This is a genomic window from Streptomyces sp. NPDC014623, assembly GCF_043088245.1.
GTDB lineage: Bacteria > Actinomycetota > Actinomycetes > Streptomycetales > Streptomycetaceae > Streptomyces.
Genome location: NZ_JBIBZU010000021.1, coordinates 88242 through 135285, shown reverse-complemented (window position 1 = coordinate 135285; position 47044 = coordinate 88242). Strand labels below are relative to the sequence as shown.

The following is a 47044-nucleotide window of genomic DNA, read 5'->3' as shown; positions in this document are numbered from 1 at the left end:
CCCCGCACCCCCACCGTCACCCTCGCCGCATGAACACGACTAACAACCCCAAAACCGACGGCACCGTCTTGACGAACGACATAGAGGCACCCCCCCCCGGCACCCGGGACGCGGCCCGGCGCAGCCACGCGGAGGCGCCCGCCCGCCGCATGGCCGTCCGGAGGGAGCGTCCGGCCACGGTGAAGGCGCTCCTGGAGGGGAGCACCGCTGACCGTCAGGGCACGGCGATCGGGGCCCCTCCTCGGATCAGCGCGGCGCCCAGCGGGGTGAGGGTGTGCAGGACCGAGCTGCCGTGGCGCAGGGTGCGGACCAGGCCGGCCTCACGCAGCACACAGGCGTGCTGGCTCGCCGAGGCCAGGGAGACCCCGGTCCTGCGGGCCAGCTCGCTCGTCGTGCAGCCGTTGTCTATGGAGCGCAGCACCGCGGAGCGGGTGTGGCCCACGAGCCGGCCGAGCCAGGGCCCGGGGTCGGCGGCTGCCGGGGCGCCGGGGTGGGTCACCGGGTAGACGAGGACCGGCGGGAGGGCCGGATCGCGGTAGACGACGGGGGTCCCCCGGCAGAAGAACGAGGGCTGCAGGAGCAGGCCCCGTCCGTCGAGGTGCAGGTCCCGGTCGACGGGGTAGTCCGCCTCCAGCACGGGGGCGCGCCAGCGGATCATCGACGGCAGGGTGGCCAGGAGTTCGTCCGCGCCACCGTCCAGCAGGGCGCGGCCCCGGACGGCCCGGTCGGCCTCGACGCTCGCCCGGATGTGCGGCCAGTACGGCTCGACCGCGGCACGGTGGTAGGCGCGCAGGGTGGAGATGAGGCGCCCCAGCGGCTCCGTACGCCCCTCGGCCAGCGCCTCCGGCAGGACGGCGGGCGCGTGTCCGCCGGACGGCCGCCGCGCCGGGGCGCCGTTCCGGGTCAGCAGCCCGAACTCCTCGCGGATGCGCTGTGCGGGTGTATCGCGCAGCGCCTCCATTCCGGCATCGAGTCCGAACGGCTCGGACCCTCCTCCGGAAGGCGTCAGGAAGTCGGGGAAATAGCCCCGGAGCGGGACGACCGCGGACAGCAGACGCGCTTCACCATTCAACCGGTTGCGGGATTCCTTCCGCCATTTCCCGAACACCGTGGAACCCCGCCGGTCCCTCAACCGGTGAAAACTGAGAATGGTCTCCCACATCGCGTCCGGCCTCGTGGCCATCCGCACGCGCGAAAGGTCCACTCCGGACACATGGATACGCAGCACCGAACCCCCACCTGTTGCACCCGCAATTCCCCCCGTCGAAGCGTATGCACAGCGTCACAGGAGGTCACCACGAGGTTTCGGCCAGAGTTGAAATGCCTCGCCCGCGCCCCCGCGAGCCGAAAAGCTGTACGACGTCGGGTACGCATCCGGCGTCACCGAAAGAACGGGTGAGGGCCGTGGGGGGCTTTGCCCGTTCGGCGGCGGTGAGCGACGGTGCGGCTCCGTACCCGGCAGGGGTAAGCGGGTGCGGTCCGGGGGTGGGGATCCCCGGGCCGCACCCAGCCCGTGCCTCCCGCATTTGCGCGCCGAATAGTGAAAAGCCGGCCCCCGTAAATGGTTTGCTGTTCAATTGACGAAGCGGCGGCACCCCCGCACAGGGTGCCGCCGCTTCCGGGTGATCCGGATCCGCCGCAGGACCGGTGAGGGTCCCTGTGGTCCCAGGCGGTATCCGGAATCGTGCCGGGCGCCGTCCGCCAGGGCTCAGCGGCTGTCGCTGCCCCGCGAACCGGCGGCGGCACGGCCCGCTTCCAGCCGGGCGACCGGAATACGGAACGGCGAGCAGGAGACGTAGTCCAGACCCGCCTCGTGGAAGAAGTGCACCGACTCGGGGTCCCCGCCGTGCTCGCCGCAGATGCCGAGCTTGAGGTCGGGGCGGGTGGCCCGGCCGGCCTCCACGGCGCTGCGCACGAGGGAGCCGACGCCGTCCTTGTCGATCGTCTCGAACGGCGACACCCCGAAGATGCCCTTCTCCAGGTACGCGGTGAAGAACGAGGCCTCCACGTCGTCACGGGAGAAGCCCCACACCGTCTGGGTGAGGTCGTTGGTTCCGAAGGAGAAGAACTCCGCGGCCTCGGCGATCTGACCGGCGGTCAGCGCGGCACGGGGCAGCTCGATCATCGTCCCGATGCTCAGCTTCAGCTCGGTGCCGGTGGCCGCCTCGACCTCCGCGATGACGTGATCGGCCTCCTCGCGGACGATCTCCAGCTCCTGGACCGTGCCGACGAGCGGAATCATGATCTCGGCACGCGGGTCGCCCTTCGCGTTCTTGCGCTGAGCGGCGGCCTCCGCGATCGCACGCACCTGCATCGCGAACAGACCGGGGATCACCAGGCCCAGACGGACCCCGCGCAGCCCCAGCATCGGGTTCTGCTCGTGGAGCTTGTGCACGGCCTGCAGCAGACGCAGATCGTTCTCGTTGGCGTCCTTGCGGGACTCGGCGAGCGCGACCCGCACGGAGAGCTCCGTGATGTCGGGCAGGAACTCGTGCAGCGGCGGGTCGAGCAGCCGGACGGTCACGGGCAGCCCGTCCATCGACTCGAACAGCTCGGTGAAATCGGCCTTCTGGAGCGGCAGCAGCGCGGCCAGCGCCGCCTCACGCTCGTCGTCGGTGTCCGCGAGGATCAGCTTCTCGACCATCTCGCGGCGCTCACCGAGGAACATGTGCTCGGTGCGGCACAGACCGATGCCCTGGGCACCGAAGCGACGGGCCCGCGCGGCGTCCTCGGCGTTGTCCGCGTTCGCCCGCACCCGCAGCCGGCGCACCCGGTCGGCGTACGCCATGATCCGGTGCACAGCGGAGACGAGCTCGTCGGCGTCGTCGGCGCCCGCGTGCATGCGGCCCTCGAAGTACTCGACGACCGGGGACGGCACGACGGGCACCTCGCCGAGGTACACCTTGCCGGTGGAGCCGTCGACGGAGACGAGGTCGCCCTCCTCCACCACGGTGTCCCCGACCGTGAGCCGACGGCGCTTGGTGTCGACCTCGATCTCCTCGGCACCGCAGACACAGGTCTTGCCCATGCCCCGGGCGACGACGGCGGCGTGCGAGGTCTTGCCGCCGCGCGAGGTCAGGATGCCCTCCGCGGCGATCATGCCGTCGAGGTCGTCGGGGTTGGTCTCGCGGCGGATGAGGATGACCTTCTCGCCCGACCGCGACCACTTGACGGCGGTGTACGAGTCGAAGACGGCCTTGCCCACGGCCGCACCGGGGGACGCGGCGATGCCACGGCCCAGGAGCACGGTGACGGCCGCGTCGTCGAAGCGCGGGAACATGAGCTGGGCGAGCTGGGCGCCGTTGACGCGCTGGAGCGCCTCGGCCTCGTCGATGAGTCCCTGGTCGACGAGCTGGGTGGCGATCCGGAAGGCGGCGCCGGCGGTGCGCTTGCCGACCCGGGTCTGGAGCATCCAGAGCTGGCCGCGCTCGATGGTGAACTCGATGTCGCAGAGATCCTTGTAGTGGGTCTCCAGCGTCTCCATGATCTTCATCAACTGGTCGTACGACGTCTTGTCGATCGTCTCCAGCTCGGCGAGGGGAACCGTGTTGCGGATGCCCGCGACGACGTCCTCGCCCTGCGCGTTCTGGAGGTAGTCGCCGTAGACGCCCTGGTGGCCGCTGGCCGGATCACGGGTGAAGGCGACGCCCGTACCGGAGTCGGGGCCGAGGTTCCCGAAGACCATCGAACAGATGTTGACGGCCGTGCCGAGGTCGCCGGGAATGCGCTCCTGGCGGCGGTAGAGCTTGGCCCGGTCGGTGTTCCACGAGTCGAAGACCGCCTTTATGGCCAGGTCCATCTGCTCGCGCGGCTCCTGCGGGAAGTCCCGCCCGGCGTCCCGGGAGACGATCTCCTTGAACTGTCCGACCAGCTTCTTCAGGTCGGCCGCGTCGAGGTCCACGTCGACCGTGACGCCCTTGGCCTCCTTCGCGGCCTCCAGCGCCTCCTCGAAGAGATCACCGTCGACCCCGAGGACGGTCTTGCCGAACATCTGGATGAGCCGGCGGTAGGAGTCCCAGGCGAAGCGCTCGTCACCGGCCTGGGCGGCGAGGCCTACGACCGAGGCGTCGGAGAGACCGATGTTGAGGACCGTGTCCATCATGCCGGGCATCGAGAACTTCGCACCGGACCGTACGGAGACCAGCAGCGGGTCGTCGGCCTGGCCGAGGTTCTTGCCCATCCGCTTCTCCAGCGCGGCGAGGTGCGCGCTGACCTCGTCGCGCAGCTCGGCCGGCTCGTCACCGCTGTCGAGGTAGACCTTGCAGGCCTCGGTGGTGATCGTGAAACCCGGAGGGACGGGCAGCCCGAGATTGGTCATCTCGGCCAGGTTGGCACCCTTGCCGCCCAGAAGGTCTTTCAGATCCTTGTTGCCCTCGGTGAAGTCGTAGACGAACTTCTGAGGATCTTTGTTTTCCGACACGGGTCTCGACTCCTCGAGGACGCGGTGGCTGCCCTGACGGCGAGGAACATACCCAGATCGAAGGTGTCTGGGTACGGCCACAGGCGCGTCATGAGGTCGCAACCACCCGTCCGCCAGCAGATCGAAAGTAACGCGCCCGCAGCCCCCGATAAGCAGATCATTCACCTCTTGAAGTCAACGTTACGGAGAGTGGAAAGATTCAGGCAATCTTCGTACGTAAAGTGACTGATGATTTGATCGATCAAAGTAAACTCACCTGGCACCCAGTGCCGCCATTTGAGAAATACAGACTCCCTCCAGGCGCTCATCTGAGCCAGAAGCCCCTCAAGGGTGGCGAGAATCACGCCCCCACTCGCGCTCAGATGTCACCATGCGGACGCCGACCGGACGACTCGAGGTCACCCTGGAGCAACCTTCCCCTCACGGAGTGTGAGAGGAGGGCGGCGGAATGAGACCGCTCCCACACGCATGCCGGCCGACGGTGAGGGAACACGGCGGGGCCCTCAAGAAAAATCCGCTCATCTGAGCGGGCTCTCCATCGGGCACTCGGTGCCCCGTCCAGGGGTGCTTCAGCCGCCGGAGGTGTCCAGTTCCGCGTCGGCGCCCACACCCGCGCAGTCGTACGGGTCCTTGAGCCATCCGTCCGGCAACGCCACCCGGTTGTTCCCGGACGTACGCCCACGGGGGCCGTCGGCGCCTTCCGGCCAGGGCTGGTCCAGATCGAGTTCCTGGAGCTGGCCGCCCAGCTCCTCCAGCGAGGAGGTGACCGCGAGCTTCCTGCGCATGTCCGAACCGACCGCGAAGCCCTTGAGGTACCAGGCCACGTGCTTGCGGAAGTCGATCACGCCACGGCTCTCGTCGCCGATCCACTCCCCCAGCAGCGTCGCGTGGCGCAGCATGACGTCCGCGACCTGGCGCAGGGCGGGCGCCTGCCTCACTCCCGTGCCTTCGAAGGCGGCGACCAGGTCGCCGAACAGCCAGGGGCGGCCCAGGCAGCCGCGGCCGACGACGACGCCGTCGCAGCCCGTCTCGCGCATCATCCGCAGGGCGTCGTCGGCGCTCCAGATGTCGCCGTTGCCGAGGACGGGGATCTCGGGGACGTGCTCCTTGAGCCGGGCGATGGCGTCCCAGTCGGCCGTCCCGCCGTAGTGCTGGGCGGTGGTCCTGCCGTGCAGGGCGACGGCCGTGACGCCCTCCTCGACGGCGATGCGGCCGGCGTCGAGGTAAGTGGTGTGGTCGTCGTCGATGCCCTTGCGCATCTTGATGGTGACCGGGAGGTCGCCGGCCTCCGTCACGGCCTGACGGAGGATCGCGCGGAGGAGGGGCCGCTTGTACGGGAGGGCGGAGCCACCGCCCTTGCGGGTGACCTTGGGGACGGGGCAGCCGAAGTTCAGGTCGATGTGGTCCGCCAGGCCCTCGTCGACGATCATGCGGACCGCCTTGCCGACGGTGACCGGGTCCACCCCGTACAGCTGGATGGAGCGCGGCGTCTCGCTCGCGTCGAAGTGGATGAGCTGCATGGTCTTCTCGTTGCGCTCGACCAGCGCCCGCGTGGTGATCATCTCGCTGACGAACAGTCCCTTGCCGCCCGAGAACTCGCGGCACAGGGTGCGGAAGGGCGCGTTGGTGATACCTGCCATGGGGGCGAGCACGACCGGCGGCTGCACGGTGTGCGGGCCGATGCGGAGCAGCGGGAGGGCGGGGGCGAGCGTGGTCATGGGCCCATTGTCCCGTACGCGGGCGGTGGCGCGGAGACCGGTGAGAGGTCCGGGCCCGGACCACCCACGACCACGGGCCCCGTACGACCACGGGCCCGGACCACCGCGGTGGTCCGGGCCCGTGGTCGTACGGGTGGTGCGAGGAGATCAGCTCTCGGCCGGCGTTTCCTGCGCCGGCGCGGCCTCGACGGCGGCGCGTTCACGCATCTTGCGCACCAGCTCCTGCTTCTTGGCGTCGGCGGCCTTGCGGTCGTCGTTACGCGCGGGGTTCGCGCCCTGCTGTTCGGCGCGGGACAGCTTCTTGCGCTGCCCGCCCACGCCGAGGAGGTTGTTGCGGCTCTTGGCCACGGGGTTCTCCCGTTCTCGAGTTGCGGAAGTGAGGATGACGTGTCGTGTATCGATCCGATGGGCGACGGGCGGTCGGCCCGTCGCGCGCTCACTCGTAGATCTGGAAGAACGAAGACATGCCGAAAAGGTACCCCGGCCTGCGGGGCGCCTCATCCGCTTTTTTTCGGCCACACCGCGAGGACGGTTCAGCCGGCCGGGCCGGCCGTGGACCGGTGAGCCCCGGTCAGGTGCCCCTCGGCCTCCGGCCGGGCAGGAACCGCACCGCCCTGCACCGGTCGCAGGCGCCGCGGGTCAGCTGACGCCGCGCCCCGGCTCCGTCCGGTGGACGACGTGTTCACGGCCGTGCCGGTCCCGTCTGCTGACCTTGCTCGTGGTCGTGGGCGGCGTCCTGGCCTCCCTGTGGACGAGTGCGCCGGTGCGCACGAAGCCCCCGGCTCCGTAACGGGACCGGGGGCTTCGTCGTGAAGTGCTGGGGCGGTCAGCAGCCCAGCAGGCGGGAGCCGAGGTAGCTCTGGATCTGGTCCAGGGAGACACGCTCCTGCTTCATCGTGTCGCGCTCGCGCACGGTCACCGCGTTGTCGTCGAGGGTGTCGAAGTCGACGGTGACGCAGAACGGCGTACCGATCTCGTCCTGGCGGCGGTAGCGGCGGCCGATGGCACCCGCGTCGTCGAACTCGATGTTCCAGTTCTGCCGCAGGTCGGCGGCGAGGCCCTTGGCCTTCGGCGACAACTGCGGGTTGCGGGACAGCGGCAGGACCGCGACCTTGACCGGCGCGAGGCGCGGGTCGAGGCGCATCACGGCGCGCTTCTCCATGACGCCCTTGGCGTTGGGTGCCTCGTCCTCGTTGTAGGCGTCGAGGAGGAAGGCCAGCAGCGAACGCCCGACGCCGGCCGCGGGCTCGATGACGTACGGCGTGTAGCGCTCGCTCTTCTCCTGGTCGTAGTAGGAGAGGTCCGCACCGGAGGCCTTGGAGTGCGCGTTGAGGTCGTAGTCGGTGCGGTTGGCGACGCCCTCGAGCTCACCCCACTCGCTGCCGCCGAAGCGGAAGCGGTACTCGATGTCAGCGGTGCGCTTGGAGTAGTGGGAGAGCTTCTCCTTCGGGTGCTCGAACCACCGCATGTTCTCCTCGCGCAGGCCCAGGCCGGTGTACCAGTTCCAGCGCTGCTCCATCCAGTACTCCTGCCACTGCTCGTCCTCGCCCGGCTTGACGAAGAACTCCATCTCCATCTGCTCGAACTCGCGCGTGCGGAAGATGAAGTTGCCCGGAGTGATCTCGTTCCGGAAGGACTTGCCCATCTGCGCGATGCCGAACGGCGGCTTCTTGCGCGACGTCTGCTGGACCTGGGCGAAGTTGGTGAAGATGCCCTGAGCGGTCTCGGGCCGCAGGTAGGCGACCGAGCCGGAGTCCTGCGTCGGGCCGAGGTGGGTGGAGAGCAGGCCCGAGAACTGCTTGGGCTCGGTGAAGGTGCCCTTGTTGCCGCAGTTGGGGCAGTTGAGGTCGGCCAGGCCGTTCACGGGCGTCTTGCCGTGCTTCTCCTCATACGCCTCCTCCAGGTGGTCGGCGCGGTAGCGCTTGTGGCAGGAGGTGCATTCGGTGAGCGGGTCGGAGAACGTGGCGACGTGGCCGGAGGCGACCCAGACCTCGGGGGCCAGGATGACCGACGAGTCGAGACCGACCACGTCCTCGCGCGAGGTGACCATGTAGCGCCACCACTGACGCTTGAGGTTCTCCTTCAGCTCGACGCCCAGGGGCCCGTAGTCCCAGGCGGCCTTCTGGCCGCCGTAGATCTCACTGCAGGGATAGACGAAGCCACGGCGCTTGCTCAGGCTGACGATGGTGTCGATCTTGTCGGCGGCCACGGTGCTCTCTTCATTACGACGGCGAAATTGGACAGGGGCGGCGCGAAGCGCCGGGCGGGCGAATGCCCCAGATTACCGGCGGGCGCACCCCCTGGATCAAATCGGTGGGCCGCACCGCGGTCACTGTGCTCGAATCCGGGCATCTCATCAGTCTTGTTGACAATCGTTTCCACTTTTGTTGAAAATGACTGTCATGAACATACGTCGCCTCATACCCACAGCCGCCGTGTCCGGAGCAGTCGCCCTCGGTCTCACCGCGCTCTCCGCCTGCTCCTCCTCCGACGCGGCGGAGGGCGGGAACGACGGCAAGCTGGACGTGGTGGCGTCCTTCTACCCGATGCAGTTCCTGGCCGAGGAGATAGGCGGTCCGCACGTCTCCGTCACCTCGCTGACGAAACCGGGCGTGGAGCCGCACGACCTGGAGCTCAGCCCCCGGCAGATCGGTGAACTGGGCGAAGCCGACTACCTCCTCTTCCTCAAGGGCATACAGCCGGCCGTCGACGACGCCGTGGCGCAGGCCGGGGTGAAGAACACGGTGGACGCGGCGGAGCTCACCACACTCGAGAACCACGGCGCGGAGGTGGACGGCCACGCGCACGAGGGAGGCGAGGAGCACGCCGACGAGCACGCCCACGAGGGCGAGGAGCACGCCGACGAGCACGCCCACGAGGGCGAGGAGCACACCCACGAGGGTGCCGACCCGCACATCTGGCTGGACCCGGTGAAGTACGCCGAGGTCGCCGAGGGCGTCGGCAAGTCCCTGGAGAAGGCCGACCCCGACCACGCCGCGGACTACCGCAAGAACACCGATACTCTGGTCACGAAGCTGAACGGCCTGGACAAGGCCTACGAGACCGGGCTGAGGGACACCGCGACGAAGACGTTCATCACCACACACTCCGCCTTCGGGTACCTCGCCGAGCGCTACGGCCTCACCCAGCAGGGCATCGCCGGCATCGACCCCGAGGCCGAGCCCAGTCCGGCCCGGATCGACGAGATCCACTCCGTCGCCGAGAAGAGCAAGGCCACCACGGTGTTCTTCGAGACGCTCGCCAGCGACAAGACCGCAAAGACCCTGGCGAAGGACCTCGACCTGAAGACCGGCGTCCTGGACCCGCTGGAGGGAATCACGGACAAGTCCGCGGGCGCTGACTACATCGAGGTCATGGAATCCAACCTCACCGCGCTGCAGAAGGCTCTCGGCGCGAAGTGACACCCGAACCCGCAGCAGCACCGGAGGCGATCGTGCCCGAGCCCAGTACGCCAGAACCCGTGATCAGCCTGCGCGGAGCCACGGCGACCCTCGGCGCACGCCCCGTGCTGCGCGGTGTCGACCTCACCGTCCACCGCGGTGAGGTCGTGGCGCTGCTCGGCGCCAACGGGTCCGGCAAGTCCACCGCCGTACGCTCCGTCATCGGCCAGGTGCCTCTCACCGGCGGGACCGTCGAGCTGTTCGGTACGCCGCTGCGGCGCTTCCGCCGGTGGGCCCGCGTGGGATACGTACCGCAGCGCACCACGGCCGCCGGCGGCGTACCCGCCACGATCCGCGAGGTCGTCGCCTCCGGGCGCCTGTCGCGTACGAAGCTCAGGCTGCCGGGCCGGGCGGACCGGGCGGCCGTGGACCGGGCCATCGAGCTCGTCGGCCTCACCGACCGCGCCAAGGACTCCGTGAACGCCCTCTCCGGCGGCCAGCACCAGCGGGTCCTGATCGCCCGTGCGCTCGCCTCCGAGCCCGAGGTTCTGATCATGGACGAGCCGATGGCAGGTGTCGACCTGGCCAGCCAGGAGATCCTCGCCACGACGCTGCGTGAACAGGTCGCCGCCGGGGCGACGGTGCTGCTCGTCCTGCACGAGCTCGGCGCCCTGGAACCGCTGATCGACCGGGCGATCGTCCTGCGCGACGGCTGTGTCATGCACGACGGACCGCCCCCCGAGGCCGTGGGCCAGCACGCCCTGCCCGGCCACGACCACGTACACCCCCACGCGGCCTCCGAGCCCGTCCGGACGGGACTGCTGAGCTGATCATGCTGGAATTCCTGAACCCCCCCTTCATGCAGCGGGCGCTGACCGCGGCCGTCCTGGTCGGGATCACCGCCCCCGCCATCGGCATCTATCTGGTCCAGCGGCGCCAGGCCCTGATGGGCGACGGCATCGGGCACGTGGCGATGACCGGCGTCGGCCTCGGTTTCCTGCTCTCCACCAACCCCGTCTGGATGGCGACGCTCGTCGCCGTGGCCGGTTCGGTCGTCATGGAACTCATCCGCTGGTACGGGCGCACCCGGGGCGACATCGCCCTGGCCATGCTGTTCTACGGCGGTATGGCGGGCGGGGTGATGCTGATCAACCTCTCGGACACCGGATCCAACGCCAACCTGACCTCCTTCCTCTTCGGCTCCCTGTCGACGGTCTCCGAGGAGGACATCACCGCGATCGTCGTGCTGGCCGCCTTCGTGGTGCTGGTCACCGTGGGGCTGCGGCGGCAGTTGTTCGCGGTCAGCCAGGACGAGGAGTTCGCCCGGGTCACCGGGCTGCCGGTCCGGGTGCTCAACCTGCTGGTCGCCGTGACGGCGGCGGTCACCGTCACGGTGGCGATGCGGGTCGTCGGCCTGCTGCTGGTCAGCGCGCTGATGGTGGTGCCGGTCGCCGCCGCGCAGCAGATCTCGAAGTCCTTCAAGGTGACGTTCGTCCTGGCCGTCGTCATCGGTACGGCCGTCACCCTGGCCGGCACCGTGACCTCGTACTACCAGGACGTGCCGCCCGGCGCGACGATCGTGCTGCTGGCCATCGCCGCCTTCGTCCTGCTGACGGCGCTCGCCACGCCGTTGGCCCGCAGGCGCGCCCGGGCCCACGGGAGCGAAACGGACCGGTGCACCCTTGAGGTACCGGCGGCCCGCACGGCATCGGACGACGTACGGGTGTGACCGTGCCGCCGGGCCGGGCTGGCACAATGGCCCGACACACGTACGGGCGACACGAGGAGGCAGCGGTGGCGACGGCGCCGATCAGTGGCACGAACGCGGCTCCGGTGCGCGGCCGGTCAACCCGGCAGCGGGCGGCGGTCGCGGCGGCGCTCGACGAGGTCGACGAGTTCCGCAGCGCTCAGGACCTGCACGATGTGCTCAAGCACCGCGGTGACTCGGTCGGGCTGACCACGGTCTACCGCACGCTCCAGTCGCTCGCCGACGCCGGCGAGGTCGACGTCCTGCGCACGACCGACGGCGAGGCCGTCTACCGGCGCTGCTCGACCGGTGACCACCATCACCACCTGGTCTGCCGTGTCTGTGGCAAGGCCGTCGAGGTCGAGGGGCCCGCCGTGGAGCAGTGGGCCGAGACCGTCGCCGCACAGCACGGCTATGTGAACGTGGCCCACACGGTGGAGATCTTCGGCACCTGCGCGGACTGCGCCGGCGCGAAGGACTGACCCCGCCGGACACACGACCGCCCCGGAGGGGCCCCGGACGGGGCCCCTCCGCTCGGTGTCAGCCCTTGGTGATCTCCTCGGCGCCGCCGAAGCGCCGGTCACGCCGGGCGAATTCCAGGCAGGCGTTCCACAGGTCGCGGCGGTCGAAATCCGGCCACAGGACGTCCTGGAAGACCATCTCGGCGTACGCGCTCTGCCAGATCAGGTAGTTGGACGTCCGCTGCTCCCCGCTGGGGCGCACGAAGAGGTCCACGTCCGGCATGTCCGGGTAGTAGATGTACTTCGCGAACGTCTTCTCGTTGACCTTCGAGGGGTCGAGCTTCCCGGCGGCGACGTCCTGGGCGATGCGCTGCGCCGCGTCGGCGATCTCGGCCCTGCCGCCGTAGTTGACGCAGAAGTACAGCGTCATCCTGTCGTTGTCCTCGGTCTGCTCCTGGGCGACCTGGAGCTCCTGGACGACGGACTTCCACAGCTTCGGCATGCGGCCGACCCAGCGGATACGGATGCCGAGCTCGTCCATCTCGTCACGGCGGCGGCGGATGACGTCCCTGTTGAAGTTCATGAGGAACTTCACCTCGTCCGGGGAGCGCTTCCAGTTCTCCGTGGAGAACGCGTACAGCGAGAGGTTCTTGACGCCCATCTCGATGCATCCCTTGAGGACGTCCATGACGACGCCCTCACCGACCTTGTGGCCCTCGGTGCGCGGAAGTCCCCGCTCCTTGGCCCAACGGCCGTTACCGTCCATCACGACGGCGACGTGCTTGGGCACCAGCTCGCCGGGGATCTTCGGCGGGGTGGCGCCGGAGGGGTGCGGCTCGGGGGTCTTGTACTCACGCCGGTTACGGCCGCCGAGCATCCCGCGTACTGCCATGGGCTTCTCTCGTCTCCCTGTGTCACTTCTCTACGTACCGCAGCGAGCGCAGGCCGCGCTCCAGGTGCCAGTGCAGATAGGCGGACACGAGCCCGCTCCCCTCCCTGACATGACGCGCCTCGCACGCGTCCGCCGTCTCCCAGTCACCGGTGAGCAACGCGCTCAGCAGGTCGACGGCCTCCGCCGAGGGTACGACGCTGCCGGGTACCCGGCAGTCGCCGCATATGACGCCGCCCGCCGCGACGGAGAAGAACCGGTTCGGCCCGGGCATTCCGCACTTGGCGCAGTCGTCGAAACTGGGGGCGTAGCCGTTGACGGCCAGGGAGCGCAGCAGGAAGGCGTCCAGGATGAGATTCGGCGCGTGTTCGGCGCGCGCGAGGGTGCGGAGCCCCCCGACGAGCAGCAGGTACTGCTGGACCGCGGGCTCACCCTCGTGGTCGGTGAACCGCTCGGCGGTCTCCAGCATCGCTGTGCCCGCTGTGTAGCGGGCGTAGTCGGAGACGATCCCGCCACCGTACGGGGCGATCGTCTCGCTCTGGGTGCACAGGGGGAGTCCGCGGCCGATCAGCTCGCTGCCACGGGCGAAGAACTGCACGTCCACATGGGAGAAGGGCTCCAGCCGCGCCCCGAACTTCGACTTGGTGCGGCGCACCCCGCGCGCCACGGCGCGCACCCGCCCGTGGCCGCGGGTCAGGATCGTGATGATCCGGTCGGCCTCGCCCAGCTTCTGCGTGCGCAGCACGACGCCGTCGTCCCGGAACAAGCTCATGCGCCCATTGTCGCCCACCGGGGCGGGCACCTGTCGGCGGTCCTCGGCCCTGGAGTCCGGCGGGCACCACCGGTCCCGGCCCCGTAGGGGATGATCACCAGTTGCGCGCGGTCCCGGGTGTCCCGCCTGCCCGTGATCCTGCTCACACGGGTCTTCGCGGTGAGCGGGCCGAACCGGGCGTCTCGGCGATCTCCGTGTTGTCCAGGCCCCGCGCGACAGGGGTGAGCACCTGACGCTCGCGGCCCGGGAGGCGCTCAGGGCGCCCCGCGGCCCGGGCTCGGGCGCTCCCGGCCCGCCGCCGCTCTACGAAGGCGTACGCGCCGCCTCGAGCAGCTTCGCCGTGTCGGCGGGGCAGAGCTGGAGCGCACTGCCCACGGTGGTCAGCACCTCGCGCTCCGCCTGGGTGTACGGGCCGTCTGCGAGCGCGATCCTGGCGCCCCGCAGCAGGAGCGCTTCACGCCCGGGCACGGCCAGGTGCGGCGCGAGCGGCTTCAGGACCTCGTGGAGTTCGATGGCGAGGGCGGCGCCACAGGCCTCGGCCGCGAGGTCGGTCCCGTCGCCGGGCCCGGTATCGGCGGCGAGTACCTCGACGATGGTGAAGAGCTGTTCCTGGGAGCAGTCGTCGAGCCCCGCGTCGCGGACGGTGGCCGCGGCGGTCTCCAGGACCGTACGGGAGGCGGTGCCGCCCGCGGCGAGCACGGCCAGCGTGACCGTGTGCACGGCCTCCCGCAGCATCGCCGAGAAGCGGGTGGTGGTGGGGTGGTCGAGGGCCTCGGGCGCGAAGTGCGTGCCGCAGGCGGCACACGCGACGACCGGACCCGCGCTGCCGCGGGCCAGCAGCGGCACTCCGAGGACGGTGAGACGGTGGCGGCCCGTGAGGCGTCGGTAGTTGCGGTCGCCCCCGCAGCACGGGCAGAAGAACTCGCCGTCGCCGACGGCGTCCCAGACGGTACGGATGCCGTAGATGCGCATTCCCATGGCGCGTTGTCCTTTGGCTGGCCGCACGTCGCACACCTCCGTAACACCACGGCGACATTGCCGCTTCGGACGTGATGTTAGCCACATCCATGATGTGACGTCAGCCTCCTGGACGTCCGATCCCGGGATATGGCCGAACCCCGCCCACCCTCGGCGGGTGAACGGGGCCGTCGGGCCACGGGATTCGGCGGCGTATCGGATGTTCGTCCGGAATGCCGGGCTACGGCATCAGCGGGCCGCGCGGTTGACCGCGGAGACGACCGCCTTCAGCGAGGCGCGCGTGGTGTTGGCGTCGATGCCGATGCCCCACAGCACCTTGCCGTCGATCGCGCACTCGATGTAGGAGGCGGCCTGGGCGCTCGCACCCTCGCTCATGGTGTGCTCGGTGTAGTCCAGCAGGCGGGCGTCGATACCGATGGCCTGCAGCGCTTCGAAGAACGCCGAGATCGGGCCGTTGCCCGTGCCGGTCAGCACCGTGTCCGCGCCGTCGACGGTGGCCTCGACGGTGATGGTGTCCTGACCGTCGCTGCCGGTGGTCGTCTGGCCGGAGCGGATCTGTACGCGTCCCCAGGCGTTCTCGGGACTCGGCAGGTACTCGTCCCGGAAGGTCGACCAGATCTGGGCCGGCGTGACCTCGCCGCCCTCGGCGTCGGTCTTGGCCTGAATGATCCGGGAGAACTCGATCTGCATCCGGCGCGGCAGGTCCAGCTTGTGGTCGTTCTTCAGGACGTAGGCGATTCCGCCCTTGCCGGACTGCGAGTTGACCCGGATGACCGCCTCGTAGGAGCGGCCGACGTCCTTCGGGTCGATCGGCAGGTACGGCACCGCCCACTCGATGTCGTCGACGGTCTTCCCCTGGGAGGCGGCGTCGGCCTCCATGGCGTCGAAGCCCTTCTTGATGGCGTCCTGGTGGGAGCCGGAGAAGGCGGTGTAGACCAGGTCGCCCGCGTAGGGGTGGCGCGGGTGGACCTCCATCTGGTTGCAGTACTCGCTGGTGCGGCGGATCTCGTCGATCTGCGAGAAGTCGATCTGCGGGTCGACGCCCTGCGAGAAGAGGTTCATGCCCAGGGTGACCAGGTCGACGTTGCCGGTGCGCTCGCCCTGCCCGAACAGGCAGCCCTCGATACGGTCGGCACCCGCCATGATCGCCAGCTCGGCGGCGGCGACGGCGGTGCCCCGGTCGTTGTGCGGGTGGACCGACAGGCAGACGTACTCGCGGCGGGAGAGGTTGCGCGACATCCACTCGAAGCGGTCCGCGTGGGTGGACGGCGTCGAACGCTCCACGGTGGCGGGCAGGTTGAGGATGATCTCGCGGCCTTCCTCCGGCTGCCAGACGTCGCAGACGGCCTCACAGACCTCCAGGGCGAAATCCAGCTCGGTGTCGGTGAAGATCTCCGGGCTGTACTGGTAGCCGAAGATCGTCTCGTCGCCCAGGATCTTGTCCGCGTACTCCATGACCAGGCGGGTGCCGTCCACCGCGATCTGCTTGACCTCTTCCTTCGAGCCGCGGAAGACCACACGGCGGAAGGTGGGTGCGGTGGCGTTGTACAGATGGACGGTGGCGCGCCGCGCACCGACCAGTGACTCGACGGTTCGCTCGATCAGTTCCTCACGGGCCTGCGTCAGGACGGAGATCGTCACGTCCTCGGGGATCGCGCCCTCTTCGATGATGGAGCGCACGAAGGCGAAGTCCGTCTCGCCGGAGGACGGGAAGCCGACCTCGATCTCCTTGTAGCCCATGCGTACGAGCAGGTCGAACATCTCGCGCTTACGGGCCGGCGACATGGGGTCGATCAGGGCCTGGTTGCCGTCGCGCAGATCGGTGGACAGCCAGCGGGGCGCCCGGGTGATGCGATTGTCCGGCCAGGTGCGGTCGGAGATGTCCACGGCCTCGTAGCCGCGGTACTTGTGCACGGGCATCCCGGAAGGCTTCTGCAGCTGCTTCGCGTTGGTCACCGGGGTGGCACCACCGACGGGAGCGGTGACGGCATCGGTGTGCGCGGGGGGATTCACTGCGGTCATGGCGTAGGGCTCCTCTGAGGTCCAGCAGGGGCGGCCGACTGTGTCGCTGCAACAGCGAACTCCGCGGGGAGGGAGCCGGCCTACGACTACAGGCCCTCGCCGCGGCAGCTAAGAAGGAGCAGCCCGAAACGCATGATGCGGCAACACTAACCGAGAGGCGTCTGGTGCGTCGGTCCGTATCAGTATGCGGGATCGAGCCGCCGTGAAGACGGAACGGTGATACATCACTCCATTTCGTCAATCGCGATCGCAAGCAGTGACATAACCGCTACCGAGTGCCACAGTCGTTTGTATGCAGCCTCGACCGAACAACGGGCTCCAGCCCGTCTTCTGCACGATCGTGCCGCCCCACGTCCTCGACAAGCTGTCCCAGGCCGACGACCCGCTCCTGGCCGAACCCGCCCGGCGCACCCTGGACGCCGACTCTGCCCGGCGCCACCACCGGCGGGTGACCGCGCTGGCCTGGACCCCCCAGACCGCCCGCACCTCCGACCCGGTCCCGGCCAAACCCCACCGCACGCTGTACGACTGCCGTCACGGCACGGACCTGCCGGGCGTCAAGGTGCGTGACGAGGGCGACGAGGCCACCCAGGACGCCAGCGTCAACCGCGCGTACGCGGGGCTCGGCGCCACCTTCGACCTGCTGGTCACCGAGTACGGCCGCAGCTCGATCGACGGCAAGGGGCTGCCGCTCATCGGCTCCGTGCACTACGGCGAGAAATACAACAACGCGTTCTTCGACGGCGAGCAGATGGTGTTCGGGGACGGTGACGGGGAGATCTTCCTCGACTTCACCGTCGCCGTCGACGTGATCGCCCACGAACTGGCACACGGACTCACCCAGTACACGGCCAACCTCGCGTACCAGGGCCAGTCGGGTGCGCTCAACGAGTCCGTCTCGGACGTCTTCGGCTCCCTGGTCAAGCAGTACTCACTGGGCCAGAGCGCCGACCAGGGTGACTGGCTGATCGGCGCGGGGCTGCTGGCCCCCCGGGTCAGCGGCGTCGCACTGCGCTCGATGAAGGCTCCCGGCACGGCGTACGACGACGATGTGCTCGGCAAGGACCCGCAGCCGGGGTCGATGGACGACTACGTCGAGACGGACCAGGACAACGGCGGGGTCCACATCAACTCCGGCATCCCCAACCGTGCCTTCCACCTGATGGCCACGGCACTCGGTGGCAACGCCTGGGAGCGGGCCGGCCGGATCTGGTTCGACGTGCTGACCGGCGGCGAGCTGACCCAGGAGGCGTCCTTCAAGGACTTCGCCAGGCTGACCGTCGTCGCGGCGCAGCACAGGTTCGGGGAGGGCGACGAGGTCGAGGCGGTGCTGAAGGCGTGGTCCGAGGTGGGAGTACCGACCCGCTGACCGGGTAAGTAGACGCGGGGCGTCCGGACCGGGTCAGGCAGGAGCCAGTACGCATGCGCATTCAGGTGAGCCGGACCGGCGGGTTCGCCGGCATCGCACGCCACGGCGAGGTCGAGACCTCGGGACGGCCCGACGGCGCCGAGTGGGAGGCACTGGCCGAGGCGGCGCTCGCCGACGGCCGGGGAGGTCCGCCCACAGGAGTGCCGGACGGTTTCCGCTACCGGATCACGGTGGGCGGACGGACGGTCGAATGTGCGGATCCACGGCTGACCGAGGCGCAGCGGACGCTTGTCTCCCGAGTCCTGAAGGAGGGCGCGTAGGCTTCCGGGCCCTCTCCGCCGGGCGGCCGGGCCCGGGACACGCGCCTCGGGCCCGAGGCTGTGCAGCTGCTCCGTGACCCACCACCCCACGCCCGCACTCACACCCCTCGGCCCCAGGAGGCCTCAGCGGCTTCGCACGGCTGCTCCGGCCTCCGGCCGTCGGCCCGGGGCCACGCTCAGAACCCCAGCTTGCGCAGCTGCTTCGGGTCGCGCTGCCAGTCCTTGGCGACCTTCACGTGCAGGTCCAGGTAGACCGGTGTACCCAGCAGTGCCTCGATGTGCTTGCGCGACTTCGTGCCCACGTCCTTGAGCCGCTTTCCCTTCGGGCCGATGATGATGCCCTTCTGGCTGGGCCGCTCGATGTAGACGTTCGCGTGGATGTCCAGCAGCGGCTTGTCCGCCGGCCGGTCCTCGCGCGGCAGCATCTCTTCGACGACGACCGCGATGGAGTGCGGCAGCTCGTCCCGCACACCTTCCAGGGCAGCCTCCCGGATGAGCTCCGCGACCATGACCATCTCGGGCTCGTCGGTGAGGTCCCCCTCCGGGTAGAGCGGGGGGCTCTCGGGCAGGAGCGGGGCGATCAGGTCGGCGAGCAGATCGACCTGCTGGTCCTTCACGGCCGAGACCGGGATGATCTGCGCCCACTCGAAGCCGAGCTCCTCGCCGAGCCGGGACACGGCCAGCAGCTGCTCGGCGAGCGCCTTGGAGTCGACCAGGTCGGTCTTGGTGATGATCGCGATCTTCGGGGTCTTCTTGATCCCGGCGAGTTCCTTGATGATGAACTTGTCACCGGGGCCGAGCTTCTGGTCGGCGGGCAGGCAGAAGCCGATGACGTCGACCTCGGCCCAGGTGGTCCGTACGACGTCGTTCAGCCGCTCCCCGAGCAGCGTGCGCGGCTTGTGCAGGCCGGGCGTGTCCACCAGGATCAGCTGGGCGTCGTCGCGGTGCACGATGCCCCGCACCGTGTGCCGGGTGGTCTGGGGGCGGTTGGACGTGATCGCCACCTTCTGACCGACCAGAGCGTTCGTGAGGGTGGACTTGCCCGCGTTGGGGCGGCCCACGAAGCAGGCGAAGCCGGCCCGGTGGGGGGCGGTGTTCTCAGCCTGCTGCGCAGCAGCTTCTGTGTTCGGTCGGGCGCTCATGGCGCCCATTCTCCCCGATCCGGGCGGCGCCGTTGCACAGCAGGGCGCCGCCGTCCCTGATCAGCCCGCGGCCAGCGTGGACCGGAGCGTCCCGTCGGGCCCCGCGAGCAGTACGGGCGTGCCGGGTCCGCCCAGGTCACGCACGGCGGCCAGGTCGGCGTCCGATGCGGTCTCCGCCTCGGAGACGACGGCTGCCGCCTCCAGGGACGTGGCCCCGCTGGCCACCGCCATCGCGACGGCGGTCTGCAGCGCGCTGAGCTTCAGCGACTCCAGGGCCACGGTGCCGGCGGCGTACGTGCGTCCCGTCTCGTCCCGTACCGCCGCGCCCTCGGGCACTGCGTTGCGGGCCCGGACGCTGCGGGCCAGGGTGACGATCTTGCGGTCCTCGGCGCCGAGGCCGGTGCTGTCGGTCATGTGCCGAGCATACGAAGGTGGCGCGGGCCCGCCGGACGACGGGGTCCCCTCACCCCGGGGCGGGCGCCTGCGGGCGGCGCTCGCCCCGCGCGGCCCTACGGCCTGTCCAGGCGCAGCCGTTCCGCCTTGGGGAGCTTGGCCACCACCAGGTCGTAGCTGTCCTCCACGAGCTCCCGGACCGTCCTGTCCGGGAGCCCGGAGACCGTCACGGTGTTCCAGTGCCGCTTGTTCAGGTGCCAGCCGGGGACGATCGCGGCGTGTTCCTTGCGGAGCCGCAGCGCCTCGTCCGGATCGCACTTGAGGCTGACCGTCAGAGGCCGCGCGTCGAGCGCGCTGAGGGCGAACATCTTCCCCAGGACCTTGAAGACCGAGGCCTCGGGCCCGAAAGGGAACTCCTCCGTGGTCGCGTCGAACTCCAGGCAGAACGTGCGCAGTTCCTGGGGAGTCATGCCGGATCCGTTCCCTCCGGTTCTACCAGCACCGTGACGATCTTGTTCCTGCGGCCTGCCGGGGACTCCGCGGTGAGACGGAGCTTGCGCCCGTCGGGGAGGTCGACGAGCGAGGAGGCTCCGGAGATCGGGACCCGCCCGAGCGCCTTCGCCAGCAGACCGCCGACCGTTTCCACGTCCTCGTCGTCGTAGGCGTCGAGGCCGAACAGCTCCCCGAGATCACCGATGTCGAGCCGGGCCGTCACCCGGAAGCAGCCGTTCTCCAGCTCTTGGACCGGCGGGAGTTCGCGGTCGTACTCGTCGGTGATCTCGCCGACGATCTCCTCGAGGATGTCCTCGATGGTGACGATGCCGGCCGTGCCGCCGTACTCGTCGATGACGACGGCGACGTGGTTGCGGTCCTGCTGCATCTCGCGCAGCAGGTCACCGGCGTTCTTCGTGTCGGGGACGAACGCGGCGGGGCGCATCGCCGTGGAGACCAGGTCGGCCTCCGCGTCACGGTTGATGTGTGTCTTGCGGACGAGGTCCTTGAGGTAGACGATCCCGACGATGTCGTCCTCGTTCTCCCCGGTGACCGGGATCCGGGAGAAGCCGGAGCGCAGTGCGAGGGTCAGTGCCTGACGGACCGTCTTGTACCGCTCGATGCAGACCAGGTCGGTACGGGGCACCATGACCTCGCGCATGAGGGTGTCGCCGAGCTCGAAGACCGAGTGCACCATACGGCGCTCCTCGTCCTCGATGAGCGATTCCTGCTCGGCGAGGTCGACCATGGCACGCAGTTCGGCCTCGCTCGCGAAGGGCCCCTTGCGGAAGCCCTTGCCCGGGGTCAGCGCGTTGCCCAGGAGGATCAGCATCTGCGGGACCGGTCCCATGATCCTGGCCAGCGGCAGCAGGACGTACGCGGCGGCCGTGGCGGTGTTCAGCGGGTGCTGACGGCCGATGGTGCGCGGCGAGACCCCGATGGCCACGTAGCTGACCAGGACCATGACCCCCATGGCGAGGGCCAGGGCCTGCCAGGTCTCCTGGAACTCCTTGAGGCAGGCGTACGTGACGAGCACGCCGGCCGACATCTCGCACGCCACCCGGACGAGCAGCGCCACGTTGAGATAACGGGTGGGGTCGGCGGCGACCTGTTCCAGCTTGGCGCTGCCGCGGCGCCCCGCCCGCACGGCCTCGGCCGCGCGGAAGCTCGACGTACGCGCGATCCCGGCTTCGGCGCAGGCCGCGAGCCAGCCGACGACGATCAGCAGGACGGCGCCGGAGACGAGGGGGGCGCTCACGAGACGGTGGGGGCGGGGGACGGACCGGTCAGTCCGCGCTCACCGCGCCAGCCGTCGACGATGGCCGCCTGAAGGCCGAACATCTCGGCCTTCTCGTCCGGCTCCTCGTGGTCGTAACCGAGGAGGTGCAGCACCCCGTGGACGGTGAGGAGCTGGAGTTCCTCGTCCATGGAGTGCTGGGTCTCCGCGTCCTCGCCCTGCTTCCTGGCGACCTCCGGGCAGAGCACGATGTCGCCGAGGAGCCCCTGCGGGGGCTCCTCGTCGTCCTTGGCCGGGGGACGGAGTTCGTCCATCGGGAAGGACATGACGTCCGTAGGGCCCGGAAGGTCCATCCACTGGATGTGGAGCTGCTCCATGGCGGCGGTGTCCACCACGATCACCGAGAGCTCGGACAACGGGTGGATCCGCATCCGGGCGAGCGCGTAGCGGGCGATGTCGAGGATCGCCTGCTCGTCGACCTCGGTTCCGGACTCGTTGTTGACGTCGATCGACATGGTGTGCTGCGGCTACTTCCCGTTGCGGCCCTTGGGGCCCTCTGCGTTGTCGTACTTCTCGTACGCGTCGACGATACGGCCGACGAGCTTGTGCCGGACGACATCCTGGGAGGTGAGCCTGGAGAAGTGCACGTCCTGGACATCCTCCAGGATCTCCTGGACCTGGCGGAGACCGCTCTTGGTGCCGTTCGGCAGGTCGACCTGGGTGACGTCGCCGGTGACGACGATCTTGGAGTCGAAGCCGAGGCGGGTGAGGAACATCTTCATCTGCTCGGCGCTGGTGTTCTGCGCCTCGTCCAGGATGATGAAAGCGTCGTTGAGGGTCCGGCCACGCATGTACGCCAACGGCGCGACCTCGATCGTGCCCGCGGCCATCAGCCGGGGGATCGTGTCGGGGTCGAGCATGTCGTGCAGGGCGTCGTAGAGCGGCCGCAGATACGGATCGATCTTGTCGAAGAGCGTGCCGGGCAGGAACCCGAGCCGCTCCCCCGCCTCGACGGCGGGCCTCGTGAGGATGATCCGGCTGACCTGCTTGGACTGCAGGGCCTGGACCGCCTTGGCCATGGCGAGATAGGTCTTGCCGGTGCCCGCGGGGCCGATGCCGAAGACGATGGTGTGCTTGTCGATCGCGTCGACGTACCGCTTCTGGTTGAGCGTCTTGGGGCGGATCGTGCGGCCACGGCTGGAGAGGATGTTCTGGGTGAGCACCTCCGCGGGGGTCTCGGCGCTCTCCCCGTCGCCGTTGCCGCTCGCTCTGAGCATGGCGATCGAGCGTTCCACAGCGTCCTCCGTCATCGGCAGCCCGGTGCGGAGCACCAGCATCATCTCGTCGAACAGGCGCTGGATCAGGGCGACGTCCGCCGCACTTCCAGTCGCGCTTATCTCATTGCCCCGGACATGGATGTCGACGGCCGGGAACGCCGTTTCGATCACGCGCAGCAGCGAATCGCCCGACCCGAGGAGCATCACCATGGGGTGTGCGGCCGGGATGTTGATCTGGGCGCGCGCCTGCGGCTGTGTAGGTGACTGAGTCATGGGCCGGCCCTCGGGCCTGCGCATACCTCCCGTTGCAGGGCCGTCGCTGCTCGACCGCCTCTGGACTACCAGCGTACGACTCCTGACCGCCGACACCGAGAGGTTTTACCCGGTGATCATCAGCCTTTCACTGCCGGAAGCCGATGGTCGGAACGGCACGGCGCAGGGGCCACGCCCTGCTCGTGGCGGGCAGGAGCTCCTCCAGGAAGGCGTAGCGCCGCAGGGCCGCGGGATCCTGGCCGGCGCAGGTGCGTACCTGCTGCCACCAGCCGCCGATCTCCGCCCACCCGGGCGCGGACAGTGATCCGCCGAACTCCTGCACCGACAGGGCCGCCGTCAGCCCGGCGAAGGCGAGCCGGTCGGCGAGCGGCCAGCCGGCCAGCGTCCCCGCGACGAACCCTGCGACGAAGACGTCCCCCGCTCCGGTCGGATCCAGGGCCTCGACCTCGATGGCGGGCACCTCGGCGGCCGTGCCGGCCACCCGGTCCACCGCGTAGGCGCCCTCCGCCCCCAGGGTGACCACGGCGAGGGGAACCCGCTCGGCCAGGGCGTGGGCGGCGGCGCGCGGGCAGTCGGTGCGGGTGTAGCGCATGGCCTCCTCGGCGTTGGGCAGGAAGGCCAGGCAGTGGCCCAGATCAGGCAGGGCGTCCAGGTCCCAGCGGCCGGTCTCGTCCCAGCCGACGTCGGCGAAGACCATCGCGCCGTTCCTGGCGGCCCCGGCCACCCAGGGCTCGCTGCGACCGGGGGTCAGCGAGGCCACGGCGGCGCGGGCGCGCGGGGGGCAGTGCGGGAACATGCGACCGGGCACCACGGACGCCTCGGGGGCCGGCGCCTCGTGACCGTGCGAGACCATCGTGCGCTCGCCCTCGTACGCCATGGAGACGGTGACAGGTGAGTGCCAGCCGGGGACGGTGTGCGACATGGTCAGGTCGATGCCCTCACCCTGTTCGAGGGCGTCCCAGCAGTACTCGCCGTAGTGGTCGTCGCCGAAGGCGGCGGCCAGCGAGGTGTGCAGGCCGAGGCGGGCGAGTGCGGTGGCCATGTTGGCGACACCTCCGGGGCTGGAGCCCATCCCCCGGGCCCAGGACTCGGTGCCGCGTACCGGTGCGCTGTCCAGACCGGTGAAGATGATGTCCAGGAAGACCGTGCCGGTCAGGAAGACGTCACAGGCGGGGTCCTGCGGGGCGCGCAGCCCGAGCAGCGGGTCGATGTGTGGATCAGCTGTGTTCACCGTGCGCCCCCTGCCGTGGCAGATCTGAACAGTGCGTGATGGGCCCAGTGTGCCGGATCGGCCCCCGGCCCGATGACCCGCGCCGCACCGCACACACATACTCCGACCTGCGCAAATACGCGCTGCTACCCGGCTTTGCCACACATAAACCAATCTGTGACTCAGATCACATCAAGCCGACTTTCCGTCGTCGGGGCGCGCTTGATACAAATTGGCCCGCGAGCACCGTTCGGGACAGTTGACGACGAGTGCCGCTTTTCCCGCATTTTCTCGCTCCCCTCTGCCTCACCTCTGCCTTGCCCTCCCCTGCCTCACCCCGCTCCGCCCTCCCCTTCCTCCTGCCTCCTCAGGCATGTCTTCAGGAACGCCCATGTCCTCGCGCCCCCGCGCCGCGTGGCCCCTGGTCGCCGTCTTCACCGCCGGTTACCTCGCCGCCTATCTGCTCCCCACCATCGTCGGCCGCCTCGGCACCTATCTGGGGCTGAGTCCGGCCCAGGCCGGTCTGGTCGGCAGCGCCCTGCTGCTCAGCTCGGCCTCGGCCGGCTTCGCGCTGGCGGGACGCGTCGAGAGACACGGGTCGCGGAGAGCCGCGCGTGCGGGGCTGCTGCTCGCCGCGCTCGGCTACGGCTGCGCGGCACTGACCGCGTCGGTGCCGCTGGTGATCGCGGGGGTCGTGATCGGTGGTTTCGGCTCCGGTACGGCGACCGCCGTCGCGGCGTCCGGCATCGCCGCGCAGCACGATCCGCACCGGACCTCTTCGCTCGGGCTGCTCAGCGTCTCGGCGACAGCGGGCGCCCTCTACCTGACGGTCCCCCACCTGGGCGGCGGCCACCGGCTGCCGTTCGCCTCCATCGCGCTGGTCGCCCTGCTCGTCTGGCCCGCCACCTCCCGGCTGGGGGAGTCGACGGCCGCCGGCGGGGCCTCACCCGTGCAGGGACGGCTGCCGCACCGGCGGTCGGGGCTGGTGCTGGCGGGCGGGATGCTCATCTGGTCCATGGCACAGAACGCCCTGTGGGGCGTGAGCAGCCGCATCGGTGCCGACCAGGTGGGCCTCTCCGAAGTGACCGTGGGAGCCGTGTTCGCCGCCGCGCTGGGCGCGGGGTTGCTGGGCGTCATGGGTGCCGGCGTGCTGGGGGCCAGGCTCGGGCGGGCTGTGCCGATCGGCCTCGGCACGGTGATCATCGCGGGGAGCATCGTGCTCAGCTCCTCGGCCGAGGACCTGGGGTCGTTCGCGACCGGGGAGATCGCGTGGAACACCTTCTACCCGGTGGTCCTGTCGTATCTGATCGGGCTGGCGGCCTCGCTGGACGTGCGCGGTCGCTGGGCGGTTCTCGCGGGCTCGGCCTCGTCCGTCGGTACGGCCTGCGGCCCCCTGCTCGGCAGCGTGCTGTCCGAGCAGGCGGGCTACGCGGTGATGGGCCTGGTCCTGGGCGCAGCGACCCTCCTGGTCGCGGCCCCCGTCACCGCGGTGGCGCTGCACACCGGGGGACGCCCGCTGGTGCCCGGTTCCGTCCGGCGCAGGGGTGGTGCCCCCGCCGCGCTCCTCGCCGCCACGACCAACAGCCTGTCCGGCGCCGTGCCCAAGCTGGGCGCGCCGGAACAGGCGGTCGCGGAGATCAGCGTGCCCGCGCCATGGCGCAGGCGGCTGGGGCGGAGCGCGTTCCGCACGGCGGGACCGGCCGGCGGGGCCGGTCAGTCGAACGCGTACGCCTCCACCTCGGAGAGGTAGCGCGCCCTGCGCTCCTCGTCGTGGTCGAGGAAGGCCGCCTCGAAGGAGTTGCGGGCCAGGGTGCGCAGCTGTTCGCGGTCCAGGCCGAGCGCCTCGTGCACGGCCTGGAAGGTGTCTCCGGCGTATCCCCCGAAGTAGGCGGGGTCGTCGGAGTTCACCGTGCAGAGCAGGCCGGCGTCCATCATGGCCCGCAGCGGGTGCCGCTCGAGCACGTCGATGGCGCGCAGCCTCACGTTGGAGAGCGGGCAGAGCGTCAGCGGGACCCGCTCGGAGACCAGCCGGTCCACCAGCTCCGGGTCCTCCATACAGCGCAGCCCGTGGTCGATCCGTTCGACACCGAGGACGTCCAGGGCCTCCCGGATGTACTCCGGCGGGCCCTCCTCACCGGCGTGGGCGACCTTGCGCAGGCCGAGGGCCGTGGCCGCCGCGTACACCTCGCGGAACTTCGCGGGCGGGTGGCCGACCTCCGCGGAGTCGAGACCCACGGCGCTGATGCGGTGCAGGTACGGCTTCGCGGCTTCCAGGGTCTCCAGGGCCGACTCTGCGGACTTGTCGCGCAGGAAGCACATGATCAGCTGGGTGGAGATGCCGTGCTTCTCCTCGCTGCGGTCCAGTGCCCTGCCGAGCCCTTCGATCACGGTGCCGATCGGGACGCCGCGGTCGGTGTGGGCCTGCGGGTCGAAGAAGATCTCGGCGTGCCGGACACCCTGCGCGGCGGCGCGGGCGAGGTAGGCGTCGGCCAGTTCGGCGAAGTCCTCCTCCGTGCGCAGTACCGCCATGAGGGCGTAGTAGAGGTCCAGGAAGCTCTGCAGGTCGTCGAAGAGATAGGCGGTGCGCAGGGCTTCGGTGTCCGCGTAGGGCAGGTCCACACCGTTGCGCGCGGCGAGTGCGAAGGCGAGCTCGGGTTCGAGGGTGCCTTCGATGTGGAGGTGGAGTTCGGCTTTGGGGAGGTGCACGGGGTTCTCGTTACGTGTGGCGGGTGGGTACCGGGACCCTGATCAGGTCCTGGGCGATGGTCAGTTCGCCTTCGAAGCCGGCTGCCCTGGCCTGGCGCTCGAAGGCGTCGGGGCCGGAGTAGCGCTGGGAGAAGTGCGTCAGCACGAGGTGCCGTACACCCGACTCCTTCGCCACCCGGGCCGCCTGGCCGGCGGTGAGGTGGCCGTGGTCGGCGGCGAGCCGGCTGTCCTCGTCGAGGAACGTCGACTCGATGACCAGCATGTCGCATCCGTCGGCGAGGGCGAACGCACCGTCGCAGAGCCGGGTGTCCATGACGAACGCGAAGCGCTGTCCGCGCCGGGTCTCGGAGACCTCTTCCAGCGGAACGCCGCGCAGGGACCCCTCCCGCTGGATCCGCCCGACGTCGGGCCCGGCGATGCCGTGTTCGGCGAGCTTCGCGGGCAGCATGCGCAGCCGGTCGGGTTCGGTGAGGCGGTAACCGTAGGCCTCCACGGGGTGCGAGAGCCGGTGGCTGTCGAGGGTGTACGCATCCGTGGTGGCCAGGACGCCGTCGGCGGCGACCGGGGCCTCGGTGAGCTCGACCGATTCGCGGTACGCGGTGGAGTACCGCAGCCGGTCGAAGAAGCGCTGTCCGCTCGCCGGGAAGTGCGCGGTGACGGGGTGCGGGACCTGGTCGAGGTTGATCCGCTGGATCACGCCCGCCAGACCCAGCGCGTGGTCGCCGTGGAAGTGCGTGACACAGATCCGGTCGATGTCGTGCGCGGCGACGCCCGCCCGCAGCATCTGGCGCTGGGTCCCCTCGCCGGGGTCGAAGAGGATGCCCTCACCGTCCCAGCGCAGCAGGTAGCCGTTGTGGTTGCGGTGACGGGTCGGCACCTGGCTGGCGGTGCCGAGGATCACGAGTTCTCGTACGGACACGGGTGGGGAGCGTCTATCCGGGGGGCCACTGCATCCCGCGGCCCCCCAGGACGTGGGCGTGGGCGTGGAAGACGGTCTGCCCGGCGCCCGCGCCGGTGTTGAGGACGATGCGGTAGCCACTCCCGGCGATCTTCTCGTCGGCGGCGACGAGCCCGGCCTCGCGCAGCACGTCGGCGGCGACCTGGGGTTCGGCGGCGGCGAGCGCGGCGGCGTCCGGGTAGTGCGCCTTGGGGATGACCAGGACGTGCGTCGGGGCCTGGGGGTTTATGTCGCGGAAGGCGACGGTCGTATCGCTCTCACGGACGACGGTCGCCGGGATCTCCCCTGTAACGATCTTGCAGAACAGGCAGTCGGTCTGCGGCTCTCCCGCCATGGCCCGGCCTCCTCGGTCGTTCGGTCCTCGTGATCAGTACACCGGCATGCTATCCGGCCCGGCGGGGCGGGATCAGCTCCAGCGCCCGGTGCGCCCCATCAGCAGGGCCGCCGCGGCCGTCCCCGCGGTCGAGGTGCGCAGCACGCTGGGGCCGAGCCGGTACGGGGGCGCTCCCGCCTCGGCGAAGGCGGTCAGCTCCTGGGGTGAGACCCCGCCTTCCGGGCCCACGACCAGCACGATCGTGCCGTGGGCGGGGAGTTCGGCGGTGGCGAGCGGCTCGCTGCCGCTGTCACGGTCCTCGTGCAGGACACCCGCGAAGTCCGCCCCGGCCAGCAGGGCGGCGACCTGCTTGGTCGTCATGGCCTCGGCCACCTCGGGGAAGCGCACCCGGCGCGACTGCTTGCCCGCCTCGCGCGCGGTACCGCGCCACTTGGCGAGGGATTTCAGTCCGCGGTCTCCCTTCCACTGCGTGATGCAGCGCGCGGCCTGCCAGGGCACGATCGCGTCGACGCCCGTCTCGGTCATCGTCTCCACGGCGAGCTCACCGCGGTCACCCTTGGGCAGTGCCTGGACGACGGTGATCGACGGGGTGGGAACGGGCTCCTCGTGCACCTGTCCCAGGCCGCCGACGACGAGCCTGTCCTTGCCTTCGGCCGCCCGTACGACGCCTTCCGCCCAGCGGCCCCGCCCGTCGGTCAGGACCACGTCCTCCCCCGGGTTCAGCCGCTTCACCGACACGGCGTGCCGCCCCTCGGGGCCGTCCAGGACGAATTCCGGCCCCTCTGCAAGCCGTTCGACGACGAAGACCGGTGCCGTCACTGGGCACTCCTCACACTCACGGCCGCACGCGCGGCTTCCGTCTCGGCGGCGAGCAGGCCCACCAGTTCCCCGGCGGGCAGCTCGCGTGCCAGCCGGTGCCCCTGTCCCGCCCACAGAGCCATGCCCTGGGCGTCCTCGCTCCGGGCGGCGGCCTTACGCAGCCCGCTGGTCAGCTGGTGCACCTGCGGGTAGGCGGCGGGGGCGTACGGGCCGTGCTCCCGGACGAACCGGTTGACGAGCCCGCGCGCGGGACGGCCGGAGAAGGCCCGGGTCAGGGCCGTCGTCACGAACAGCGGATTCGTCAGGGCCTGCTTGTGCAGCGGGTGCGCTCCCGACTCGGGGCAGGGCAGGAACGCCGTACCGAGCTGCGCCGCGTCGGCACCGGCCGCCAGGACCGCGGCGATCTGGGAGCCGCGCATCAGCCCGCCCGCCGCGATGAGCGGCAGCCGCACGGACTCGCGGACCTCGGTGATCAGGCAGAGCAGTCCGGTGCCGGTGAGACCGGCCTGCGGGTCGTCGCGGTGCGTGGACTGGTGACCGCCGGCCTCGGTCCCCTGGACGCACACGGCGTCGGCGCCCGCCCACTGCGCGTTGCGCGCCTCCTGGGCCGAGGTGACCGTGACGACGGTGAACGTCCCGGCGGCGGTGAACGCTTCGAGGACTTCGCGGGCGGGGCACCCGAAGGTGAAGGAGACCATGGGGACGGGATCCTCCAGGAGGATCGCGACCTTGGCCTCGTAACCGTCGTCACCGCAGGAGTCCGGGTCGCCGAGAGGGGTCTCGTACCAGGAGACCTCACCGGCGAGCTGCTGGCGGTAGACCTCGACGGCGCCGGCGTCGGCGACCAGGGGCTGCGGCATGAAGAGGTTGACGCCGAAGGGACGGCCGGTCAGCCTCCGGAGCTGCTTGACCTCGTTGTACATCCCGTCCGCCGTCTTGTAGCCGGCGGCGAGGAAACCGGTCCCCCCGGCCTCGGCGACGGCGGCGACCAGCTCCGGGCGCGACACACCGCCCGCCATGGGGGCCTGCACGATCAGGTGCCGGCAGAGGTCGGTCAGCGCCAAGGACATGACCGCATCGTGCCACGTCCGGCGGATCGTGCCGAATCAGCCCTTTCACCCGGCGGGCGGCCGCCGCGCACACCGCACCGCACCGCCCGCCGGTACCGGCGGGCGGTGGGACGGAGGATCTCAGCGGCCGTTGAAGGCGTCCTTCAGGCGGGAGAAGAGGCCCTGCTGTCCCGGCTGGAACTGCCCCGTGGGCCGCTCCTCGCCACGCAGCTTCGCCAGCTCCCGCAGGAGGCGCTCCTGCTCGGGGTCCATCTTCGTCGGGGTCATGACCTCGACGTGCACGATGAGGTCACCGCGCCCGCCGCCGCGCAGGTGCGTGATGCCGCGCCCGTGCAGCGGGACCGACTGGCCGGACTGGGTGCCCGGCCTGATGTCGATCTCCTCCAGACCGTCGAGCGTCTCCAGCGGCACCTGGGTGCCGAGCGCCGCGGCCGTCATCGGGATGGTGACCGTGCAGTGCAGATCGTCCCCCCGACGCTGGAACACGGCGTGGGAGAGCTCGTGGATCTCCACGTACAGGTCGCCGGCGGGACCGCCGCCGGGGCCGACCTCGCCCTCGCCCGCGAGCTGGATCCGGGTGCCGTTGTCGACACCGGCGGGGATCTTCACGGTCAGGGTGCGCCGCGAGCGGATGCGGCCGTCACCGGCGCACTCGGGACACGGCGTCGGGACGACCGTGCCGAAACCCTGGCACTGCGGGCAGGGCCGGGAAGTCATGACCTGGCCGAGGAAGGACCGGGTGACCTGGGAGACCTCACCGCGGCCGCGGCACATGTCACAGGTCTGCGCGGAGGTGCCGGGAGCGGCGCCCTCGCCACTGCAGGTCGTACAGACGACCGCCGTGTCGACCTGGATGTCCTTGGTGGTGCCGAAGGCCGCCTCGTTGAGGTCGATCTCCAGCCGGATCATCGCGTCCTGGCCGCGCCGGGTCCGCGAACGGGGCCCGCGCTGCGCGGCGTTGCCGAAGAACGCGTCCATGATGTCGCTGAAGTTGCCGAAGCCGCCGGCTCCGAACCCTCCCGCGCCACCGCCACCGCCCGACTGGGACAGCGGGTCGCCGCCGAGGTCGTAGACCTGCTTCTTCTGCGGGTCCGACAGCACCTCGTAAGCGGCGTTGATCTCCTTGAACCGCTCCTGGGTCTTCGGATCCGGGTTGACATCCGGGTGCAGCTCGCGTGCGAGCCGGCGGAATGCCTTCTTGATCTCGTCCTGAGATGCGTCGCGGCGCACGCCGAGTACGGCGTAGTAGTCCGTGGCCACTTACGACTCCGCCAGGATCTGTCCGACGTAACGTGCCACTGCGCGTACCGCTCCCATCGTTCCGGGGTAGTCCATGCGGGTCGGTCCGACCACGCCGAGTTTGGCGACTGCCTCGTCGCCCGAACCGTAGCCGACCGCGACGACGGACGTGGAGTTGAGGCCCTCGTGGGCGTTCTCGTGCCCGATCCGTACGGTCATGCCTGAGTCCGTTGCCTCACCGAGCAGCTTCAGCAGCACGACCTGCTCCTCCAATGCTTCCAGCACCGGCCGGATCATCACAGGGAAGTCGTGCCCGAAGCGGGTGAGATTGGAGGTGCCGCCGATGATCAGCCGCTCCTCCGTCTCTTCGACCAGAGTCTCGAGGAGGACGGAGAGCACCGTCGACACGGTTCCCCGGTCCTCGGTCTCGAAGGACTCCGGCAGGTCCTGCACCAGCCGCGGGACGTCCGCGAAGCGTCGTCCGACGACCCGGCTGTTGAGCCGGGCCCGCAGATCGGCCAGTGACGTGTCACCGAAAGGCGCAGGACAGTCGATCATACGCTGCTCGACCCGGCCCGTGTCCGTGATCAGAACGAGCATCAACCGGGCCGGAGCCAGGGACAGCAGCTCCACGTGCCGGACCGTCGACCGGGTCAGCGAGGGGTACTGCACGACGGCGACCTGCCTGGTCAGCTGCGCGAGCAGCCGGACCGTACGGCCCACGACGTCGTCGAGGTCGACCGCGCCGTCGAGGAAATTCTGAATGGCCCGCCGCTCCGGCGACGACAGGGGCTTGACGCCCGCGAGCTTGTCGACGAAGAGACGGTAGCCCTTGTCCGTCGGGATGCGCCCCGCACTCGTGTGCGGCTGCGCGATGAAGCCCTCGTCCTCCAGCACCGCCATGTCGTTGCGGACAGTCGCCGGGGAGACCCCGAGGCTGTGCCGCTCCGTGAGCGCCTTGGAGCCGACGGGCTCCTCGGTGCCGACGTAGTCCTGGACGATGGCGCGCAGCACTTCGAGTCTGCGTTCACTGAGCACCGCGCACACCTCCAGCTGTGGTTCTCCGGCGTCTGCCTGGCACTCTGCGCGTTCGAGTGCCAGCGTTCCCCCCGGCCAGTGTACGGGGGCGGGGTGGGGCGGGGGCAAGGGCGACCGGCCACGCCCTCACAGGACTGCGCAGGTCGTTGCCGATAGCGTCGCCGCATGGACGTCTCTTGGGAAGAGTTCGGCTGGGAGCGGTTGGGCAACGGTGCGGGACGGCGGCGCCTTCCCGTCTGGGACGCGACCGCCGCGCTGGTGGCGGGAGCGGACTCCGTGCTGCTCTACGACACCGGTTCGACGCTCCGGGAGGGTGTCGGGCTGCGGACCCAGGCGGAGGCCCTGCTGGGCCGGAAGGTGACGCATATCGCACTGAGCCATCCGCACTTCGACCATGTGCTGGGCACCGCCGCGTTCTCCGGGGCGGAGGTCTACGGGGCGGTCGGCACGGCTGAGCTGCTGGGGCGGGGCGCCGGGGAGCTGCGTGCGGACGCGCTGCGGCACGGGATGAGCGAGGCGGACGCCACAGCGGCCACGGACGCCCTGGTGGCTCCGCGGCATCAGGTGAGCGGCGAGTGGACGCTCGACCTCGGCGGCGGACTCCAGGTGCTGCTGGCCGATGTGGGCCCCGGCCACAGCGGCCACGACCTCGCGGTGCTGGTGCCCGGCTCCCCCGCCGTGGTGCTCTGCGGCGATCTGGTCGAGGAGTCCGGCGAACCGCAGGCGGGCCGGGACGCGGTGCCCTCGCACTGGCCGGCCGCACTGGACCGGCTGCTGGAGCTGGGCGGCGAGGACGCGGTGTACGTGCCGGGGCACGGGGCGGTGGTGGGCGCGGCGTTCGTGCGGGCGCAGCGCGATCAACTGGCCAGGCGCTTCGGCGTGTCGTGAAAGGGCCCCGTTTATCGTCGTGCCATGCGCAGCTACCAGCCGGACCTGACCCCGCCGTGGAAGAAGTCCGCCCCCGTCCCCGAGGTCCCCGCCGAGCCCGACCTGGTCGTCGAGGAGGCCGTCACCGGATTCTGCGGGGCGGTGGTCCGGTGCGAGAAGACGGCCCAGGGGCCGACGGTCACGCTGGAGGACCGCTTCGGCAAGCACCGGGTCTTCCCTATGGAGCCGCGCGGTTTCCTGCTGGAGGGCAGGACGGTCACCCTCGTGCGCCCGTCGGCCGGCGGCCCCGCCCGCCCCTCACGCACGGCCTCCGGCTCGGTGGCGGTTCCCGGGGCGCGGGCGCGGGTGGCGCGGGCGGGCCGGATCTACGTCGAGGGGCGGCACGACGCCGAGCTCGTCGAGCGGGTCTGGGGTGACGACCTGCGCATCGAGGGCGTGGTGGTGGAATACCTGGAGGGCGTCGACGATCTCCCGTCGATCGTGCGGGAGTTCGCCCCCGGGCCGGACGCCCGGCTCGGTGTCCTGGTCGACCATCTGGTGCCCGGTTCCAAGGAGTCCCGTATCGCCGCTCAGGTGACCGACGCCCACGTGCTGGTGGTGGGGCACCCGTACATCGATGTCTGGGAGGCCGTGAAACCGTCATCCGTGGGCATTCCCGGGTGGCCGGTGGTGCCGCGCGGGCAGGACTGGAAGACGGGCGTGTGCCGTGCGCTGGGCTGGCCGGAGAACACCGGCGCGGCCTGGCAGCACATTCTTTCCAAGGTCGGCTCGTACAAGGACCTTGAACCACAACTGCTGGGCCGCGTGGAGGAGTTGATCGACTTCGTCACTCTCCCTGCCTGATGCCCGGGGCCGGTCGGGAAGGATCCGGTACCGATCCCCGTGAACACCTGCGCCGCACACGCACCATCCGTTATTGAGGGTGTGAGGGCACGTCCGGGCACAGGGGGAGGCACGGGGCGGATGACGCGCGAAGTGTGGCGGGACAGTGCGGAGAACGAGGCGGCCTCCGCCGTCTTCCACCTCATGCAGCAGCTGATCGACCGGTACCGGGTCAACCGGCCGGTGATGCCTCTGGTGGTGGCGCAGGCACAGGACGCTTCCGCCGGCCCGGAGATCGACGTCCGGGTCGAGCGGATCGTCCATCAGGTCCACCGGGCGAACCAGCTGCGCCGGGTCCCGGTGAAGCTGCTCGACGGCACCGGCGACACCCCTTACGAAGCGGCGCTCTCCATGGTCCGCACCCTCACCGAGCGGCCCTGGGAAGCCCGGGGCACCTCGCAGTACAAACCCTTCGCCTTTCCCCGCTCACGGTTGCTCGCCGCCATCGAGCAGGCCACCGCGACGGTCGTCGCGCAGCCGGAGCGGAGCTTCGACCGTGACCGCGACGAACGCATCCTGGAACAGCTGGGCAGCCTGCGCTGGCGGGCGAACCGGTCGGGGCGCAACAGCTGGGGGGACTCGCTGCGCGCCTCGGTCCGCCCGGAGACCTTTCTGGGCGCCGTCTTCATCGCCGTGCTCAGCGTGCTGCTGGGCGAGATCGGCTGGGCGCTGACCGTCCTGGTCGCGGCCGCGGCCCTGGTGGGCCTGACCGTCGTACGGCTGATGACGAGGGTGGCGCCGCCGCTGCTGTGGCTGCGCCCGGCCAGCAGGTGGCTCGCGACCACCTCGTCACTCGCCGCGTCGAGCACCGCGTATCCGTCCGACGGCTGGTCGCGCTTCTCCCCCAGCGGTTCGTGGCGGGTGATCCGGGCGCGGGCCGCCGCCGTCGCGGAGCGGGTGGCCGACGCGGGGGCGGGCGACGAGCACGCGCGCCAGTTCCACCTGGAGCTGCGGGTCCAGGCGCTGCTGGAGGACCTGCTGGACAGCTACCGGGCGCACGCCCTGGACTGGCGGCGCAGCAAGCGCACCGTCCCGCCGGTGGTGTTCCTGCCGACGGCCACCCAGGACAACGGCGGCATCCTGCTGATCAACGCCATCAACAACGTGCGCTCGCGGCGCAGCGAGGTGGACCCGCTGCTGCTCCTCGCCTCGCTGCCGGCCGACCGGATCATGCGGCACACCCCGCCGCTGCCCCCGGAACCGCCCGCGAACAGCGGCGCCAGTTCAGGCGCCCGCGCACGGTACGAGACCTGGGTCGAGGACCTGAGCGTCGGCCAGGCCCCGGCGGCGGCCGTCCGGCTCGCCTGGGTGCTGCGGCTGCCCCTCCCCACTGAGCAGCTGACCCACGAGCACGCCCATGTCCAGCTCGTCACCCACCGGGTCCGCCGGACCTGGGCCTGGTGGGTGATGTCGGGGAGGGCCGTCGCCCTGGTGCTGGTCGGCGCGCTGCTGGGGACCTTCCTGTGGAGTGAGCACTGGAAGGAGACGTACTGCCACGGGCCGCTCGTCGGCCGCAGCACCGACGCGCTCAGGCTGGCCGGTCCCGGCGGTGCCAAGGAGTGCATCGGGGTGGCGACGGCCTCCGAGGTGCGTTTCGCCGCGGGCAACTCCCTGCGGCTGAACGGAGTGGGCGAGAGCGTCACCTTCGAGCGGATCGAGCAGGCCGTACGGGAGCAGAACGCCCGTATCGGAGCGGACGAACCGCACGTCACCGTCGTCTACGCGGGTCCGCTGACCGGCACGGCCACGAACAGGGAGGACACCCGCAAGGGGCTGGAGGAGCTGACCGGCGTCTACCTCCACCAGCGGTTCGTCAACGACACGGCGAACCGTTCGGTCAAGCTCCGGGTCCTGACCGCCAACGGAGGCCAGGACATGCTGCGGCAGACGACGGCGGTGAAGAAGATCATCGAGGTGGCCCGGCGGGACTCCTCCGTCGTCGGCGTGGTGGGCCTGGGCCGCAACACCACGGACAGCGCGGCGGCGACGGGGCTCCTCCAGCGCGCCGGACTGCCTGTGGTGGACACCACGAATTCCAGCAGTGACCTGGCCCGCGAGTACCCGAACTACTTCGGCCTGGCCACGACCGACGAGGAACAGGCGGACGCCGTCGGGCTGATCGCCGGCCAGCTGGCGGACCGGCTGGACGATCCGCAGGGGGTCGTCCTGTCCAGGAAGGTGGGCAACGAGGACAAGGACCGCTACACCACCGAGCAGCGGCGGGTCGGTCTGCGGATGCTGAAGGAATCCGGCTTCGCCGTGACCGCCGACACCCAGTACTCCTTGTCCAAGGACGGCGGCTCCGCCAACCTCGACGCACCGCTGCACGCTGTCTGCGGAGCGGAACGCGTACCCGACGCCCTGTATTTCGCCGGCCGGGTCGAGGACGTCAACACGCTGATGTCCGGTCTCGGACAGACGGCCGGCTGCTCGGACAAGGCCATCACGGTCTTCACCGGCGACGACCTGACCAAAGCGCGCTTCGACGACTCGACGAAGCTCGCGGACAAGGTCACGCTCTACTACGGCGCGCTCGCGCCCATGAGCCGGGGCGGCGGCCGGGCGTTCTACGAGGACTCCCGCAAGACGCTGGAAACACTGCTCCCCCAAGGGCAGCGGCTGCCCGCGCTGCCGAAGGAGCGTCCGTACGAGGACAAGCTGTTCGCCAGCGGGCAGACCGTCATCTCCTACCAGGCGACGGCGGTCCTCTACACCGCCGCGACCCGCGGCGACACCCCCCGGAGCGCGGCGGAGACCTGGGCGACGCTGTACTCGGTGGCCCTGCACGACATGCCGACCGGGACCATCACCTTCCGGGGGACGATTCCCTACACCGACCAGAAGGTGCACGGCGTGAACGTCGTCGAGGTCACGCGTCCGGGGCCGGACGCGCGGAGCCGCATCGTGTGCGGCCGGGCCGCGGGTGACAGGACACCGCTCACCCGTGCGGACTGCCCGGTGCCGTAGGGGCTCCGCGGCGGCCCGGGGCCGAAGACCGGTCCCCCGCCGGACGCGCGGACACCGAGTGGCGGCCTGTGCCTTCGCGCGGCTGTACGGACCGCTCCGGCCGTCGGACCGTCCGGTCCGCGGCGGCCCTCAGTCCACCAGGTCCCGCACCACGGCGTCGGCCAGCAGCCGGCCCCGCAGTGTGAGGACCGCCCGGCCCTCCCCGTACGGTCCGGGCTCCAGCAGTCCGTCCGTCACCGCGCGGCCTGCCGCCGCGCGGCCTGCGGGGGCCAGGAGCGACAGCGGACAGCCCTCGACGAGCCGCAGCTCCAGCAGAATGCGCTCGACCCGCCGGTCCTCGTCGCCGAGGACCTCACGGCCGGCCCCGGGCGAGCGTCCTTCCGCCAGGGCCTGGGCATAGGCCCCGGGGTGCTTGACGTTCCACCAGCGCACTCCGCCGACGTGGCTGTGGGCGCCGGGCCCGGCACCCCACCAGTCGGCCCCGCGCCAGTACAGCTCGTTGTGCAGGCAGCGGCCCTCGGGCGTCCGGGACCAGTTCGAGACCTCGTACCAGGAGAAGCCCGCCGCCGCCATCGCCTCGTCGGCGATCAGGTAGCGGTCGGCGTGGACGTCGTCGTCCGTCATCGGAACCTCGCCGCGGCGGATGCGCCGGGCGAGCTGGGTCCCCTCCTCGACGATCAGCGCGTACGCGGACACATGGTCGGGGCCGGCGCCGATCGCCGCGTCCAGGGAGGCCCGCCAGTCGTCGTCGGACTCGCCGGGGGTTCCGTAGATCAGGTCGAGGTTGACGTGCTCGAAGCCGGCCTCGCGGGCCTCGGCGACACAGGCCTCGGGCCTGCCGGGTGTGTGGGTGCGGTCCAGGACCTTCAGGACATGCTGCCGGGCGCTCTGCATGCCGAAGGAGACACGGTTGAAGCCGCCTTCCCGCAGCGTCGCCAGATACGCCGGATCGACGGATTCCGGGTTGGCCTCCGTGGTGATCTCGGCGTCCTCGGCCAGCCCGAACTCCTCACGGATCACTGCGAGCATCCGGACGAGGTCGGCGGCGGGGAGCAGGGTCGGCGTGCCGCCGCCGACGAAGACCGTGCGGACCGGGCGGGGGTCGTCGCCGAGCACCTTGCGGGCCCGGCGGACCTCCTCGGCCAGGTGGGCGGCGTAGTTGTCCCGGGACGCCAGGGCGCCACCGGAACCGCGCAGCTCGGTCGCGGTGTAGGTGTTGAAGTCGCAGTAGCCGCAGCGGGTGGCGCAGTAGGGCACGTGCAGGTAGAAGCCGAGCGGCCGGCCGGCGGCGCCTTCCAGGGCGTGGCGGGGCAGTGCCCCGTCGTCGGGCACGGGCTCACCATCGGGCAGTACGGAAGGCATACCGTCCATTGTCACTCGCCGGCGGAGCTGCCCCGCACATCCGCGTTCCCGTCGTCCGTGTATCCGTCGACCTGGATCACGAGCATGGCCAGGTCGTCGTCGGACGGCCGCTCGGCGAAGGTGTGGACGGCCTGCTTGATCCGGTCGGCTATCCCGGCGGCCGGAAGCCCCGTACAGCCGGCCAGCACCCGTGCGAGGCCGTCGCCGTCGTCGAACATCAGCCGCCCGGAGCGCCGCTCCGTCACTCCGTCCGTGACACAGAGAAGGCTGTCGCCGGGGGCCAGGTCGAAGCTCTGGCTGCCGTACGCCACGTCCTCGACGACTCCGAGCAGCACCTGCGGTTCGGCGGCCGGGCGTACGGAGCCGTCGGGCCTCAGCAGCAGCGGGAGCGGATGGCCGGCGCTCGCCACGGTGCAGCGCACCCCGCCGCCCGGGAGCGGCACGAGGTCGCCGTACAGCAGGGAGAGGAAGCGGGACTGGGAGCCGTCCTGCGTCTGCGCGTCGCCCGGGATCTGCTGACCGCCCGCCGCCGCGACCATCAGGGCCGCGGCATCGGCCGCTTCCATGGCGTCGTCCAGGAGGAGCCGGTTGAGCCGGTCGAGGACCTCTCCGACGCGGTAGCCCTCCCGGGACAGCAGGCGCAGCCAGGGCCGGGCGAGGCCGGTGACGACGGCGGCTTCGGGGCCGCTGCCCTGGACGTCTCCGAGCACGAAGCACCAGCGGCCGCCGGGGCACGGGAAGAGGTCGTAGAAGTCGCCGCCGACCACGCCGTCACCCCCCGGCTCGTACACCAGTGCGCTGGTGACCCCGGGGATCTCGGCGACCTTGCTGGGCAGCAGACCGCGCTGCAGGATGCGGCTGATGGTGGCCTGCCGGGTGTAGGCGCGGGCGGCCCCCACAGCGAGGCCGACCCGGCGCACGAAGTCCGCGAGGAGGGCGGCGACCTCCTCGGGGATGTGGTCGGCACCCTCGCGGCCGACGAGGACGGCGCCGAGCGTGCGCCCGCCCGAGATGATCCGGTGGGCGAGCGCGGCGCCGGCGCCGTCCCCGCGCGGCGTCGTGGCGCTCACGGGCCACGGCATGGGGACGGGGCCGGTACCGACACTTCCGGGTAAGCGGAGCGGCTCCTTCTCCAGGGCGGGGCGCAGCAGCTCGGTCCGGGTCTCGTCACGGTGCCAGACACCCGCGAGCCGGGGGACGGCCGCCGGGCCGCCCCCCTCGCTCTCCAGCCATATCGCACACCAGTCGGCGAGCCGGGGCACCAGGAGCGGACCCGCCGTCGAAGCCACCAGGTCCTCGTCGAGCTGGCCCGCGAGCAGGCCGGACGCCTCGGCGAGGAAGGACAGCCCGCCACCCCCGGACCAGCCCGCGTCGTCGCGCACGGTGTGCCCGGACACGGGGACGAGGATGCCGCCGGGGCCCGGCCCCCGCCCGCCGGAGGCGTCGTCGGCAGCCTGGGGGCCGGGCAGTCCGTAGTGGTCGTCCCCGGGGAGACGGGCCCAGACGGTCTTGAGCCCGGTGCGGTAGGTGATCCCCCAGGATTCGGCGAGGGTGGCCACGAGCTGGAGTCCGCGGCCGTACTCGGCGGGGTCGGGCCGCTCGGCGCGGCTGTCGCGCACCGACCGCGCCGGATGGTGATCGGTGATCTCCAGCACCAGCGCGGCCGGCTCGGGCCCGGCGGAGTCCTCCAGCCGCAGGAGCAGCTCGACCGTCGTTCCGGCGTGCACGACCGCGTTGGTGACCAGTTCGCTGGCCACGGTCAGCGCGTCGTCGGTGAGCCGTTCGCCGAACTCACCGGTGGAGGGCAGGCCGAGCCCGGCCCAGTCGGCGAGCGCGGCCCGGACGAATCTGCGGGCCGCGGCCGAGGCCTGCGGGATTCCGGGCAGGCTCGTGCGGGCGACCGGACGGGGGTCGCCGCCCTGGCCTGCGACGACGGTGCCGGGACGCTGGGCGATGTCCCGCTGCAGGGGAATGGGACCCACGGTGCGGCTCCTGACGGTCTCGCGAAACGCCGCTGACGTATCCCGACAGAGTGGCAGACCGGACGCGCCCGTGGACGCCGAGTGACGGAAGTGGCCGGAGCCGGCAGGGGACGGGGCGGGGCCGGTGGGTGCGCGCGCACCCACCGGCCCCGCCCCGTCCCGCTCCTCGCTGTTACACCTCGCGGGAGCCCGCGTACATGTCGTCGATGAGGTGCTTGTACTCACGCTCGACGACCGGCCGCTTCAGCTTGAGGCTGGGGGTCAGCTCGCCGTGCTCGATGTCGAGGTCGCGCGGCAGCAGCCGGAACTTCTTGATGGTCTGCCAGCGCTGCAGGCCCTCGTTGAGGCGCTGCACATAGCCCTCGATGAGCTGCACCGTCTGCGGCGACGCCACCACGTCGGCGTACGGCTTGCCGCCCAGCCCGTTCTCCTGCGCCCAGCCGAGGATGGTCGGCTCGTCGAGCGCGATGAGAGCGGTACAGAAGTTACGGTCCGCGCCGTGCACCAGGATGTTGGAGACGAACGGGCACACCGCCTTGAACTGTCCCTCGACCTCCGCCGGAGCGATGTACTTGCCGCCGGACGTCTTGATCAGGTCCTTCTTGCGGTCGGTGATCCGCAGGTAGCCGTCCTCGGAGAGCTCGCCGATGTCACCGGTGTGGAACCAGCCGTCGGACTCGAGCACCTCGGCGGTCTTCTCGGGCAGCCGGTGGTAGCCCTCCATCAGGCCGGGTCCGCGCAGCAGGATCTCGCCGTCGTCCGCGATCCTCACCTCGGTGCCGGGGAGCGGCTTGCCGACGGTGCCGGTGCGGTAGGCCTCGCCCGGGTTGACGAAGGAGGCGGCACTGGACTCGGTCAGCCCGTAGCCCTCCAGGATGTGGATGCCCGCTCCGGAGAAGAAGAGGCCGATGTCGGGGGCGAGGGCGGCCGAACCGGAGACGCAGGCGCGGAGCCGGCCGCCGAAGGCCTCTCGGATCTTCGCGAAGACGAGGGTGTCGGCGACCTTGTGCTTGGCGCCGAGCGCGAAGGGCACGGAGGCCTTGCCGGTGCGCCGGAAGTTGTCCTGCGAGACGGTGGCGTACTCGCGGGCGACGCCGGCCGCCCACTGGAAGATCTTGTACTTCGCGCCGCCGCCGGCCCGTGCCTTGGCGGCGACACCGTTGTAGACCTTCTCGAAGATGCGGGGAACAGCCGCCATGTAGGTCGGCTGGACCACCGGGAGGTTTTCGATGATCTTGTCGACGCGGCCGTCGACGGCCGTGACGTGACCGACCTCGATCTGGCCGGACGTGAGCACCTTGCCGAAGACGTGCGCGAGCGGCAGCCAGAGGTACTGGACGTCGTCCGCGGTGATCAGACCGGTCGCCACGGTCGCCTTGGCCATGTACGACCAGTTGTCGTGCGGCAGCCGTACGCCCTTGGGGCGGCCGGTGGTGCCCGAGGTGTAGATGAGCGTCGCCAGCTGGTCCGGGGTGATGGCGGCGACCCGGTCGGTGACCGCGTCCGGATTCTTCACCAGGTATTCGGTGCCCCGGGCCTCGAGCCCTGCCAGAGTGAGGACCCAGTCCGCGGGGTCGCCCTCCGCGGGCTCGGCGCCGGCCGGATCGATGACGACGACGTGCGCCAGTCCGGGCAGCTCGGCCCTGCTCTCCCGGGCCTTCGCCAACTGGGCGGCGTCCTCGGCGATCAGGACACGGCTGTCGGAGTCGGCCAGGATGAAGGCGGACTCCTCGGTGTTGGTGGAAGGGTAGATGGTCGTGGTCGCCGCGCCCGCGCACATCACGCCGAGGTCGGCGAGGATCCACTCGACGCGGGTGGAGGAGGCGAGCGCGACACGCTCCTCCGGCCGGACCCCCAGGGCGATCAGGCCGGCCGCGATGGCATGGACCCGCTCGGCTGCCTGCGCCCAGGTGAGCGACTTCCATTCGTCCGGCCCCTGGCCGGAGGCGGCCGGCACCGGATAGCGGTACGCCTCCCCGTGCGGGGTGGCCGCCACGCGGTCGGTGAAGAGAGTCGCCACGGAGGGCGGTCGGCTATCGATCAGGGTCTGTGTGTCGCTCACGACGTCCTCCGGGCCTGCGGCATTGCTACGACCGGCTCATGGGTGCTGCTGCTTGTATGTCCTGCTTCTCGTTCCCGCTCGGCCTGCTTGTTTAACTGGCGAGTAACTAACGGGTGGTGATCAGAGTAGAACGCGCGGGACCGTCGCGTAAGAGGCGGCAGGCCGCCGCTTGATAACGAACCGGGCCCCCGTGCCGCGGATGTCCGCGGCACGGGGGCCCGTCGGGCTACTCCCGGGTAGGTGCCGACCGGTTCGCCCGGGAAGGTGCGGCCGGCCCGCCCGGGCGGCCCGGAAGGCCGTACCGGGCGTGCCTGGAGGCGGCGCCGGACATGCCCGGGAGGCGGGCCGGGCGCTACTTCTTACCCTTGCTCTCACCGGCTGACTCGTCGGTCGACAGGACGGAGATGAACGCGTCCTGCGGCACCTCCACGTTGCCGACCATCTTCATCCGCTTCTTTCCTTCCTTCTGCTTCTCCAGCAGCTTCCGCTTACGGGAGATGTCACCGCCGTAGCACTTGGCGAGGACGTCCTTGCGGATGGCGCGGACGGTCTCACGGGCGATGACACGGGAACCGATGGCCGCCTGGATCGGCACCTCGAAGTTCTGCCGCGGAATGAGCTTCTGCAGCTTGGCGACGAGCCGGACACCGTACGCGTACGCCGCGTCCTTGTGCGTGACCGCGGAGAAGGCGTCGACCTTGTCGCCGTGCAGCAGGATGTCGACCTTGACGAGCTGGGCGGCCTGCTCACCCGTGGGCTCGTAGTCCAGCGAGGCGTAACCCCGCGTCTTGGACTTCAGCTGGTCGAAGAAGTCGAAGACGATCTCCGCGAGCGGCAGGGTGTAGCGGATCTCCACCCGGTCCTCGGAGAGGTAGTCCATGCCGAGCAGGGTGCCGCGCCGGCTCTGGCAGAGCTCCATGATCGCGCCGATGAACTCGCTGGGCGCCAGGACCGTGGCCCTCACGACCGGTTCGTGCACCTTGTCGATCTTGCCCTCGGGGAACTCGCTCGGGTTGGTGACGATGTGCTCGCTGCCGTCCTCCATGTCCACGCGGTAGACCACGTTGGGGGCGGTGGCGATGAGCTCCAGCCCGAACTCGCGCTCGAGGCGCTCACGGATCACGTCGAGGTGCAGCAGACCGAGGAAGCCCACACGGAAGCCGAAGCCGAGCGCGGCCGAGGTCTCCGGCTCGTACACCAGGGCGGCGTCGTTGAGCTGGAGCTTGTCCAGGGCCTCGCGCAGGTCCGGGTAGTCGGAGCCGTCCAGGGGGTAGAGCCCCGAGAACACCATCGGCTTGGGGTCCTTGTAACCGCCCAGAGCCTCGGTCGCCCCCTTGTGCAGGGAGGTGATGGTGTCACCGACCTTGGACTGCCGGACGTCCTTCACACCGGTGATGATGTAGCCGACCTCGCCCACGCCGATGCCGTCGGCCGGGGTCATCTCCGGGGAGGAGACACCGATCTCCAGCAGTTCGTGGGTGGCGCCCGTGGACATCATCCGGATGCGCTCACGCTTGTTGAGCTGGCCGTCGACGACCCTGACGTAGGTGACGACTCCGCGGTAGGGGTCGTAGACCGAGTCGAAGATCATCGCGCGGGCGGCCGCGCCCGCTTCGCCGACCGGGGCCGGCACGTCCCGGACCACCCGGTCGAGCAGGGCGTCCACGCCGATACCGGTCTTCGCGGAGACCTTGAGCACATCCTCGGGCTGGCAGCCGATGAGGTTGGCCAGCTCCTCGGAGAACTTCTCGGGCTGCGCGGCGGGCAGGTCGATCTTGTTGAGCACCGGCACGATGGTGAGGTCGTTCTCCATCGCCAGGTAGAGGTTGGCCAGCGTCTGCGCCTCGATGCCCTGAGCGGCGTCGACCAGGAGGATGGTGCCCTCGCACGCCGCCAGGGAACGGGAGACCTCGTAGGTGAAGTCCACGTGGCCCGGAGTGTCGATCATGTTGAGGATGTGGGTCGGGCCCTTGCCCTCACCCTCGGTGGGCGCCCACGGCAGACGTACCGCCTGGGACTTGATGGTGATGCCGCGCTCGCGCTCGATGTCCATCCGGTCGAGGTACTGGGCGCGCATCTGCCGCTGGTCGACCACTCCCGTCAGCTGGAGCATCCGGTCGGCAAGCGTCGACTTGCCGTGGTCGATGTGCGCGATGATGCAGAAGTTGCGGATCAGCGCCGGGTCGGTACGGCTCGGCTCGGGCACGTTGGTAGGAGTCGCGGGCACGCAGGGTCCTGATTCTTGAGACGCCGGACGCCGTGTCTCGGGTCGAAGTCGGGTCGGACGGATCGATACGTAGCCTCCATGGTCCCACGCCTGCGGGGCCGCGACCGGTTTGGGCCGGTCCGGAGGTGACTGCTACCGTGGGCAGCTGTGCCTCGTGGCCCTCAGAAGCGGCGTGGCGCACATAGGAGATCCAACGAACCTGAAAAGGCTCTTTCGTGGCGAACATCAAGTCCCAGATCAAGCGGAACAAGACGAACGAGAAGGCGCGCCTGCGCAACAAGGCCGTCAAGTCCTCGCTCAAGACCTCGATCCGCAAGGCCCGTGAGGCTGCCGCTGCCGGTGACGTCGAGAAGGCCACCGTGGCCGTCCGTGACGCCTCCCGCCAGCTCGACAAGGCCGTCTCGAAGGGTGTCATCCACAAGAACGCCGCCGCCAACAAGAAGTCGGCGCTGGCGCTCAAGGTTGCCGCCCTCCAGGGCTGAACCACTGATGTGATCGCCGGAACGGACTCAGCGGGCCCTCTCTCCCGCTCCTGACCGGCACCCCGCGCCGCACACCGAACCTGCGTTCGCCACGCGGGTGCGGCGCACCGAGCGTGAACCGAAGGCCCCGGCCGACGTCCTCCCCAGGACGTCGGCCGGGGCCTTCGTACGTGGTCCGTCTACGGGGGGGGGCCGCCTGCGGGTGGGAGTCAGCGGCCGCCGGAGCGTGCTGCGCGGGCGATGGCGACCACGGCCTTCTCCAGGGCGTATTCGGGGTCGTCCCCGCCTCCCTTGACGCCGGCGTCGGCCGCCGCGACCGCGGTCAGGGCCGCCGCCACCCCGTCCGGTGTCCATCCACGCATCTGCTGGCGGACCCGGTCGATCTTCCAGGGCGGCATGCCGAGCTCCCGGGCCAGGTCCGCCGGCCGGCCGCCCCGGGCCGAGGAGAGCTTGCCGACCGCCCGGACCCCCTGGGCCAGGGCACTGGTGATCAGGACGGGGGCGACGCCGGTGGACAGCGACCACCGCAGCGCCTCCAGCGCCTCCGCCGCCCGGCCCTCGACCGCACGGTCCGCGACGGTGAAGGAGGAGGCCTCCGCCCGGCCCGTGTAGTAGCGGCCCACCACCGCTTCGTCGATGGTGCCTTCGACATCGGCGGTCAGCTGCGAGACAGCGCTCGCCAGCTCCCGCAGGTCACTGCCGATGGAGTCCACCAGAGCCTGACAGGCCTCCGGAGTGGCGGAACGTCCCAGCGCCCGGAACTCCGAGCGCACGAAGGACAGCCTCTCGGCCGGCTTGGTGGTCTTGGGACACGCCACCTCACGCGCCCCCGCCTTCCGCACCGCGTCCAGCAGTCCCTTGCCCTTCGCACCGCCCGCGTGCAGGAGTACGAGGGTGATCTCCTCGGCAGGGGCGCCCAGGTACGCCTTGACGTCCTTGACGGTGTCGGCGGAGAGGTCATGCGCGTTGCGGACGACGACCACTTTGCGCTCGGCGAAGAGCGAGGGACTGGTGAGCTCCGCGAGCGTGCCGGGCTGCAGCTGGTCCGGGGTGAGGTCGCGGACGTCCGTGTCGGCGTCGGATGCGCGGGCCGCGGCCACCACTTGCTGCACAGCACGGTCCAGGAGCAGGTCCTCCTGGCCCACGGCGAGCGTGACGGGGGCGAGCGGATCGTCAGTGGGATTACGTCTGGTGGCCATCGCCTCCAGCATCCCACGCCCTTGTGACAACGCTGCGGGGCAGCCGCCCCGGCGGACCGCAGATCCCGGGCGTACCGGAGAATGAGCGGGTGAACGAAGTGAGACATGTGCTGGTGCTGCCGGACCGCGACACGGCCGAGGAAGTCGCCGGTGAGCTGCCCGACAGGTTCGGCGTCACCGAGGAACCGCAGCTCGTGCGTGATGCCCTGGCGGGCGAGGACGACGCCGAGGACGCCCAGTGGCTGGTGGTGGTGGAGGACCCGTCCGCACGGCTGGCTCCCGCGGCACTCGACGCGTTCGCCGCGGAGTACGAGGGGTGGCTGGAGGCACCGTAGAGGCGCAGCCGTACGCCGGTACGCGTGAGCGGTGCCGGTCCATGCAGAGGATCTGCGGTGTCACCCCCTGGTAACGGCCCGGATGTCCGTCTCGATACGGGGGCCGGTGCCCGGCAGCTCGGCATTCCGGTGTCGGGCGGCATGGGGAGCCCTGCGAGGGCGTTGGTCCGCGCGGCGTCGGACTTCGCTCTGCTGCCTCGCCGACGGCGGAACATGTGCACGTACTCCCAGGGGGCGGTTCACCCCGGTCCTGACAGCCTGACGCCGCTGACGGAACGACAACCCGTCGGCGAATGCGCATTCGATCACCGCTGTGACGCTCGAACGAAATACACGCAGCGGCTCGGAGGAAGCCGTACCGGGCCGCGCCCTG

At 70.5% G+C, this 47044-nt stretch carries 40 protein-coding genes and 1 pseudogene; 12 read left to right on the top strand and 29 right to left on the bottom strand.

Going from position 1 to position 47044, the window contains the following annotated elements:
• Positions 1–214: 214 nt before the first annotated feature.
• The 5 genes from ACF1FZ_RS28670 to ACF1FZ_RS28650 all read right to left on the bottom strand — a co-directional run bounded on the left by ACF1FZ_RS28670 (position 215) and on the right by ACF1FZ_RS28650 (position 8347).
• Positions 215–1228 carry an ArsR/SmtB family transcription factor gene (locus tag ACF1FZ_RS28670; RefSeq protein ID WP_391776288.1) on the bottom strand — a complete coding sequence of 338 codons (1014 nt, stop codon included), beginning with the start codon at positions 1226–1228 and terminating at the stop codon, positions 215–217.
• A 480-nt stretch (positions 1229–1708) separates the two neighbouring features.
• Complete coding sequence (gene ppdK, locus ACF1FZ_RS28665; protein ID WP_391776287.1) at positions 1709–4420, bottom strand: pyruvate, phosphate dikinase; 2712 nt, start codon at positions 4418–4420, stop codon at positions 1709–1711.
• Between the two features lie 569 nt (positions 4421–4989).
• Positions 4990–6138 carry a tRNA dihydrouridine synthase DusB gene (dusB, locus tag ACF1FZ_RS28660; protein WP_391776286.1) on the bottom strand — a complete coding sequence of 383 codons (1149 nt, stop codon included), beginning with the start codon at positions 6136–6138 and terminating at the stop codon, positions 4990–4992.
• Positions 6139–6285: 147 nt separating this feature from the next.
• Entirely contained in the window at positions 6286–6486 is a 201-nt protein-coding gene (locus tag ACF1FZ_RS28655; protein WP_391776285.1) for a DUF6243 family protein, read from the bottom strand.
• Positions 6487–6964: 478 nt separating this feature from the next.
• Positions 6965–8347, bottom strand: a complete 1383-nt coding sequence (locus tag ACF1FZ_RS28650) for a glycine--tRNA ligase (protein WP_391776284.1) — start codon at positions 8345–8347, stop codon at positions 6965–6967.
• 193 nt (positions 8348–8540) lie between these two features.
• Between ACF1FZ_RS28650 and ACF1FZ_RS28645 the strand changes: the two genes are divergently transcribed.
• The 4 genes from ACF1FZ_RS28645 to ACF1FZ_RS28630 all read left to right on the top strand — a co-directional run bounded on the left by ACF1FZ_RS28645 (position 8541) and on the right by ACF1FZ_RS28630 (position 11768).
• The gene (locus ACF1FZ_RS28645) at positions 8541–9560 is read left to right on the top strand and encodes a metal ABC transporter substrate-binding protein (protein ID WP_391776283.1); all 1020 of its coding nucleotides are present in this window, start codon (positions 8541–8543) and stop codon (positions 9558–9560) included.
• Between the two features lie 32 nt (positions 9561–9592).
• Positions 9593–10369: a metal ABC transporter ATP-binding protein gene (locus tag ACF1FZ_RS28640; protein ID WP_391776282.1), complete on the top strand. Its 777-nt coding sequence runs from the start codon at positions 9593–9595 to the stop codon at positions 10367–10369.
• Positions 10369–11268 carry a metal ABC transporter permease gene (locus tag ACF1FZ_RS28635; RefSeq protein ID WP_391776291.1) on the top strand — a complete coding sequence of 300 codons (900 nt, stop codon included), beginning with the start codon at positions 10369–10371 and terminating at the stop codon, positions 11266–11268. Before ACF1FZ_RS28640 ends, ACF1FZ_RS28635 begins: the two co-directional genes overlap by 1 nt.
• Positions 11269–11333: 65 nt before the next feature.
• Positions 11334–11768, top strand: coding sequence for a Fur family transcriptional regulator (locus tag ACF1FZ_RS28630; RefSeq protein ID WP_391776281.1), 435 nt, complete (start codon positions 11334–11336; stop codon positions 11766–11768).
• A gap of 58 nt (positions 11769–11826) precedes the next feature.
• On the opposite strand, the gene ACF1FZ_RS28625 is transcribed toward ACF1FZ_RS28630, so the two are convergent.
• From ACF1FZ_RS28625 to leuA, 5 genes and pseudogenes are all read right to left on the bottom strand, one after another.
• Entirely contained in the window at positions 11827–12639 is an 813-nt protein-coding gene (locus ACF1FZ_RS28625) for an isoprenyl transferase (protein WP_391776280.1), read from the bottom strand.
• Positions 12640–12661: 22 nt separating this feature from the next.
• Entirely contained in the window at positions 12662–13408 is a 747-nt protein-coding gene (recO, locus tag ACF1FZ_RS28620; protein WP_391776279.1) for a DNA repair protein RecO, read from the bottom strand.
• Positions 13405–13685: pseudogene (locus ACF1FZ_RS28615) on the bottom strand (helix-turn-helix transcriptional regulator); the annotation flags it as partial. The gene recO and the pseudogene ACF1FZ_RS28615, both read right to left, overlap by 4 nt.
• Positions 13686–13711: 26 nt before the next feature.
• Positions 13712–14386: a TerB family tellurite resistance protein gene (locus ACF1FZ_RS28610; protein WP_391776278.1), complete on the bottom strand. Its 675-nt coding sequence runs from the start codon at positions 14384–14386 to the stop codon at positions 13712–13714.
• A 228-nt stretch (positions 14387–14614) separates the two neighbouring features.
• Positions 14615–16408 carry a 2-isopropylmalate synthase gene (gene leuA / locus ACF1FZ_RS28605; protein ID WP_391776277.1) on the bottom strand — a complete coding sequence of 598 codons (1794 nt, stop codon included), beginning with the start codon at positions 16406–16408 and terminating at the stop codon, positions 14615–14617.
• 292 nt (positions 16409–16700) lie between these two features.
• Here leuA and ACF1FZ_RS28600 point away from each other — a divergent pair, with 292 nt between their 5' ends.
• Together ACF1FZ_RS28600 and ACF1FZ_RS28595 are read left to right on the top strand one after the other, a co-directional pair.
• Positions 16701–17777, top strand: coding sequence for a M4 family metallopeptidase (locus ACF1FZ_RS28600; RefSeq protein ID WP_391776276.1), 1077 nt, complete (start codon positions 16701–16703; stop codon positions 17775–17777).
• A gap of 53 nt (positions 17778–17830) precedes the next feature.
• Positions 17831–18097 carry a protealysin inhibitor emfourin gene (locus tag ACF1FZ_RS28595; RefSeq protein ID WP_391776275.1) on the top strand — a complete coding sequence of 89 codons (267 nt, stop codon included), beginning with the start codon at positions 17831–17833 and terminating at the stop codon, positions 18095–18097.
• A gap of 176 nt (positions 18098–18273) precedes the next feature.
• Here ACF1FZ_RS28595 and era read toward each other — a convergent pair whose 3' ends face one another.
• The 7 genes from era to ACF1FZ_RS28560 all read right to left on the bottom strand — a co-directional run bounded on the left by era (position 18274) and on the right by ACF1FZ_RS28560 (position 24142).
• Positions 18274–19248: a GTPase Era gene (gene era / locus ACF1FZ_RS28590; RefSeq protein WP_391776274.1), complete on the bottom strand. Its 975-nt coding sequence runs from the start codon at positions 19246–19248 to the stop codon at positions 18274–18276.
• 51 nt (positions 19249–19299) lie between these two features.
• A complete protein-coding gene (locus tag ACF1FZ_RS28585; RefSeq protein WP_391776273.1) occupies positions 19300–19653 on the bottom strand; it encodes a cytidine deaminase in 354 nt (117 codons plus the stop codon).
• 95 nt (positions 19654–19748) lie between these two features.
• Positions 19749–20102 carry an MmcQ/YjbR family DNA-binding protein gene (locus ACF1FZ_RS28580; protein WP_391776272.1) on the bottom strand — a complete coding sequence of 118 codons (354 nt, stop codon included), beginning with the start codon at positions 20100–20102 and terminating at the stop codon, positions 19749–19751.
• Complete coding sequence (locus tag ACF1FZ_RS28575; protein WP_391776271.1) at positions 20099–21382, bottom strand: hemolysin family protein; 1284 nt, start codon at positions 21380–21382, stop codon at positions 20099–20101. The genes ACF1FZ_RS28580 and ACF1FZ_RS28575 overlap by 4 nt, the downstream gene beginning before the upstream one ends.
• Complete coding sequence (gene ybeY, locus ACF1FZ_RS28570; protein ID WP_391776270.1) at positions 21379–21876, bottom strand: rRNA maturation RNase YbeY; 498 nt, start codon at positions 21874–21876, stop codon at positions 21379–21381. The genes ACF1FZ_RS28575 and ybeY overlap by 4 nt, the downstream gene beginning before the upstream one ends.
• Positions 21877–21888: 12 nt before the next feature.
• Positions 21889–22911 carry a PhoH family protein gene (locus ACF1FZ_RS28565; protein WP_391776269.1) on the bottom strand — a complete coding sequence of 341 codons (1023 nt, stop codon included), beginning with the start codon at positions 22909–22911 and terminating at the stop codon, positions 21889–21891.
• A 127-nt stretch (positions 22912–23038) separates the two neighbouring features.
• Positions 23039–24142 carry a carbohydrate kinase family protein gene (locus ACF1FZ_RS28560; RefSeq protein ID WP_391776268.1) on the bottom strand — a complete coding sequence of 368 codons (1104 nt, stop codon included), beginning with the start codon at positions 24140–24142 and terminating at the stop codon, positions 23039–23041.
• A 370-nt stretch (positions 24143–24512) separates the two neighbouring features.
• On the opposite strand from ACF1FZ_RS28560, the gene ACF1FZ_RS28555 reads away from it, so the two are divergent.
• Positions 24513–25871, top strand: a complete 1359-nt coding sequence (locus tag ACF1FZ_RS28555) for an MFS transporter (protein ID WP_391776267.1) — start codon at positions 24513–24515, stop codon at positions 25869–25871.
• Here the strand turns inward: ACF1FZ_RS28555 and ACF1FZ_RS28550 are convergent.
• The 7 genes from ACF1FZ_RS28550 to hrcA form a co-directional block, all read right to left on the bottom strand.
• Complete coding sequence (locus ACF1FZ_RS28550; protein WP_391776266.1) at positions 25835–26827, bottom strand: adenosine deaminase; 993 nt, start codon at positions 26825–26827, stop codon at positions 25835–25837. The two genes, ACF1FZ_RS28555 and ACF1FZ_RS28550, sit on opposite strands and share 37 nt — an antisense overlap.
• Positions 26828–26837: 10 nt before the next feature.
• On the bottom strand, positions 26838–27746 hold the full coding sequence (locus tag ACF1FZ_RS28545) for a ribonuclease Z (RefSeq protein ID WP_391776265.1): 909 nt from the start codon (positions 27744–27746) through the stop codon (positions 26838–26840).
• 13 nt (positions 27747–27759) lie between these two features.
• Positions 27760–28119 (bottom strand): histidine triad nucleotide-binding protein, encoded by a 360-nt coding sequence (locus ACF1FZ_RS28540; RefSeq protein WP_391776264.1) that lies wholly within the window; start codon positions 28117–28119, stop codon positions 27760–27762.
• Positions 28120–28191: 72 nt separating this feature from the next.
• On the bottom strand, positions 28192–28938 hold the full coding sequence (locus ACF1FZ_RS28535) for a 16S rRNA (uracil(1498)-N(3))-methyltransferase (protein ID WP_391776263.1): 747 nt from the start codon (positions 28936–28938) through the stop codon (positions 28192–28194).
• Positions 28935–30008 carry a nitronate monooxygenase gene (locus ACF1FZ_RS28530; RefSeq protein ID WP_391776262.1) on the bottom strand — a complete coding sequence of 358 codons (1074 nt, stop codon included), beginning with the start codon at positions 30006–30008 and terminating at the stop codon, positions 28935–28937. The genes ACF1FZ_RS28535 and ACF1FZ_RS28530 overlap by 4 nt, the downstream gene beginning before the upstream one ends.
• 120 nt (positions 30009–30128) lie before the next feature.
• Positions 30129–31268, bottom strand: a complete 1140-nt coding sequence (gene dnaJ, locus ACF1FZ_RS28525; RefSeq protein ID WP_391776261.1) for a molecular chaperone DnaJ — start codon at positions 31266–31268, stop codon at positions 30129–30131.
• Positions 31269–32285, bottom strand: coding sequence for a heat-inducible transcriptional repressor HrcA (gene hrcA, locus ACF1FZ_RS28520; protein ID WP_362549380.1), 1017 nt, complete (start codon positions 32283–32285; stop codon positions 31269–31271).
• Positions 32286–32450: 165 nt separating this feature from the next.
• Here hrcA and ACF1FZ_RS28515 point away from each other — a divergent pair, with 165 nt between their 5' ends.
• The 3 genes from ACF1FZ_RS28515 (at position 32451) to ACF1FZ_RS28505 (ending at position 37022) form a co-directional block, all read left to right on the top strand.
• The gene (locus ACF1FZ_RS28515; protein ID WP_391776260.1) at positions 32451–33173 is read left to right on the top strand and encodes an MBL fold metallo-hydrolase; all 723 of its coding nucleotides are present in this window, start codon (positions 32451–32453) and stop codon (positions 33171–33173) included.
• Positions 33174–33197: 24 nt separating this feature from the next.
• On the top strand, positions 33198–34016 hold the full coding sequence (locus tag ACF1FZ_RS28510; protein ID WP_391776259.1) for a DUF3097 domain-containing protein: 819 nt from the start codon (positions 33198–33200) through the stop codon (positions 34014–34016).
• Between the two features lie 120 nt (positions 34017–34136).
• Positions 34137–37022, top strand: coding sequence for an ABC transporter substrate-binding protein (locus ACF1FZ_RS28505; protein WP_391776258.1), 2886 nt, complete (start codon positions 34137–34139; stop codon positions 37020–37022).
• A gap of 129 nt (positions 37023–37151) precedes the next feature.
• On the opposite strand, the gene hemW is transcribed toward ACF1FZ_RS28505, so the two are convergent.
• The 4 genes from hemW to lepA all read right to left on the bottom strand — a co-directional run bounded on the left by hemW (position 37152) and on the right by lepA (position 44655).
• Entirely contained in the window at positions 37152–38384 is a 1233-nt protein-coding gene (hemW, locus tag ACF1FZ_RS28500; protein ID WP_391776257.1) for a radical SAM family heme chaperone HemW, read from the bottom strand.
• An 11-nt stretch (positions 38385–38395) separates the two neighbouring features.
• On the bottom strand, positions 38396–40366 hold the full coding sequence (locus ACF1FZ_RS28495) for a SpoIIE family protein phosphatase (RefSeq protein WP_391776256.1): 1971 nt from the start codon (positions 40364–40366) through the stop codon (positions 38396–38398).
• A gap of 172 nt (positions 40367–40538) precedes the next feature.
• Positions 40539–42428, bottom strand: coding sequence for an AMP-dependent synthetase/ligase (locus tag ACF1FZ_RS28490; RefSeq protein ID WP_391776255.1), 1890 nt, complete (start codon positions 42426–42428; stop codon positions 40539–40541).
• A gap of 352 nt (positions 42429–42780) precedes the next feature.
• The gene (gene lepA, locus ACF1FZ_RS28485) at positions 42781–44655 is read right to left on the bottom strand and encodes a translation elongation factor 4 (RefSeq protein WP_391776254.1); all 1875 of its coding nucleotides are present in this window, start codon (positions 44653–44655) and stop codon (positions 42781–42783) included.
• Positions 44656–44870: 215 nt separating this feature from the next.
• On the opposite strand from lepA, the gene rpsT reads away from it, so the two are divergent.
• Positions 44871–45137, top strand: coding sequence for a 30S ribosomal protein S20 (rpsT, locus tag ACF1FZ_RS28480; protein ID WP_014156344.1), 267 nt, complete (start codon positions 44871–44873; stop codon positions 45135–45137).
• Positions 45138–45346: 209 nt separating this feature from the next.
• Here the strand turns inward: rpsT and holA are convergent, their stop codons facing one another.
• On the bottom strand, positions 45347–46336 hold the full coding sequence (gene holA, locus ACF1FZ_RS28475; RefSeq protein WP_391776253.1) for a DNA polymerase III subunit delta: 990 nt from the start codon (positions 46334–46336) through the stop codon (positions 45347–45349).
• Positions 46337–46425: 89 nt separating this feature from the next.
• Here holA and ACF1FZ_RS28470 point away from each other — a divergent pair, with 89 nt between their 5' ends.
• Positions 46426–46671 (top strand): hypothetical protein, encoded by a 246-nt coding sequence (locus tag ACF1FZ_RS28470; RefSeq protein WP_391776252.1) that lies wholly within the window; start codon positions 46426–46428, stop codon positions 46669–46671.
• The last annotated feature ends 373 nt before the right edge of the window (positions 46672–47044 follow it).

What these genes read in the sequence shown, in the direction of transcription:
- ACF1FZ_RS28515 (WP_391776260.1), top strand. Translation starts at nt 32,451, where the DNA reads ATGGACGTCTCTTGGGAAGAGTTCGGCTGGGAGCGGTTGGGCAACGGT.
- hemW (WP_391776257.1), bottom strand. Translation starts at nt 38,384, where the DNA reads ATGCCTTCCGTACTGCCCGATGGTGAGCCCGTGCCCGACGACGGGGCA.
- ACF1FZ_RS28600 (WP_391776276.1), top strand. Translation starts at nt 16,701, where the DNA reads ATGCAGCCTCGACCGAACAACGGGCTCCAGCCCGTCTTCTGCACGATC.
- ACF1FZ_RS28580 (WP_391776272.1), bottom strand. Translation starts at nt 20,102, where the DNA reads ATGACTCCCCAGGAACTGCGCACGTTCTGCCTGGAGTTCGACGCGACC.
- ACF1FZ_RS28530 (WP_391776262.1), bottom strand. Translation starts at nt 30,008, where the DNA reads ATGTCCTTGGCGCTGACCGACCTCTGCCGGCACCTGATCGTGCAGGCC.
- ACF1FZ_RS28625 (WP_391776280.1), bottom strand. Translation starts at nt 12,639, where the DNA reads ATGGCAGTACGCGGGATGCTCGGCGGCCGTAACCGGCGTGAGTACAAG.
- ACF1FZ_RS28585 (WP_391776273.1), bottom strand. Translation starts at nt 19,653, where the DNA reads ATGACCGACAGCACCGGCCTCGGCGCCGAGGACCGCAAGATCGTCACC.
- dusB (WP_391776286.1), bottom strand. Translation starts at nt 6,138, where the DNA reads ATGACCACGCTCGCCCCCGCCCTCCCGCTGCTCCGCATCGGCCCGCAC.
- ACF1FZ_RS28510 (WP_391776259.1), top strand. Translation starts at nt 33,198, where the DNA reads ATGCGCAGCTACCAGCCGGACCTGACCCCGCCGTGGAAGAAGTCCGCC.
- holA (WP_391776253.1), bottom strand. Translation starts at nt 46,336, where the DNA reads ATGGCCACCAGACGTAATCCCACTGACGATCCGCTCGCCCCCGTCACG.
- ACF1FZ_RS28555 (WP_391776267.1), top strand. Translation starts at nt 24,513, where the DNA reads ATGTCCTCGCGCCCCCGCGCCGCGTGGCCCCTGGTCGCCGTCTTCACC.
- ACF1FZ_RS28610 (WP_391776278.1), bottom strand. Translation starts at nt 14,386, where the DNA reads ATGGGAATGCGCATCTACGGCATCCGTACCGTCTGGGACGCCGTCGGC.
- leuA (WP_391776277.1), bottom strand. Translation starts at nt 16,408, where the DNA reads ATGACCGCAGTGAATCCCCCCGCGCACACCGATGCCGTCACCGCTCCC.
- era (WP_391776274.1), bottom strand. Translation starts at nt 19,248, where the DNA reads ATGGGCGCCATGAGCGCCCGACCGAACACAGAAGCTGCTGCGCAGCAG.
- ACF1FZ_RS28565 (WP_391776269.1), bottom strand. Translation starts at nt 22,911, where the DNA reads ATGACTCAGTCACCTACACAGCCGCAGGCGCGCGCCCAGATCAACATC.
- ACF1FZ_RS28505 (WP_391776258.1), top strand. Translation starts at nt 34,137, where the DNA reads ATGACGCGCGAAGTGTGGCGGGACAGTGCGGAGAACGAGGCGGCCTCC.
- recO (WP_391776279.1), bottom strand. Translation starts at nt 13,408, where the DNA reads ATGAGCTTGTTCCGGGACGACGGCGTCGTGCTGCGCACGCAGAAGCTG.
- ACF1FZ_RS28645 (WP_391776283.1), top strand. Translation starts at nt 8,541, where the DNA reads ATGAACATACGTCGCCTCATACCCACAGCCGCCGTGTCCGGAGCAGTC.
- ACF1FZ_RS28595 (WP_391776275.1), top strand. Translation starts at nt 17,831, where the DNA reads ATGCGCATTCAGGTGAGCCGGACCGGCGGGTTCGCCGGCATCGCACGC.
- ybeY (WP_391776270.1), bottom strand. Translation starts at nt 21,876, where the DNA reads ATGTCGATCGACGTCAACAACGAGTCCGGAACCGAGGTCGACGAGCAG.
- ACF1FZ_RS28540 (WP_391776264.1), bottom strand. Translation starts at nt 28,119, where the DNA reads ATGGCGGGAGAGCCGCAGACCGACTGCCTGTTCTGCAAGATCGTTACA.